The following is a 57,671-nucleotide window of genomic DNA, read 5'->3' as shown; positions in this document are numbered from 1 at the left end:
GTAACGGAACATTATTCTAAAACCACCCCACAATGAGGCTTCCCCATGAGTCAGTTTCTCAGCATGTTCAACAGCGCAGGCCCGCAAGCCTTCAGCAAAATGGCCTGTCAGGTCGCGCCCTACTTCTCGACCATCAACCCGCTGGTCACCGACCTGCGCAAAGGCTCGGCCAGCGTACAAGTGCCGTTCGCCAAGGAAATCACCAACCATTTGGGCACCGTGCATGCGATTGCGATGTGCAACGCCGCCGAGCTGGCCGCCGGCATGATGACCGATGTGTCGATCCCGGCCGGTGCTCGCTGGATTCCCAAAGGCATGACGGTTGAATACCTGGCCAAAGCCAAGAGTGATGTGACCGCGGTGGCCGATGGCGAAGCAGTGGACTGGAGCACGGAAGGCGACAAGATCGTGCCGGTGGACATTCACGATGGGGAAGGCAAGAAGGTGTTTACGGCGCGGATTACGATGAATGTGAAGCTGGCCTGAGCCCCAATGCAGGAGCGAGCCTGCTCGCTCCTACAGGGGAGTTGCGGTGTGGTCAGACCAACCGAAGTCGCGGTCCGCTGGCCGGCACCGCGTCGTCACCCAGGCGCCCCCTCACGAACTCATTGGCCTTGAACGTCAACTGATCCAGATGCCGGTCCCGCTGTTTCTCCGCATCGACCATCGCCCGTTTGCCGTGTTTTTGCAGCAGGTAGGTGTGAATCTGCCGCACCTCCAGAGAGCTGTAGATGGGTGCCACATCCAGCAGCGCCATCAAGCCGTCGCTGACGTGGTCACGGGTGTTCATCAATACCTGGGTAGCGCGCACGCCCACCACCTGGAAACCCATCGCTTCGAAATACGGCACCTTGGCCACCGCGCAGGTCAGTTCGGCGTGCGGGTAACGGCCCACCATCTCGCGCAGCATCCGGCGTGCAACACCCTGGCGCCGATGCTCGGCCTGCACCGCCATGTACGCCACGCCGCACGCCTCGGGATCGTCCTTGACCGGCAGGTACAGCAAGAAGCCGATGACCGTGTCCGGATCGTCAAGATCCGTGGCGACGATCAGCTCCACATCAATGCCTTTCGTTCCGTTCAACGCTTCCAGATACAGGTGCACCTCATAGCCGATCGCGTACTGGTACACGTTGTACAGCAAGTTGCTCGGCGGTATCGCGACCATGCTGATGTCGGTCAGGTTGTCGACCACCATCTGCAAGATCTGGCTGTTGATGTGCTCGGGGCACGGGGTTTTGAAGTGCGTGATCTGCGGCATTGCGGGCATTGGCTCCGGGACGGTGGGCGTGGGCTGCCCATCTTAACGCGTTCCGGCCCCTGGCTGGATTCATGAACCAGGCGCATGAGTCTATAGCCGAAAAAAACATAAACATTTTCATCCATTCGATGGTCACTCTTGTGATGAGGCTGCAAAGGTGCCGTAGGGCACTGCACGCGAACATGACGCAAAGGAATTGACCTGATGACGATTTCCCGACGCACCTTCCTGATAGTCGGCGCCGTGACAGCCGCCAGCGTGGCGCTGCCGCCGTTCATTTCCGCGCAGGCATCCGCCGCCAACGCCGCGCGTCCGAACAAGGCCACCGTAAAAATCTGGATCAACGGCGAACAACGCGACCTCGACCTCGATACCCGCACCACGCTGCTTGATGCCCTGCGGGAAAGCCTGCAACTGACCGGCACCAAGAAAGGCTGCGACCACGGTCAATGCGGTGCCTGCACGGTGATCGCCAATGGTCGGCGGATCAATTCGTGCCTGACCCTGGCCGTCATGCATGAAGGCTCGAAGATCACCACCATCGAAGGCCTGGGCACCCCGCAGAAGCTTCACCCTATGCAGGCAGCCTTCATCAAGCATGACGGTTACCAATGCGGATACTGCACGCCGGGACAGATCTGTTCCGCCGTGGCGGTGCTGGGGGAAATTCGCGATGGCATTCCCAGCCACGCCAGCCCCAGCCTTACCGAACCACCGAAGCTGATTGCCAGTGAGATCCAGGAACGCATGAGCGGCAACATCTGCCGCTGCGGCGCGTACTCCAACATCATCGAGGCGATCAGCGAAGTTGCGGAGGCCAGCGCATGAGACCTTTTACCTACCTGCGCGCCAAATCCCCGGCTGAAGCAGCAGCGCTGGCCGCCCAGGTCAGCGACTCGCGTTTCATCGCCGGTGGCACCAATCTGCTGGACCTGATGAAACTGGAGATCGAAACGCCCACGCACCTGATCGACGTCAACGGCGTGGGCCTGGACCGCATCGAAGCGACGCCTGAAGGTGGTTTACGCATCGGTGCTCTGGTGAGAAACACCGACCTCGCTGCCGACCCGCGAGTGCGCAAAGACTACGGTTTGCTTGCTCGCGCTCTGCTCGCCGGCGCGTCGGGGCAGCTGCGCAACGTCGCAACGACCGCCGGCAACCTGTTGCAACGCACACGCTGTCCGTACTTCTACGACACCCATCAGGCCTGTAACAAACGCCAGCCCGGCAGCGGCTGCGCGGCCATCGACGGCTTCAGTCGACCGCTCGGCATCATTGGCGTCAGCAAGGCTTGCATCGCCACCCATCCCAGCGACATGGCCGTGGCCATGCGCGCGCTCGATGCCCAGGTCGAAACGGTCAAACCCGATGGGTCCACCCGTGTTATCCCCCTCGCCGACCTGCATCGGCTGCCCGGCACCACGCCAAACCTCGAAACCACGCTGAGCGCTCACGAGTTGATTACTGCCGTCACCCTGCCGGCGCCGATTGGCGGGGTGCACATTTATCAGAAGGTGCGGGACCGGGCGTCCTATGCGTTCGCCCTCGTTTCAGTCGGCGCAATCATCCAGCAGGATGGCAGTGGCCGGGTTGCCCTGGGTGGCGTGGCGCACAAACCCTGGCGCGTCGAAAGCGCGGAGTCGGCCATGGCACAAGGTGCGAAAGCGCTGACTGAACAACTGCTGGCCGGTGCGACTCCCACCCATGAAAACGCCTTCAAACTGACATTGGTCGAGCGCACGCTCGCGTCGGTGATGGCACAAGCGAGGGACCACGCATGAAATTCGACACGCCGGCCACCACCAACCCCATCGACCAGATGAAGGTCGTGGGCAAGGCCACCACACGCATTGAAGGCCCACTGAAAACCACCGGCCAGGCGCCCTACGCTTACGAGCATCACACGGCCGTGCCGAATCAGGCGTATGGCGTGGTGGTCGGCTCGGCCATCGCCAAGGGCCGCATTGCCTCGATGGATCTGGAAGTCGCCCAAGCGGCACCGGGGGTGCTCGCAATTGTCACGGCAGCCAATGCCGGCAAGCTCGGCAAAGGCAAATACAACACTGCAAGATTACTCGGCGGACCTGAAATTCAGCACTACCACCAGGCCGTCGCCCTGGTGGTGGCCGAAACCTTCGAACAGGCACGGGCCGCCGCCGAGTTGGTCAACGTCAACTACGTGCGTGCCGAGGGCGTGTTCGACCTCGCGGCTACCCGCGATTCGGGCAAAGAAGCCAAGGACCAAATGCCCGACACCGTGCACGGCGATTTCGATGCGGCTTTCGCAGCGGCGCCCGTGCAACTGGATGCGACCTACACCACCCCCGATCAGGCCCACGCCATGATGGAACCGTTCGCCTCGATGGCCGCGTGGGACGGCGACAAGCTGACCCTGTGGACGTCCAACCAGATGATCGACTGGTCGGTGACGGACCTGGCCACCACCCTCGGCGTGCCGAAGCAAAATGTGCGGTTGATCTCGCCGTACATCGGCGGCGGTTTTGGTGGCAAGCTGTTCATCCGCACGGATGCGGTGTTGGCGGCGCTGGGTGCTCGGCTGGCCGGCAGACCGGTGAAAGTTGCGCTCGCACGGCCACTGATCTTCAACAATTCCACGCACCGCCCCGCGACGATCCAGCGCATTCGCATCGGTACCACCGCTGACGGCAAGATCACCGCCATGGCCCACGAAGGCTGGTCTGGCAACTTGCCGGGCGGCAAGGTCGAACTGGCCGCGCAACCGAGCCAGTTGTTGTATGCCGGAGAAAATCGCCGCGTCACCATGCGTCTGTCGACGCTCGACCTGCCTGAGGGCAATGCCATGCGTGCGCCGGGCGAAGCACCGGGGATGATGGCGCTGGAAATCGCCATGGATGAAATGGCCGACAAACTGAAACTCGACCCCGTGGAGTTTCGGATCCTCAACGATACTCAAGTCGACCCCGTGAACCCGCGACGCCCCTTCTCACAACGCCGCTTGATCGAATGCCTGCGCACCGGGGCCGAGCGTTTCGGCTGGAGCAAGCGGCAAGCGCAACCGGGCACACAGCGCGAGGGCCGCTGGTTGATCGGCCAAGGCATGGCCGTCGCCTTTCGCAACAACCTGCTTGTGAAGTCGGGTGCCCGTGTCCGCCTGAATGATCAAGGCATCGTGACCGTGGAAACCGACATGACCGACATCGGCACCGGCAGCTACACCATCATTGCCCAGACAGCAGCGGAGATGATGGGAGTCAACCTCGACAAGGTTGTGGTGCGTTTGGGTGACTCCAGCTTTCCGGTGTCGGCAGGCTCCGGTGGCCAGTTCGGCGGTAACTGCTCGACGGCAGGTGTTTATGCCGCTTGCGCCAAGCTTCGCGAGAGCGTTGCGCAGCGCCTTGGCATGAACGGGGACGATGTCACGTTCGTCGATGGCGAAGTACGCTCCGGCAACAAGAATGTGCCGCTGCGTGAAGCCGCGCAAGCCGGGGAGCTGGTGGCTGAAGATTCGATCGAGTTTGCCGAGTTGAGTAAAAAATTCCAGCAGTCGACCTTCGGCGCACACTTTGTCGAAGTCGCCGTGGACAGCGCCACTGGCGAAACACGCGTGCGACGCATGCTCGCGGTGTGTGCGGCGGGGCGCATCCTCAATCCGACCTCGGCCCGCAGCCAGGTGATCGGGGCAATGACCATGGGCGTCGGTGCCGCATTGATGGAAGAACTGGCAGTGGACAAGCGCGTGGGCTTTTTCGTCAACCACGACTTCGCCGGGTACGAGGTGCCGGTGCACGCCGACATTCCTCACCAGGAAGTGATTTTTCTCGATGAGACCGACCCTGTTTCTTCGCCGATGAAAGCCAAGGGCGTGGGTGAGCTGGGTATATGCGGGGTCAGTGCGGCGATTGCCAATGCGGTGTACAACGCGACGGGGATTCGGGTGCGGGATTACCCGATCACGCTGGACAAGATGCTCGACAAGTTGCCGCAGATGATTTGACTTGGCACCGCGTCAGTCGCTCTGCGGTATTGGGTGAGTCAGTTCACTTTTTACAGAGTTTTGCGGCCCCATCGCGGGCAAGCCCGCTCCCACAGGAGACCGGATTGCTTGGTTGAACTCGGATCAACTGCGGGAGTGAGCCTGCTCGCGATGGCGTCAGTAGCTTCGGCGGAGATCAGAAATCGTAAGTCATCTCGACCGACGCCACCCGCTCCTGCCCGTAGTAGCAACCGAACGAATAGTTGCAGTCCGACACGTACTCGCGATCGAAGATGTTCTGCACGTTCAGGCGCGTCTGCAAACCGCGCAGGCTCGGGTCGAGTTTGCCCATGTCGTAGCTGACAGTGGCGTCGTAGACGACCCACGACGGTACGTCGAACGAGTTCGCCGCATCACCCGGTTTACGACCGGTGTAGCGCGCACCGGCGCCGAAGGTCAGGCCATTGAGGGTGGCCTGGGTGAAGTGGTAATCCACCCACATCGAAGCGGAAACCGGCGACTGGGCTTCGTTGCGGTTGTCCTCGTTACCCCAGGTGTCCTTGGTGTAGAAGGAATCCATGTAGCTGGCAGCGGCCATGAGATCGACGTTGTCGATGCTGGACTTGAGTTCCAGCTCGACGCCGCGCGAACGCATTTCACCGCCCTGGGACATGTACTCCGGGTAGTCGTCGTCACCGGTCAGGACGTTCTTCTGCTTGATCTCGTACACCGACGCAGTGATCAGGGTTTTCTCGAATGGCTGGTATTTCACACCCACTTCGTATTGCTGCCCTTCGGTCGGCTCGAAAGCCTTGCCGCCACGCTCGGGCGCGGCGGTGCCCAGGGTCGGCAGGAACGATTCCGAGTAGCTGACATAAGGCGCCAGGCCAAATTCGGTGACGTAGGTCAGGCCCACCCGCCCGGTGAATTTGTTGTCGCGCTTGGATTCACGGGTCGACGCCAGCAAGTCTTTGTTGTCGATTTCAGCCCAGTCCTGACGACCACCGATGGTGAGAATCCACTGGTCCAGTTTGATCTGGTCCTGCAAGTACACGCCGGTCTGGCGCAGGGTGTTGTCCCACTTGGTGGTCAGCGTCGGCGTCACGCTGCTGGTGTCGTAGTTGTTCTTGCCATACAGGTCGACCGGCAAGATATTGTTGGCGTTGTAGCCATCGTACTTACGGGTGAAATGCCGATAGTCCACACCCGCCAGCGTGGTGTGTTCCAGGGCACCGGTGTTGAACTTGTATTCGAGGTTGTTATCGACGGTCCAGGCGATGTTGTGCTGGTGCCAGTCGACCTTGGCGCGATTGGCCCGAGTGAAATCGGTCACGCCGTCGGCATCGGTGACGAAGCTGCGCAGGTAGAAGCCCTTGTAGCGGTCGCGCACATCGGTGTAACGCGCCGTGGAGCGGTACTTCAGGTCTTCGCTGAAGTTGTGGCTGAAGTCATAACCGAAAACGTACTGGTCGCGTTTGTAATCGTTGAAATTAGTATCGCCAGAGAAAAAATCGCGATTGATTTTCTCGCCGTTGGGGCCACGATTGAGCGAGCCGATGCGTGGCAGCGACTGATAATCGGGTACGCCGTCATCGCGCTGGACCTGCGCCAGCAGAGTCAGGAAGGTGTCTTCGGTGGGCGCCCAGGTCAGGCTCGGCGCCAGCAGCATGCGTTCACTGCTGTTGTGCTCGACTTGCTCGCCACCCTTGTCGGCTACGCCGATCAGGCGATAGGTGAACTGTTTCTGTTCGTCGATCGGACCGCTGGTATCGAAAGCGCCGTTGACCCGATCGTAACTGCCCGCACCCAGTTTGATCTGGCTGCGCTGTTCGGTGGTCGGACGCTTGGAGACCATGTTGATCAGGCCGCCCGGCTGATTCTGACCGTAGAGTACCGACGACGGCCCCTTGAGCACTTCGATGCGCTCCAGGGTGTAGGGATCGATTTGCGGCGCGCCGCCAAGGCTGCCGGCGTAAGGGATGTAGGCGCCATCGAGGTACAGCGGCGTCGGCGCGAAACCACGGCTGGTGATTTCATCGGCAATCGTGTTGCGATCGGTGTATCCACCGGTGTTCACCCCCGGCGTGTAGCGCAGGGCCTGGGTCAGGTTGCGGGCGCCCTGGGCTTCCACTTGGTCGGCGGTGACCACGTTGATGGTCTGCGGAATTTCCAGAATCGGCGTGTCAGTCTTGGTGCCGGTGGCGCTGCGAGTCGCGACATAACCGTCGACCGGTCCGTAAGCCGATTCCACCAAGGCACCGGAAATGCTCGTGGCCCCCAGTTGCAGCGCCGCGCCATCACCCACCACCGGCAACAGCGAATAGCTGCCGTTGTCGTGACGCACAGCTTGCAATTTGCTCCCGGCGAGCAATTGGCGCAGCCCCGCATCCACGGAGTAACGCCCCTGCAAGCCCGCGGTCCTCTGACCATTGGCATAGTCCGGTTCGAACGACACGGTTACCCCGGCGGTGCCGGCAAACTGAGTCAGCGCCGAACCCAGGGGACCTGCCGGAATATCGAACTCCGCTTCAGTGCTGGTTTGCGCCCATGCAGGGGCTGCCACGACCGTCATGCCCAACGGGACGACCAGCGTCATACCAAGCAGTGCGGCATGCACGGCACGGCTCAAGGGTCTGATAGATGGCTGGAGGGTAGTAATGCTCGGTGGGGAATTGCGAGGGGTCATGCAGTTTCCTTTCGCCCGTGAGTGGCAGTAAATGGCAGCGTCTATGTGCGCCTCTAACTACCAAGTCGAACGAGAATCAAAATCAATAACCCCTGCGGCAAACTTTTTTCGATCAAGCACTCAGACCGGCTCCACGCTGGCCCAAAACCGGCTGAATCGGCGAATGCGCACCGGCAACGTTGAGGTCAGGTTGTCCAGAACAGTGTCGGTGCTGGCCAGATGAAAAGCGCCGGAGATGCGCAACGCCGCGACTGCCGGATCACATCCCAAATGGCCCGGGCGATAACGCTGCAGTTCGCGCACGAAGTCACCCAGGCGCCAGTCATTGACCACCAACATGTCGCGGGTCCAGGCATCTGACTGCGGGACGGCCCGTTGCACGCTGCCCAGGGCATCGCGGTGAAAGCTCAATTGCTGGCCGGCATCGACACGCAGCGCCGCGCCCGGCAGATCGGCGCAGCGCACTTCAACGGCATGCTCCTGCACGCTGACCAGCGTTTGCTCCGCGTCGTGGCGCACGACAAAACGGGTGCCCAAGGCGCGGATGCTGCCTTCAGCGGTGTGAACCACAAAGGGCCGCGCCAACGCGTCGCGCGCGGTTTCAATCTGGATTTCACCTTGCAGCAAACGGACTTCACGCAGGGTGTCGCTGTAGCGAATGTCCACGGCCGTCGCGGTGTTGAGTTGCAGCTGACTGCCATCGTCCAGTCGCACCCGCCGACGCTCACCAGTGCCGGTGCGCTGGTCGGCCATCAAGGTGGGCAGCGCCGTGGTGTTCCAGGCCAGCGTCCCTGCCCCGCCCGCCATCAGCAGAATCGACAACACCTTGAGCACGTCGCGGCGTTTGGCCCGGGCGCTGGCCAGGGTCGGGCGGGCGACGCCGGGCGATAGCTGCCCAAGTTTGTCCTGCAAGCGCCCGAGGCGTTCCCAGGCTTGAACGTGGCGAGGATCGCGCTCCAGCCAGCGCCGATGAGCTTCACGAACGGCTTCGTCGGGCACCTCGCCGCGCAAGTCGACGTACCAGCGTGCTGCGGCTTCGAGGGTGGCGAAATCCAGAGGTTGTGCACGGGCCACGGGTCAGTCCTCGATCAGCAACAGGCAGTGAGTCAGGGCGCGCACCGCGTGTTTCTTGACCGTAGTCACCGAGACATTCAGGCGACGACCAATCTCGACGTAGCTCAGGCCATCGAGCTGGGCCAGCAGGAAAATCTCGCGGGTGCGCTCGCCCAGGCCGTCGAGCAAGCGGTCAATTTCCATCAGCGTTTCGATGATCAGCGAACGGGTTTCCGGAGATACCGCCACCGGCTCAGGGATGTTGGCCAGGGTTTCCAGATAAGCCTGCTCCAACGCCCGCCGGCGGAACATGTCGATCATCAGGCTACGGGCGATGGTGCTCAGGTAGGCACGGGGCTCGCGCAGTTCCTGGACCTTGCGCTGGGTGAGGACGCGAATGAATGTGTCTTGTGCCAGATCCGCCGCGCTGTGGTTACAGCCGAGCCGCTTGCGCAACCAGCCACACAACCAATTGTGGTGATCCTCGTAAAGCGTATGCACGGCGTGTTGCAGCGAGAGGTCGGCGGAGGACATGGAAAAGGCCCGATACAAATTTATTTGATAATGACTCTCATTTTCTTCCAAGCCAATACACTTTGGCAAGAGCCCCCACCATTGGTGAAAGTAACCCAATGAAATAAGGGGGTTTCCCCCGCCTTCGCGGAATATGCCCCACCCTTTTTTGTCAGCGCGCTGAAACACTCTGAAACAACTTACTAATTCATTAGCACTTTTTTTCCCCGGCCAGATGATGGCCCAACAGTTGCACTTCCCCACATACCGCAGCAGCTGTCGCTCTCGACGGGATGGCGGGTTTCGCCGATTTGGCATGACGCGAGGGGAAAAAAAATGAAACGTGCTACTCCACCGACTCACCCTATGAGCGGTTTACGCATGACAGGCCTGGCCTCTGCGATGCTCATGACCCTGGCGACGGCGAACGCCGTACCACTCGACGACGTTAACGAGCCGCCACCCACAGACCCCTCGGCCTACTACCCTGCGCCCGCTGACCCGATCGCCGCGGCCGCCGCGCTGGAAGCCTTGAAAGGCATGCCTGAAACCAACCAGGGTGCGATCGCCTATCCCAACGGCGTATACGGCGACCGCAACTCACCGCGTGCCGAAAACGTGCTGCCGCCCAGCGTGCAGACCTCGTTCAACTTCCCTACCAACGGCAAACCCAGCCCCTTGTTCGGGGCTCAACCGTTCACCCAGCAACTGTTGCTGTTCGAAGAGTTCGGCACGGAAAAACTCGACCCGACCCTGCCCGCGCCGCCGCTGACATTCCCGGTGCCCACCGTCGGCCCGATGCCGCAGCAGGACCCGGACAGCGTCGCCCGCAGCGGCCCATCGAGTGCCGCACTGGACGCTTTCATGCGCCAGCCCGGGTTGTATCCGTTCCCGTCGCAGTTCTCCAACGTACTGGACCGCAACCCGTGGAAGGCGCAGATCGAAACCTTCCTCAACCGCCATCCCGTGGGCTCGCCCGCCGAAGGTCGACCACCGGGAAAAGGCTGGTCACACCAGCGCTGGAACGAGTTCTACCCACAGGCGGATTTCAAGACCGTGCAAGCCGGCGCGCGGACCAACCTGGGCCTGCGCGACCGCAGGCAATTGCACAACTACGCCGTCGGTGAGTTCGGCCCTGGCGGCCTCTACTACCAGACCTCGGACATCCCCACCACCATCGGCACCACCAAAGGCATCGACACGCGCTTTCACCCCAACTTTCCCTTGCAGAACCACAAGTCGATGTGGACCTTCGACGGCACCTTTCCGCCAAAACTGCTGATGGTGCGTTACGGCCAGCCAGTGTTGATGCGTCACTACAACGCCCTGCCGATCGACCCTGCGGCCAACGCCGGGTTCGGCTTGCACACCATCAGCACCCACGAACACAACGGCCACTCCCCCGCTGAAAGCGACGGTTACACCAACGCGTTTTTCTTTCCGGGGCAGTACTACGACTATCGCTGGCCGCTGCAACTGGCCGGCTACGACACCATCAACACCGACGCCCACGACCCGCGCGCGGCGTTCCCCTGCGCGCCGGGCGAAACCCTGTTCGTCAATGATGCCAACCCGGGCCTCAAGACCTGCGACAACGGCAGCATCAAGATCCGTGGCGATTGGCGCGAAACCATGAGCACCCACTGGTTCCACGACCACATGCTCGATTTCACCGCGCAGAACGTCTACAAGGGCAACGCGGTGATGATGAACTACTACAGCGCCCTGGATCGCGGTAACGAAGCGATCGAAGACGGCGTCAACCTGCGCTTGCCCAGTGGTTCGGCGCTGCCGTGGGGCAACCGTGACTATGACGTCAACCTGGTCGTGGCCGACAAGGCCTGGGATCAGAACGGCCAGTTGTGGTTCAACCCGTTCAACACCGACGGCTTTCTTGGCGACCAGATCCTCGTTAACTGGCAATACGAACCACGCCTGAAAGTGCGCGCGCGCAGTTATCGCTTCCGCATTCTCAACGGCTCGGTGTCGCGCTATTTCAGAATCGCCGTGGTGCGTGAAATCGCCGGCAACGGTGGCGAGTTTCCAGGGCCAGCCGGCTCCAATGTGTCTTACGCCCGCGTGCCGTTCCACATGGTCGGCAACGACGGCAACCTGATGGAACACGCCGTGCCGTTCGACGGCAGCATGGATCTGGACGGTGACGGCGACAAACAGAACCACAACGCGATCTTGCCGACCCAGGGCATCGCCGAACGCTTCGACATCATCATCAACTTCGCGAAAAACGGGATCAAGACCGGCGACAAGATCTACTTCGTCAACCTGATGGAACACCAGACCGGCAAGGGTCCACAGAAGGATCCATTGAGCCTGGCCGACGTGCTGTCCGAGAAGTACAAAGCGGTGATCAAACAGGGCAGCAAAGGCCCGGAATGGGACAAGGGCGACCCGGTCGTGGGCAAGTTCATGCAAATGGTTGTGCAGCCCTATTCCGGTACCGACGTGAGCATGAACCCCGCCGACTATGAGCCTGCCAAACCGGGCAAAGCCGCCGGTAAAACCATGATCCCGCTGACCCTCGACCGTGACGATCCGTCGGTGCAGGCCAAACTGAAACTGGCGCGGCACCGCGAGTTCATTTTCGGCCGCTCCGACGGCACCGATGAAGCACCGTGGACGATCAAGACCGACGGCGGTTTTGGCTACACCATGGACTCGCGGCGGATCAGCGCGGCCCCGCAATTGGCCAACGGCCCGACCGATGGCGGCTACAGCGGCGACGGCACGCTGGAAGTGTGGAAAATCAAAAACGGCGGCAACGGCTGGAACCACCCGGTGCACGTGCACTTCGAAGAAGGGATCGTCCTCAGCCGCGACGGTAAGAAGCCGCCGGTATGGGAACAAGGGGCGCGCAAGGATGTGTATCGCATCGGCGAAGGCATCGACAGTTCGGTGGACGTGGAAATGGCAATCCATTTCCGCGAATTCGCCGGGACCTACATGGAGCACTGCCACAACACCCAGCACGAAGACACGTCGATGCTCCTGCGTTGGGATATCGAGCACCCAGGCCAGTTCCAGTTGATGCCAACCCCCCTGCCCGGCTGGGACGGTGTCACCTACGTCAACTCCGCTGCGCTGCCGACTTTCCGCAATGGCGATGGCGGTGGCAGTGACGACGACAACGAAGCCACCAACAAAAAACCCTTGGCCAACCCCGACAGCGCCACCAGCAGCAACGGGCAACCGGTGATCATCAACGTACTGGCCAACGACAGCGATCCGGACGGCAACGTACCGCTCAAAGTGGTAGGCCTGGCGCAACCGGATTCCGGCCTCGGCTCGGTCATCACCGACGGTGCACGTGTGATCTACACGCCACCGAGCACCGTCACGGCACCGTTTACCGCAACCTTCACCTACCAGGCCAGTGACGCCAAGGATGCTGCCTCGGAACCGGCAACGGTATCGGTAGCGGTCACCCCGGCAGCGGTCAACGAAGACCTGGTGGTCACCAGCGCCACCGTCACGTCCCGCAGCAACAGCCGCTACACCTGGGACCTGGCGGGGACCACCTCACGCGGCACCGGCAACACGCTGACGGTCACCGCCACCACCACCGCCGGCCCGTTGAGCCTGGGCAATGCGGTCCTTACGCCAGTCGGCACCGGCGCACGCTGGAGAGTCTCGGTCACCACCACCGGCGCCGGCCCGACACCGAACCCGACCGTGACCATTCGTTCAGCGTTTGGGCAAGCGGTGACGGTGCCGATCGTGGCGCATTGAGGGGGAATGATTGAAGCCCGGTTCATGGATCATGAACCGGGCTTCAACCCATGATTGTGTCAAGTTTTAAGTCGTCCTCGCGAGCAGGCTCACTCCCACAGGTACCGCGTGATCAACTGATTTTGTTCACTGGCCGGTAAGAACCCGCTAAATAGACATCCACATGATTTTTCGGCCGATACACACCAGAGGCGACAACCCGTTGCTGCACACTGTCATCAAAGCATTCCTGGCCGAATGGAGTCTTGCCGATAGGACGGAAGTAGCGGGCGTTCAACAGGCGATAGGTGCCGCCCAGGAAATTCGTATAGGAATCCGTGATGTCAGGCAGCGCTTTCGGCGGGCGGGGCAACTTTTTCCAGTCCAGCTCCAGACCGCACGCCATGGCTTTATCCGCCATCCACCGCAATGGAACATCTGACAGGTTGTTATTGGTGTAACCGCCGCCGACATTGGCGTGCGCTCCGCAGAACCAGACTTGCTCCATCCGTTGATTGGGCTTGGCGATCGGGTCCCAGAGCGTGCACTCGTAATTGGCCCGATGTTCGTCAATGGCGACGGCATGAAAGGCATTACGCACAATGCCGCTGAGCTCGGTGTCGTGAAACTCGTAGTATTTGTGGTTGAACCACTCAGCCGATTTGAACGGCACCCCTAATGCTCCGACCGTGTCCCAGACACCCAGAAAATGTATGTCGATTTCCCGAGAATAACTCTGGCGGAAGAATCTGGCGTTTTCCGTATCCGCGCTTGAATCGCGGGTGCGGTACAGGGTGTAGGCTTCGTCGATGCGTTTGATGTGCGTTTTTTTCAGCAAACCTACGTTACGGATCAGCCCCACCAGGCTTCGTGCGGAATAAGCGCCGCGACTGAAACCGAAAATGAACAGTTGATCGCCCTCCTCGTAACTGTTGGCCAGGGCCACGTAGCCTTCCTTGATTTTCTTCGACAGGCCAACCCCGAAGGCTCCGCCTTCAAGTTTGTCGTACCAATCGGTGCCCACACCGGTGACGTAGATTTTCTTCTGGAGCGTCCCGTCTTTGTGACTGGGCACGATTGCATCATGCAACTTGACCACATTGGTACTGGCGTCGCCATCGACCTCTGGCGCCTGATCAGGCAGGTTCCACGTGCCATCGAACGCAACGATGATTTTTTTTGGCATGTCTATCTTCCTCCCAAATGACGACCTACGCGTCGCACTAGCGTTGCGGCGCGACCATTCGAAACTGGATATTGATTTCGTTGGAGACAACGCTGTCGGCCCACTCGCCGTCGCCGATTTTGAAGTCGTCTCGCTTGAGTACCAGTTCGCCGACAAAGATCCCTACACCGTCCTGCGCCTTGAGTAAAACCGGTACATCCACTTCCCGCGTGAGCCCGCGCAACGTGAGATTGCCGGTGATCAAATAACGATCATTGCCATGGTCCTTCACGCGTGTGGACTCAAAGCTCGCTGTCGGATAAGTGGCCGTGTCGAACCAGGCTGGTTTGGGTAGTTCGGCCCTGGCATCACTGTCGTCGACCCTGATGCTTTTGAGATCGATGGTTAACTCGGCATGGGCGCCTGCGGGGTCTGCGGTATCGAAATCGAGAACACCTTTGAACGTATCGAATGTGCCGTACACCTTCGACCCCATCTGGTTATAGGTGAAGCTGATGGTGCTGGCTGTGGTGTTCACGTCGGTGAATTGAGCCGCGTGAGCGCCGGACACACCGCAGATCGCGAAAACGCCGGCCAACTCGAAGAAACGCGAAAATCGAGAGTTCATGGGACTCTCCCCAGCGTGGGTAACCCAACAGTAGGTGGACTAAAGCAAAGAACCGCCATTTGTGCCACCCGAAAAAAAACGGGCTGCCTCAATGGCAGCCCGTTTCAATATGTCGCGTTGATCTTTACCACTGATACGTCGCACTCGCCTGCACAGTCCGTTGCGCCCCATACCAGCACCACGAGTAGGAATAGCAGGACGCTACATACTCTTTGTTGGCGAGGTTGCTGGCGTTCAAAGCCAGGCGCAGATTGTCCTTGAGGCTGTTGAGGTGCGGGATGTCGTAGTGCAGCGAAGCATCGAACAGCGTGTAGCCCGGCACCTTCAACGTGTTGGCCGTATCGCCCCACGACGAACCGACATAACGGGCACCAGCGCCAACGCCGAAGCCTTTGGCAACGCCGTCATGGAAGGTGTAGTCGGCCCAGACCGACGCGGTGTGACGCGGTACGCCATACGTCGTGGTGCCTTTGGCCGGTACGGCCGGGCCAACGGCGATGTCGGTCAGCGGCGCATAACTGACGGTGCTGTTGGATTGGGTGATGCGGTTATCCAGATAGGCGTAGGCGGCGGTGATGTCCAGGTTGTCGTTGAGGCTGGCCTTGCCTTCGAGTTCGAAGCCACGCGAGCGCACTTCACCGGTCTGCTCCTGGCAGCGGCCGGTGCCGCAGAGGTGGGTCGGGTCCGGATCAAGTGTCGGTACGTTGCTCTGGCGCAGGTCGAAGACCGACGCGGTGATGAAGCTGTTGCTGCCCGGCGGCTGGTACTTGATGCCCACTTCGTATTGCTTGCCTTCGGTGGGTTTGAACACTGAACCACCGTAGCCGGTGCCCGACTGCGGCTCGAACGATTCGGAGTAGCTGGCATACGGCGAAATGCCGTTGTCGAACAGGTACACGACGCCCAGGCGACCGGTGAACGCTTCGCTCTGCAGCGAGCTCTTGGTCTTGGCGTTGGTGCGCAGGTTGGTGGTGCTGTTGTTATTGTCGGCCCAGTCATAGCGACCGCCCATCAACAACACCCATTTGTCCCACTTCACCTGCTCTTGCAGGTACAGGCCTTTCTGTTCGTTGCGTTGCGTGGCATCGGAAGTGAATGCCGGTGTGGTGACCGGCGCACCGTACACCGGATCGAAAATATCCAGGGTTGGCCCCGTGCCAAAACCGGATTTGGTGTGGGTGCTGGTGTTCTGGTAATCGGCACCGAACAACACCGTGTGCTGCAACGCGCCGGTGTCGAATTTGGCCTGCACCTGATTGTCCACGGTCCAGGAATCGAGGTTCACGTCGGTGGCGATGGTGGAGCGATTGGACGTGCGGTAATCGGCTCGCAGGTTGCTGTTGTAGATGCTGCGGTAGTCACCTTCGCTTTGCAGGTAACGCAGATTCTGGCGCACGGTCCAGACGTCGTTGATGTGGTGTTCGAACAAGTAGCCGAGCGAGAAATACTCCCGGTCGCTCTTCTCGAAATCCTCTTCACCGTCGTAGAAGTCGACGTCAATGCTACGCCCCAACGGGCTGTGCAACACCGAGCCCCAGGCCGGCACCGAGCCGTACGAAGCGGCTTTCGGATCTTTCTGGAAATGCCCGAGCAAGGTCAGCGAAGTGTCTTCGCTCGGACGCCAGGTGAAGGCCGACGACAGCGCCTGACGCTGAGTCTCGGTGTGTTCGAGCTGGCCGTCGGCCTCGTCGTACAGACCGGCAACGCGATAGGAATACACGCCCTGATCATCCAGCGGGCCGGTGGTGTCGAAGGTCGTGCGTTTCTTGTTGAAGGTGCCGTACTCGATACCGACTTCGTGGAACGGCGTATCCAGCGGGCGCTTGCTCACCATGTTGAGCACGCCGCTAGGGCTGGCCTGCCCGTACAACACTGACGATGGGCCGCGCAGCACCTCTACCCGCTCCAGATCGAAGGCATCCTTTTGCGGTGAAGCGTCACGGCTGCCGGGCATGCGCAAGCCGTCCAGATAAGTGGCCGGCGAGAAGCCACGAATGGTCATCTGATCGAGACGCGACGCCGTCGAGCCGCGAGTCTCAGGCACCACCGCCGCGGTGTAGCGCAGAATCTGGTTGAGGCTCTCGGCGCCTTGGGCGCGCATCTGATCCTTGGTCACCACGGAAATCGACTGTGGCGTTTCGATCAGCGCCGTGTCGGTTTTGGTCCCCGACATCGCGCGGGTCGCGACATAACCCGCCACCGGACCGGTCGGGTTTTCGCTCTGATAGGCACCGTTGATGTCGGTGGCGCCCAACATCAACGTACCGGCGACCGGCTCCGGGATCGGCTCGATTCGATACCGGGTGGCCGACAGCGCGATGGCGCTCAGGCCGCTGCCTTGCAGCAATCGGTTGAGTGCGTCGGGGGTGCTGAACTGGCCTGACAAACCGTTGCTGGTTTTTCCACGGGTCATTGCCGGATCGAAAGCCAGTGTGAGGTCCGCTTGCTCAGCGAAGTTGTTGAGTGCCCGACTCAAATCCCCGGCAGGAATGGCGAAACTGCGTACTGCGCTGGTAGCGGTCTCGGACGAAGTCGATTCGGCGGCATGCAGGGGAACCGTGACAAAAGCCATCGCGACCGAAAGCGCCAATGGATGCAATGGACGAGCAAAGCGTGACATGGAAAATCCTGTGAAATGGGGAGCGTTACTATCCATGACGGCCATGTCGGAAAAACGGACAACGAATACGAGCGATTTGCATTAAAAAACCAAAAGCACCGCAAAAACCTGTAGGAGCGAGCCTGCTCGCGATGACGGAGTGTCAGACGCCTTGGCGTTCACTGACACGGCGCAATCGCGAGCAGGGCTCACTCCTACAGGTTTTAGGCGCTTTAGTTGCATGCGCTACAACGGCTTAACGACCACCAACAGATCGGTGAAGTACTCGACCTTGATCGGCAGGTTATCGGCCAACGTCGCCAACGCCGCGTCGGTATCATCAAGGCGAAATACCCCTGAAACGCGCAGGTCTTGCAACGCTTGCACATCGAAGCGCACCAGTCCGTGACGGTAACCGGCCAGTGCCTGAAGCACCTCGCTCACCGGGCGGTCATCGACCTTGAGCAAACCGCGCGTCCAGGCATCCGGGTCAGCGTTGCCAATGGCTTGCGGTGCTTGCGCCCGCCCGTCCTTGAGCCTCGTCTGCTGCCCCGCCATGACCTTGACCGCCTCGGCACCGTTAGGCTTGGCCGCCACTACCGACTCCAGCACCGTGACCACAGTGGCGCCATCTTCAGCGCGGCGCACCAAGTAACGTGTCCCCAGTGCGGTCGCCGTGCCTTGGTCGGTGCGCACCACGAATGGCCGCTGGGCGTCCTTGGCCACCTCGACCCACATCTCACCCGTGAGCAATTCGACCACCCGTTGCCGACCGTCGAATTTCACGTCCAGCGCCGAGTTGCTGTTGAGTTGTACCCGGCTGCCGTCAGCCAGCGCCACCTCTCGCCGCTCGCCCACGTCGGTGCGTTGGTCGGCGAACCACAGGGGCAAATTCTCCAGGCCGAACCAGGCGCAGAACAACACACTCAATACGCCAAATACTTGAGCGCCACGGCGTGCGGTTTTCCCTCGTGGTTGCACGAAGGCTTGTTTGAGCGCCAATCGCGCCGGTACCGCCGGTAACTCATCGAGGCTCGACCACAACGCACGCATGCGTTTGTGCGCCAACTGATGACGCGGGTCGGCCTTGCACCAGGCATTGAATGCCTCGCGGTCGGTGTCGCTGACCGCCTCGTCGTGCAGCAGCGTGAGCCATTGGGCCGCTTCGGCGATCATCTGTTCGGTCGGTTTATCGAGGCTCGTCACGCCGTTGAATCCTCGGCGTACAGGGCGTTGTAGCAATGCACCAGCACACTCGCGACGTAGTTTTTCACCGTGCTCGCAGACACCTTCAGTTCGATGGCGATTTCGCTGTAAGTCAGGCCATCGAGGCGGCTGAGCAAAAATGCTTCGCGGGTCTTGGTTGGCAATCCGGCGAGCATGGCGGATATTTTTTCCAGCGCCTCAAGCGCGGCGTGCACCGCTGCCGGGTCAGGCATGCCGGCGTCGTGGGCCTGCAACGCCAACGCCTCAAGGTACGCCTGCTCGATCCGCCGACGCCGCGCGCCATCGATCAACAAGCGCCCGGCCATCGTCGCCAGGAACGCCCGGGGCTCTTTGATAGATTGCGGTTCGGCGAGGGTCAGCACGCGAATGAACGCATCGTGCGCCAGGTCCGCTGCTCGTTGCGAGCAACCCAGTTTTTTCCGCAGCCAGCCATGCAGCCACGAATGGTGATTGCTGTAGAGCTCGGTGAAAGTCTGCTGACGACGCGCAAGATCGTCGCCTGCCACGGAAAATTCGGGCATACGAAAAAATTTCTCAAATAAGAAAGATTACCAATAGCGCAAACGATGACAGCAAAACTTCATCAGAGCAAGCGACGTTGTGCGATCAATCTTCAGTGTCTGGTGTACCGGCCTCTCGCTGCCAGGCCCGCTGCAACAAGCCGATCACCTCGGCATCCGCCGTCTGGGAAAAATCCACGTACCAATGCCCAATCGACGTGAACCAGTCCGGATAAAGCGGGCACACCAGCTCATCCACATCACCGCGCAACGCCTCCGCCGTTTCAATCGGCGCCACCGGCACGGCCACCACAATGCGCGACGGCGCCTGTAATCGCACCGCCTGCACTGCCGCCCTCATCGAAGCACCGGTTGCCAGGCCGTCGTCGATCAGGATCACCACTTGGTCCTTGAGCTGCACCGGCGCACGTGAACCCCGATAAACCTGTTCGCGGCGCAACAGCTCGCGGCTTTCCCGGTCGACCACGGCCTGGAATGCCGCCGTGTCTATCGGATGAAAGCGTAGTGCTTCTTCATTGCGAATCAGAATACCGCCACTGGCAATCGCACCCATGGCGTACTCCGGTCGGGAGGGCACACCGAGTTTGCGCACCAGCATCAAATCAAGGCGAACACCCAGCGCCGTGGCCACTTCATAGGCCACCGGCACCCCACCACGTGGCAAGGCGAGAACGATCACGTCGGATCGAAGGGCGTATTGCAGCAACGGCTCCACCAACCGCTGTCCGGCTGCGGCACGGTCTTGCAAGATGGAATGGGATAAGGGGCTCATGGAAAACCTCCTCAGGCGATGGCGCCCGTTGGTGACTCCCCCACCGGTAGATTGTCGGTTCGACGATGGATGTCATCAAGTCCTGTGAGCACCACGCCCCCTGTAGGAGCGAGCCTGCTCGCGATGACGGTGGACCCGTTGAAAAAGATGTCGACTGGGTTGGCGCCAATCTAAACCGACCCCACTACACCAACCGCTCAATCTTCTGATGCTGCCAAACCAATTTGTAATACAGCGTCTGCAACGCCAGCATCCCCAGATACGCCACCGGAAACGCCATCCACACCCCTTGCAGCCCGAACCGCGCATCCAGCAAATACGCCACCGGCAACTGCACGCACACCACGCACACAATCGAGATCGCCACCGGCACCATTACCGTGCCGCTGGCGCGCATGATGCCGCCGATGATCGCCTGGAAACCGAACACCAACAGGCTCCAAAGCATGATGTGCAACAGGTGCTCCGCCATGTTCAACGTCGCCTCTTCGGTGAGAAACGACGCCAGCAACCAGCTCGACAACAAGTACCCGAGCACAATCAAGCCACCGGTCAGGCACACGTTGATCATCAACCCAGTCTTCAGAATCGGCCCGATGCGCTCAATGCGCCCTGCCCCAATCGCCTGCGCGCCGAGAATCGACGCCGTGATCGCAATCGACAGCGCAGGAAACTGCACGTAATTGACGATCTGCGTCACCGCGCCATACGCCGCCGTTGCCTGCGACCCGTGCTGGTTCACCAGCGCCAGAATCACCAGCTCAGACAGCGACAACACCACCATCTGCAACCCGGTGGGCAGACCGATGCGCAACACCTTGCCGAGGATTGCCCAATCCAGCTTCATCGCCGCAAAAAACTCGCGATCCGGTGCCAGTGGATGCCCGCGCCGAATCAAGCGCCACGCCAGCCACCCCATCGCCACCAGGTTGCCCGCCAACCCGGCGAACGCCGCACTCTGAATCCCCAGCGGCGGCAAACCCAACCACCCGCGAATCAACGCCGGCGTCAGCGCCAGGCCGATCACGGTCGATACCACCAGCGCCAACAACGGCGACAACGTATCGCTCACCCCGCGCAGCAACTGCGTGAACAACACAAACACCAAGAGCGACGGCATGAACCACAACATCACATGCGCATACGCCACCGCATCGTCCAGCACATCCGCCGGCGTCCCCAACCCCTCCAGCGAAGTCCGCGCAAACACGCTCCCCACCACCGCCGCCACCAATCCGATCAACACCCCCAACATCAACGTCGCCCCGGCAATCGCCTTCACCAAATGCGTCTCCCGAGCCCCCCACGCCTGCCCGATCAACACACCCGCGCCAGCCCCCAAACCGATGACCAGGGCGATGAAGAAAAACACGATGGGAAACATGCCGGACACGGCTGCCAGCGCTTGAGTGCCGAGCATCTGGCCGATGTAGATACTGTTGACGGTGCCGGACATGGATTGCAGGAAATTCGACAGGACCATCGGCGCCAGGAAAAGCAGATAGATTTTCCAGAGTGGGCGTTGGGATTGCGCTGGGGTTTGCATTAGGTGGAGGTCCATCTCGACGGCGTGAGGGCTGAATGAAGGATAGCTTCGGTGAGATACGCGCGACGGGCAATGAACATTTCGGGGTTGTGTTTAGTTTTGCTGGGAAGTTATGTGAAAGGTCTGAAATTTCATTGTGATTGGTCCTACATAAAGCTCGGAATGTCTCACCTACCGCACTGATGATATGCGGCTTATAGTCATTGCCGTCGCCCAAATGGCGAATTGGGTTTGGCGACCCGATCGAATCGGAATGCAATGCGCTGTGCTTTAATGCACGCGCTTTTGCATGCCCGCAAAGTTGTCTTTATGGCAGCTGTGCGCGGGAGGCCTTAGGGTCTGCCGGTATCCCGATCCCGGTTCGCCAACCTGCGTATAGCTGTCACCCATTCGTTTGGCGACGAATGAGGGGCAGTCAACCTTTGCACTGATCGGAGTTACATCTATGGAAAGATACATGCCCCTCACCGGAATCGACCTGATTCCACCCTCCCTGCTCATCGATACCCAAGCCCCACTCGACGTTCTCCAAGCCATGGCGGATTACCGTATTAGCACGGTTACGCAGGTGCTGGAGAATATTGCCTTTCGCGCAGAGATTGGCTGCGACACGGTGGTGTTGTCGGACTTCTCCAAACTGCTGGCCATTCCGTTGCGGGATGGGTGTGATTTGATGGATGTGATTGGGCGACGGTTGCGGGTGCAGGCGGCGGAGTGAATGGAAACGGGCGCTAAAGGCGCCCGTTTTTGTTCGGCGAGAAAAGTCATTCACACTGTTGTGCGAGCAGAACTTAGTCCTCGTTCGACCCGAAGCTGTCATCGTCATAACTGTTTTCGTTGACCAAGGGGACAGATTTATTTTTCAGATAAATAGATCCTCCCCTTTGAATCACGACACTCCGACTCCTTTCAAAAAGGGCAAACACACAGTCAATCGACGGATGAAATCCCCAAGCTATGCTTAGCTCCATCCAACGACAAGGAGCGTCCGCATGCCCAAACTTTTCCCCGTCCTGATCATCCTCACCTTGGCTTCAAACGTATGCCTGGCCAGCGAAGCCGATGACCAAGCCAACGCGTTCACCGAGATTTACCTCTCGACGTGCATGAAACACCTTTCCCAACTCGACACCCTACGAACAGCGCTAAAACGCGTACCCGCACTTCCTCCTGAAAAGGCAGCGTATTTCCTCTCAGACAAGCCAGGCGATGCCTGGTCGGTTCCAGATAAACGCGGAACTTTCGTACTTGCGCTCCCCAGCGACAAAAATTTTTGCTCGGTTTATGGCCGCAAAGCCAACACTGAGACCGCAAAAAAGTTGTTTCTCGCCTTGATCACAAACCCACCTGCCCCGCTCACCGCCAAACTGGTGAGAGAAGAACAAAAACAATCCTCCCTCAATGGACCCACTCAAACCATTGCCTACGAATGGTCGGTACCGAATGCGGCACGGAAGATGATGTTTATTTTTTCGATGGCGCCTTCAGAAAGTGCGCAGGTTCAGGTGTGGGGTTCGGCGTCTATGGTCAGTGAGTGAAATCGAACCGAAGACTCCGACGACAAACCCGCAACCCATCCCGTAGCAGCTGGCGCAGCCTGCGTTCGGCTGCGAAGCAGACGCAAAATCAGGCAGCGCGGTCCTTTAGGATGATCACCTTTGCAGGTTTACGACTGCTGCGCAGCCGAACACAGGCTTCGCCAGCCGCTACACAATGTGCGTGGCCTGAGCGCCTCCCGTATTGACATATCGATAAATCTCGATATCCTGCACTCATGGACCTACTCGAAATATTCAAAGCCCTCTCAAATCCTACACGCCTTCAAATCTTGAAAGGCTTGAAGGACCCCGTTAAGAACTTCCCTCCGCAGGATGAGGGTGACGTTCTCACGGTGGGGGTCTGCGTCAGCAGTATTCAGGAAGGTATCGGGCTGTCGCAGTCAACGGTGTCTGGTTATCTTGCGACGCTGCAACGAGTGGGCCTGGTCGAAGTCCGACGCATCGGACAATGGACCTACTACAAGCGCAATGAAGCAGCCATCAGTGCGCTGGCCGAGATCATAGGGACAGATCTGTAATTTTTTTGCCCCATGATATCGAGATATCTCGATATCCCTTTTTGTCGATACGAGGATCTACTATGAAAGCGATGATACTTAGAGCATTTGGCGGCCCGGATTCGTTCGAACTTCGCGACGTGCCCAAGCCAGTGCCGCGTGCAGGACAAGTGCTGGTGCGGGTCCACGCGACCTCCATCAACCCGTTGGATTTCCAGGTTCGACGTGGCGACTATGCCGACCTGGTGCCACTGCCGGCCATTACCGGTCATGACGTGTCGGGCGTTGTTGAAGAAGTGGGTCCGGGTGTGACGGCCTTCGCTCCGGGAGACGAAGTCTGGTACACCCCGCAAATTTTCGACGGTCCTGGAAGTTACGCCGAATACCACGTTGCAGACGAAAGCATTATCGGGAAGAAGCCGCCTTCACTGAGTCATCTTGAGGCGGCAAGTCTGACCCTGGTTGGCGGGACTGTGTGGGAAGCACTGACCGTGCGAGCGGCCCTCAGAGTGGGAGAAAGCATTCTGATCCACGGCGGCGCCGGGGGCGTCGGACATGTGGCGATCCAGGTGGCAAAAGCCATTGGAGCACGGGTGTTCACCACCGTGCGCGAAGCAAACTTTGAGTTCGCACGAAGCATGGGCGCCGATGTCGTTATCGACTACGAAAAGGAGGATTACGTCGACGCCATCAATCGGGAAACGGATGGCCACGGAGTCGATGTGGTGTTCGACACCATCGGCGGCAACACATTATCCCGTAGCCCCGATGCCCTCGCCCAACTGGGCCGAGTGGTTTCCATCGTGGACATTGCCCAGCCACAAAACCTCGTTCAGGCCTGGGGCAAAAATGCGAGTTATCACTTCGTGTTCACCCGACAAAACCGCGGCAAGCTGGATGAATTGAGCACGTTGATCGCGCGCGGTCAGCTGCGCCCGCACGTTGGCGCTGTCTATTCGCTTGCCGACATTGCGCTCGCCCATGCCCGGTTGGAAAGTCCCAACAATGGCCTTCAAGGAAAAATCGCGATTGCCGTCGAGCCATCGCTGCTCCCCTAAGTGGAGACATCAAGATCAGCAACCCACCCCGTAGCAGCTGGCGAAGCCTGCGTTCGGCGGCGAAGCAGACGCAAAATCAGGCAGTGCGGTCCTTCAGGATGACTTCACGCTCAGGTTTACGACTGCTGCGCAGCCGGACGCAGGCTTCGCCAGCTGCTACACAGAGTGCGTGGCAGCGACGCGGTCGGAGGCGGGTTCCATTATCCCAACAACGAAACCAATCGCGGCTCAATCGCCCCCTCTTCCACGTCTAGCAACGCCAACGTCACCGGCAACTTGAACCGTCGCGGCCCTGCGCTGCCGGGGTTCAGGAACAGCCGTTCACTGCGCCATTCAATGAGCGGCTTATGCGAATGCCCGGTGATCACCAACCGTGTGCCAACATCGAGAAGATCCGGGACGTCGGCGATGTCGTGGACCAACAGGGTCGACCAGCCATTGAGATCAAAACTCAGGTGATCGGCGATGTGTTCTGCCCATGGGGCCGCCTGGTCATTGTTGCCCCGCACGACATGCAAGGGCGCAATCGCTGCCAGTTGTTCGAGGATTTGCGGTTTGCCGATGTCACCGGCGTGAATGATTCGCTCGCAGCCTTGCAACGCCACGAGGGCTTCGGGGCGGAGCAGGCCGTGGGTATCGGAGATCACGCCAACTTTCATGCAAGGCTCCGGGCTGGATTCAAGAATGGGCGCGTTTCACTTCGACGCGTTTCGAGGATCATCGTGACTATCAATGTATTCAAGCCCCAGCGGCCCCGTTCCGTAAACCTGGGATATGTACTCCCCTGATCTTGCCCAGTGAAAATGCGGCGTATTGGCCGGCAATATCACGACGCTACCCGGTCCATAAGCCACCAGTTTGTCCGGATCAAAAACCGTACCGAACCCGATATAGAAAACGCCGGACATGACGGTGTAGATACGATTTTCAGGATGAGTATGGGGCATTAATTTGATGCCGTTCGGCACTTTGACTCGCACAACGTAGGGTGCAGGCTTAGTCGGATCCCCGGCGATAACGGCCAGCTTCACTTCTTTCGGAAAAGCGGGAAAGCTGCGCCATTCCACGTCTTCGTTATGTAAGGCACCCACTGTATCGAGGGGCAAGGGTTGTGCCTGGGCAATCGGCACGGCTGCACTTGCGACAAGTAGCACTGCCAGAGAAGCCGTTTTGAGAACGTTCTGAATCATGAGAGACACCTTATCGATGCAGTGGACAATATCGTCAGGCTGACTCTATTGAGGATCGGCATGGCTGATAACGGTGCGCTCGCGCATTACAGTTGATACCCCGTGTAAGCAATGCCCCGCCGCTTCCAGGCTGCGCCACATCATCACGCCCACCAGAGGTGTTCGGCTCGCCCTATCAATGCCATCGATGTTCACCATCACTTCAATGAAGTTCTCTTAAAAAATCCGCGGCGTAACATTGGGTCATACCAACCAACAACACCCCGGAGCACACGATCATGAAACGCCAAACCATCCTCAGCATCGCTTTTTCGATCTTCGCCGTTAACGCTTTTGCCGCCACCTCGGCTCAACCTGTAGTCGCTGAAGGCGGCTCGGATCGACTGATCGAAAGCCGTGTGGCTGAAGGTGGTTCGGATCGTCTGATCCAGAATCGTGTCGCTGAAGGCGGTTCCGATCGCCTGATTGAAAATCGTGTCGCTGCCGATGGTTCAGATCGTTTGAAAGGCAACGAAGTGGCCGCCGATGGCTCCGACCGCCTGCAAGGCAACACCGTCGCCGCCGATGGCTCGGACCGCCTGCAAGGCAACACCGTCGCCGCCGATGGCTCGGACCGCCTGCAAGGCAACACCGTCGCCGCCGATGGCTCGGACCGCCTGCAAGGCAACACCGTCGCCGCCGATGGCTCGGACCGCCTGCAAGGCAACACTGTCGCCTGAATACATCGCGACACCGCAACACCGACAAAAAACCCGGCCTGATCAGCCGGGTTTTTTGTGCACGTAACGTAACAGGACCGCCTCAGCGCCCCATCAACGAACTCGCCAACAACGTCTCCAGCCCCATCGGCTTGGCAAAGTAGTAACCCTGGGCTTGGCCCGCGCCCATTTCGCGAAGCAGGTCGAGTGTCGCTTGATCCTCGACGCCTTCGGCCACCACGCTCAGGTCCAGCGATTCGGCCATGCGTACGATGGCCCGGACGATGGCGCGGCTGCGTGGGCTGGTGGTCAGTTCGAGGATGAACGACTTGTCGATTTTCAAGCCGCTGAATTGGTATTGATGCACGTAGCTCAGGGATGAAAACCCGGCACCGAAATCATCAAGCACCACTGACATGCCGTTGTCTGCCAGTTGCTGCATGGTTTGCTTGGCAATCTCGGGCTCGGCCACCAGTGCACCTTCGGTTAATTCCAGGCAAATTCGCGATGGCTCGACGCCGTGTTGCGCCAGCAGCGCCAGCACATCACTGGCAAAGTCCGGTCGGGTCATGCTGTAACTGGAGCAGTTGACGTGCACCGCAGGCCAATTGGCGTGCTCGGGTCGGGCGAGAATCGCGGCAATGCTGGCGAGCATGTACAGGTCCAGTCGGCCGATCAGGCGCAAGCCCTCGACATCCGGCAGGAACTCGCCCGGCGCGATCACCCGGCCGCCCGGCTGGCGCCATCGGATCAGTGCTTCCAGGGCTAATAACTCACCGGTTTCAACGCTGACAATCGGCTGGAAATACGGCAGCAATTCATCGGTGCGCTTGAGCGCGTTGCGCAAGGCCCCTTCTCGCTCGACCTGGTCCGAGACTTCGCGGCGCACTTCCTGGTTGAACACTGCGTAGCTGTCACGCCCGGCACTTTTGACCCGGTACATCGCCGCATCGGCATCGCGTAACAAGTCCGCCGGCTCGTGGTGGAACTGACCATCGGCACTGACAATACCGATGCTGCAGGACGAAAAAACTTCGTAGCCATTGATGAAAAACGGCAGGTCGAACGCGACGAGGATGCGTTCGGCGATTTCGATGACCACATCCAGCGACGCTTCTGGGGCGAGCACCGAAAATTCGTCGCCGCCCAGACGTGCCAGCATGTCGGTTTCGCGCAGGCAACCGCGTAAACGGTGGGCGGCCTGCATCAACAGCAGGTCGCCAAAATGGTGGCCGAGGCTGTCGTTGACCATTTTGAAGCGGTCGAGATCGATGAACATCACCGCCAGGTGCCCGCCCTGACTGCCGAAGCGTGACCAGGCCAGGTTGAGGCGCTGTTGCAGGTAGGTGCGATTCGGCAATCCGGTCAGCGCATCGTGGGTGTTTTCGTGTTGCAACTTGGCGTTGGCGTGATCGAGTTCGCGGGTGCGGCTCTGTACCCGCGCTTCCAGCTTGAGATTGGCGGTATGGATTGCTTCGGCGGCCGTGCGGCGTGACAACGCGGTGTCGATGTGGCGTGACACGAACGTCAACAGTTCCTGATCACGCAGGGTGTACCAAACATGCGAGGTGTAGCTTTGCACCGCCAGCACACCACGCACCACTTCGCCATCGAACAAGGGAATGCCCAGCCAGGAACAGGACCTGACCGACTCATGGGCCAGTTCGATTTCACCGGTTTCGGCCAATCGTTCAGCCTCGCCGACGTCGATCAGGCAAGGTCGACGCTGGCGGATCACGTACTCGGTCAGGCCCCGGCGCCCTCGCCGAGCCGCCGGGCAAATCGTCTGCCGTTCATCCACATAGTAGGGAAAGGTCACTTCACTGGTCGCGTCGTCGAACAGCGCAATGTAGAAGTTCTGCGCGAACAGCAGATCACCGACGATGCCGTGCAAGGTTTTAAACAGTTCGGCCATGTCACCGGGCTGGCTCGACAGTTCGGCAATCTGGAACAGCGCGCTCTGCAGATGCTCGGCGCGCTCACGGTCTGCCACTTCTTGCCGCAGGGCGTCGTTGAGTGCCGACAGCTCCAGGGTACGGCGCATCACCGTTTGCTCCAGATCCTCTCGGTGCAGAATCCGGCCCAGGGCCATGGCCACGTGGCGCGCCACTACCAGAAACAACGCGCGGTCTTCGGCGCTGTAGATACGCTCAACGTCGTAGACCTGCATCGCCAGCATGCCAAACACCTCATCCGAGGCATTTTTCAACGGCGCCCCCATCCAGAACTCAGGACGATCACCCACACAGAAGAAGCGCTCCTCGGCCTGAGCCGCGAGAATCCCCGCAGCATCGATCAGCAACGGCTGACCGCTGGTCAACACTTGGCCAGTCAATGACAGGCGCGAAGGGACAAGGTATTCGTAGTTTTCGGACTCCAGCGCATCAACGTCAATGATGTCGACGTAATACGGGTAATCGATCTTGCCCGTGTGCGGGTCGTACAGCGCGAGATAGAAGTTCTCGGCATCGATCAGACTGGCCAGCAGGCGGTGAACCCCCACCAGAAACACCGCGCGGTCGCGGGTAGAGCTGGCCAGGTAGGTGATTTCATACAACACACGCTGGGTAATCTGCGCGCGGGCCAGGGTATTGGTCTGGAGTTGGACCCCCAGGCGCAGGGCAAACTCGGCGAGCGCCGGTTCCGCAGCCGCGTCTTGCGGGGCAAGCAACCAACCCAGCGCAGTTTCGCCCCGGCCGGTCGGCCAGCGATGCAACTGCCGGGCCTGGCAAAAGGCTTCGAATTCTTCATTTTCGACGTGCGAGGGCCATTGCGCCGACGGGTCGCCTTGCCCGACCCAATGCATTTGCTCACCGGCACGGTAAAACACCCACCCGCGGGTATGAGCGCCGTTGCGCGCGGCGTCCAGCAATTGCTCGATCGAATCTTCGACGCTGGCGCAGGCCATGCCCACAGTCGCAGGGTAATCGTTGGGTGGAGCTGAAGCTGCTACACAAACGGCCGCTGGCCGCGGGGAGTCGATCCGTGTACGAAAACTCATCAGCGCTCCCTGTGCCAAAACCTGGCGAAACTCACTGACTGTTTGCTAGCCATTTGCCAGTGAGCTTCCCGTTTAAAGCTTATGGCGATTTTTTTCAATAAATTTATTCGTTTCAGTGCCCACGATGAGACGGGCAACCCGTTATTGGCGACTTGTTATCCGGCGCCGTTTAACGCTCGTGCCCTACCCCCAGAGCCTCCGCCATGCGAACCAGATCGGCAAACGACCTGGCGTGCATTTTTTTCATGGCATGGGAGCGGTGAATTTTGATGGTGATTTCGCTCAGGTTCATTTGCCCGGCGATCTGTTTATTCATCAGCCCTTTGACGGCGAGTGCCATGACTTCTCGCTCACGAGTGGTCAGCGATTGGTAGTCGGCATGCAGGTTTGACGTTTGGCGTTCAAGTTCCCGGCGTTTGATGTCGGTTTGCAGCGCGGCGGACACCGCGTCCAGCAGGTCCTGTTCACGAAACGGTTTGGCCAGGAAGTCCACGGCACCGGCCTTCATTGCCTTGACCGACATTTCGATGTCGCCATGACCGGTGATGAAAATAATCGGAATGGTGGTGTTGGACTCAACCAGTTGCCGCTGGAAGTCCAGGCCACTGTTGCCCTGAAGACGTACATCCAGGACCAGGCAACTGGCGCTGTCGGTCTTCGGCTGGCTTAGAAATTCCGCCGTTGAAGCGAAGGTTTCAACGCGTATGCCGGCGGAACGCAAAAGGTTACTTAACGCATCGCGAATGGAGGCGTCGTCATCCACCACGAACACCATTGAACCATTGCTTTGGGGCTCACGAGATGGTGCGCTCATGCACGACACTCTTGAAAAAATGACGGAAAAAAAAGTGTAGCACAGCGTCAAAATTTGCTTGGAATGCACCCAGGCAGCCGCCGCAGCGGCATGGCGGGCCTGGCTGATACTAGGCCACTAAACAAAGTTGCAACGCAGAAATCATCGAGAAGAAACGTCGTGGTGAACGCAGTAGCGCTTCGACCTGGGCGCTGTAACTTCTACCGCGAGTGCACCAACTGCAAAAATGTTCGCAGTTGTTGGAGAAGATTCTGTAATCGCGCTCGCCCACTCTTGAATACGCGCGACTGACCACTTCATCACTGGAATATTCACACTGTTCTTGAAGTACCCAGACGGGTCTGCCATTGGCGAAACCATCCAGGTCCGTCACTTCGATCGGCCCCGGCTTGATTGAGCCGCTGTACCCGGCGTAATGGGCGATGCGACCGCCGCCGAGGTGAATACCGTGATGAACGTAAAACCGCCGTGGGCTGATCAGATGCGAGCCGACCGGCGAGTCAGTGAGTGTCTGGCCGACACGGATCCCTGAATATTTTTCAATCACTTCGGCTATCGAGCTTTTCACGATAAAGATCTCCGCAACCCTTGATGCTTAATGTATCGCCGGGGTTGCGGAGCTTCATTTGTACATCCGATTACTTCGTTCGACCCATTGATATGCCCCTCTTAAACCTAAGTATTAAGTCAGGCACTGGCCGACAGCTCACCCTCCTGTATGACCGGTAGCGTGAACTGAACCGTGGCCCCGCAGGGCGGGTTGGCGCCCGCCCACAAACGACCGCCATGGGCTTCGATGATCGAGCGGCAGATCGACAACCCCAGTCCCAGCCCCGTGGGTTTGGTGGTGTAGAACGAGGTGAATACCTGATCGGTGTTGTCCACGGGAAACCCCGGTCCTGAATCCGCGACGCTCACCAGCAAATAGCCCTCATCGCCCGGCACCACGCTGATCTGTAATTGCCGCTCGGCCTGGGCAGTCCCGCTCATGGCCTCAAGCGCGTTCATGATCAGGTTGAGCAATACCTGTTGCAGCTCTACACGATCACCTTCGATGAGGGGCAAACCGTCCATGAATTGGGTGTGCAAAACCACGCCATTCTTCATGATCTGGCTACGGGTGAACTCGATCATTTCGCCAATCGCGGCGTTGATGTCCACCGGCCCCTTCTGTCGCGGCGCTTTGCGGATGTGCTGACGAATACGTCCCAGCACGTCCGCGGCGCGGTTGGCATCGAGGATGAGACGGCTGAGCACATGCCGCACCTCCTCAAGCTCGGGTGGCTGAGCGTTCAGCCAGCGTTGGGCCGCATTGGCATTGAGGATGGCGGCGGCTATCGGCTGGTTGACCTCGTGAGCGATCGACGCCACTAGCTGACCCATGGTCGCGACACGGTTGGCGTGGGACAACTCAGCCTGCACCTCACGATAGCGTCGTTCGCGCTCGGCGACCTCGCGATACAAACGGGCATTTTCCAGCGAAATGGCCGCCTGGGACGCCACCAGTTTGAGCACTGCCATCCGGTCCGGGCTGAACACCCGGGCGGTCAGGTTGTTTTCCAGATAGAGCGCGCCTACCAGCTTGGCCTGATTCATCAACGGCAGGCAGAGAATCGAGCGGGCGTGATGCTCAAGGATGTAGGGGTCTGTGGCGAAGGCTGCTTCGGTCGCGGCATCGTCGAGCACCAGGCTTTCGCGGGTGCGCAGGACTTGATAGAGAACCGACTCCGGCAACAGTTGCGAACTGACCGGGATATCACGCAAAAGCGTTGCGCTGTCGGCGGTCGTCACTTGCGCGGCTATCCGGTGTTCGGCACCGGTCGAGAGTATCAACAGGCCCCGTTCGGCACCGGCCTGCTCGATGGCCGTGAACATGACCGTATCGATCAGCTTTTCCAGAACGATTTCGCCCGACAGCGCTTGGGAAACCTTGAGTACGGTGGCCAGATCGAGGTGTTCGACCGCAGTGGCCATGGTGGTGGTCGAATCGAGCGGGTGTTCCTCGGCCCGCAGCGATGGATATTGGCCGTCGAGCTGCCGAACCTTGCCATCGGCGCCCCAACGCAGGTAACCGTAGCGGGCGTCCTGCAAGTAGACCCGGGCAATCTTGCCCAGGCCCCGCGCAGCGTAGAAACGCGACGCGAGTTCGTTGGCCAGTGCTTCTATCTGGATAAAACCGCTTTTCTGCGCCAGGTCGATGGCTTGCTCATACAGCTGTTCTGCGTCAACGACACGCCCTTCCACCCGAGCAATTTCGGCACCGACCAATGCCGCCCTGCTGGCAAAATTCTCTGGGCACTGTTGCGCCCACGTCTGCAACTGCTTGTGACTGTCGATCATGGCGCGCAAGTGCGGCCCAAGTTCGACTGCCGGAAGGCGCTCACACCAAGCGGCCCGGGCTAATGCGTCAAAGAAGTAGAACTCGGCTTCCTCGAAAAACGACTGGCACACCCAAAGTAACTGTTGCGCCTTGGCGGCAGCGGCCATGGCCGCTCCGGGATCGTCAGCCATGTAGCGCGCCTGTAACTTGCGCACCCAGTAAAGACACTCGGCCAGCACCAGGTCCGGGTTTCCGGACAAGTGGGCTTCGGTGTCGCTCTCGTTCAACTTGCCTCCGTCGAGGCGACCAAACGTATCCGTCAGGCCTCGCAGCATGCGGATCAGCGCAAGCTGGGTGTTGATGAAATCGATGACCAGCCCGAAGCGTACCGTCTTCGCATAATCCAGGCCGCGCTCGGCTTCGATTTGCACGTCGGGTAACAGCTCGCCAGCAAATAGCAGGTCTGCCGTGAGGTTGTTACCCGCGTAAGCACCGTATGGCAGGTCGCCGATGCGGTTCGCTGCCGCAAACGACCGGCGCAGCAGATCGCGACATTCGCCCACGGGCCTCATCCAGCGCACCGCAAAACACGAGAAACATAGATAGGTGCTGGCCTCGAATCGCGTCAGGCCACGTTGTTCGACGAGGTCGCAGCCGAGCTGCCCGAAGCGGAACCCCACCTGATAATCGCCGAAGCGCCGACCCGCCACCCTGAAAAGATTGGCGTAAAGCACGCAGGAAGCATCGCAGTTGCCCCACTCCAGGCTGAGGCTGATCGCCTTGCAGATCGACAGGCACGACAGATTGAAATCGGTCTGCAAGGCCGGTGCGAAAAGCTTGCCCAGCGCGTTGACCGTGACCAGTGACGTCGGATCCTTCATCAGCGGCAAATCGATGAGCGCTTCGATGGCCCGATCCCCCAGCAACGCGCCGATTTGTTCATATTCGTGGCGCACTTGATCGTCGCTCGGATGGGCCGACCACTCGATGCCCACATGTCGCAGGTAGCCGAGGCAGACGGCGACCGCGCCATCGCTGCGATCGAGCAGCAGATAAACGTCCATTTGCAGGCAGGCGACGTCAGCGCGTTCGATCGTGGTCACGGCACGTTTGGACAGTGCCGACAGGCGCTGATCCGCGACCGATAGCTGCCCGGTCAGGAATTCGCATTCGGCCCGGTTCAATTCCAGTGCAAACATCAGCTCATGCCGGTGAGTCCAGCCGTCCTCTTGCAATAGCTGCGCACCGGTGCCGAGGTAGTTGAGCGCAGAAGCGTAAGCCGTCGAGGCCTTGGCGCGCTGGCCGGCCATCAGGTTGAAACCGGCCAGTTGCACCCGCACGTTCTGCTCGATAATCAGCGCAGCGCCGCGATTGAGCTGACCGACGATTTCAAAAATCGCCTCTTCCAGATCGGCTTCAGGTGTCTGCGCTGCCAGCAACCGGCCGATCCGCAGATGAGCCCGAGCACGGGCATCCTGGGGAATCAGTGAATACGCAGCCTCATGGATACGGTCATGGACAAAGCCATACGCGCCGTCCAGTCGCTCGACCAGTTCCTGGCGAATCGCTTCCCACAAGACCGTGCGGACCTGCGCCTTGGGCATGCCCATGGCAGTCGAAAGCGCGCTGATCGTGGCGACGTTCCCCAGGCAGGCCAGTTGCTGCAACGCTTGCTGGGTTTCGCTCGACAGACGCGCCAGTTTGTCGACCATCAGGTCGACGATGTTGTCGGTGTAGCCCTTGGCATGAATGCGGTCCGTGTCCCAGCACCACCGGCGGGCCTCGTGATCGAAGGTCAGCAGTTGTTCCTCGGCGAGCGCTTGCAGGAACTGGATCACAAAGAATGGGTTGCCGGCGGTCTTGTCTAGCACCAACTGCGCCAGCGGCTCGATGTGCGCAATGTCGTCATGCAGCGCCTCAGCGATCAACTGCTCGATGTGCGCCTTGGCGAGCGGCGCCAGTGTGATCTCACCGACCCTGCCGCCCGCAGCACGAATGGCTTTGAGCTTGCTCGTCAGCGGGTGCGCGGCATCCACTTCGTTGCTGCGATAGGCCCCCACCAGCATCAGGTTGCGCATGTCCGGGCTGGTCAGCAGGTCTTCCAGTAAATCCAGCGTTGCCGCGTCGAGCCACTGCAAATCGTCGAGAAACAGCGCCAGCGGATGTTCGGCCCTGGCGAACACACCGATAAAACGCCGGAACACCAGGAGGAAACGCCGATGTGCCTGTTGCGGGTCAAGGGCCGGGACCGGTGGCGGTTCACCGATGATCAGTTTGAGTTCCGGTATGAGGTCGGTCATGAGCCGCGCATTGGCATCCAGTGCCTGTTGCAACGCCTCACGCCACTGCGTCAGATCCGCGTCGTTCTTGCCCAGCAGCGTGCGCACCAGGCTTTGAAACGCCTGTACCAGCGTCGAATAAGGAACGTCGCGCCGGTATTGGTCGAACTTGCCGGAGGCGAAAATGCCTCGCGGCGGCACCAGCACTTTGTGCAGTTCATTGACCACCGACGATTTGCCTATGCCGGAGTAACCGGTGACCAGCACCAACTCCGCCGCGCCGTTTGCAACGATCCGACCGAACGCGGCCACCAGCGTTTCGACCTCCCGTTCGCGTCCGTAGAGTTTTTCGGGTATCAGCAACCGATCGGACGTGCCGTGCTCACTCAGGGTAAAGGTGTTGATGCGGCCCAGGCTCTGCCAATCGGCCAGGCATCTGCGCAGGTCATGCTCAAGCCCCGCTGCCGTTTGATAGCGCTCCTCGGCAGTTTTGGCGAGTAGCTTCATGACGATGTCGCAGAGCGCTTCGGGAACGCTTTCGACCCGCGAATTCGGTGGTGGCGGCTTTTTCGCGATATGGCAATGCACCCACTCAATGGGGTCGGTCGCGGTGAAGGGCAACGAACCGGTCAGCATCTGGTAAAGCGTGACGCCGAAGGCATAGAGGTCGCTGCGCGAATCGATCGAGCGGTTCATCCGACCGGTCTGCTCGGGAGCCATGTAGGCGAGCGTGCCCGCGATGGTCTCCGGCGCCTGCCGTTCACGCGGCAGCCGCGAGGCCAGGCCGAACCCGGTGAGCCGAGTCTGTCCGTCAGTACAGTTCACAAGGATATGGCTGGGTTTGATGTCTTTATGAACGAGCCCACGCTGATGGAGCTTGCCCAGTGCCACCGCGATGCCGATGGCGTGATGCAGGAAGGAGTTGATGTCCATGGGCGCCGCGAGCAACCGCACGAGCGGCTCGCCACCGGGGTCTTCGAGAAGTAGCTGCAGTTGCGCGCCTTCGCGCACCATTTCCAGCGGCCGAACCGCCCAACTGCCTTCCAGTTCATCTTTGAGCGCGAACTCATGGGAGAGACGGCCGAGGCAGGCCGGTAGCGGTTGTTCGGCAGCGGGTCGCGCCACCAGAACACTGCTCCCACCGCCGGCGCCCGAGCGCAGTTGGCGACAGAAGAGTCGCTCACCATCGTCCCATAGAATCTGCATGTTGTTATCCATCGAAAAGGGAACCCTAGTTCGTGTCTTGCTGAAGCCACAACGCATTCCATGTAGCAGCTGCCGAAGGCCACGTCCGGCTACGCAGCAGTCGTAAAGTCATGGCTCGCGGTCTGGCAGATAGACCCCATACGCCTGTTCTACGACTGCTTCACAGCCGGACGCAGCCTTCGGCAGCTGCTACATGTGTTCCCCCGGCCGGTGGTTTCGACGAGGTCCGGTAATGCCTGCGTCGATTCAGGTTAGCTCTCCATCGCCAAACGCCAAGGAAAAAACATCGAACAGCGAACGATTGAACACCCCCCACGATGTCATCGAACGGCCCGCAGTACATCAACACTTAGATCTTAGCGACCTATACATAGATATACTTTTCCCCCTATCAGGACCGCGTATCGTGTAATGACGCCAGGCGTATTCACGAGCCAATCACATGACGCAAAACACCCCGATGCACGCTGCAACCACGATTGCCATTGTCGATGATGACGATTCCGTTCGCGGTGCCCTGGAAAGCCTGTTGCGATCCGGCGGCTACACAACCCGAACCTATCGAAGCGCTCTGGAATTCCTCGATGCGAACGCTTTGACCAAAACGCACTGCCTGGTTTCCGATATCCAGATGCCGGGGATGAGCGGTGTGGAAATGCTCGAACAACTCATCGCCACGGGTTACCACATCCCGACGATTTTCATCACAGCCTACCCCGCAGCGGCCCCGCCTCCGGGGGCTCACTCTCCAGAGCTGGTGGCTTGTCTGCCCAAGCCCTGCGACGCCGACAAGTTGCTCAACTGCATCGAAGCCGCCCTCCTCCAGCGCCACTGAAAATACGCCTGACCTTCCCTCCCATTCACCTCGCCCTGAACTCAAGCATCCTGTCTGGTGGTCGTTCGTGCCGGTTGTAACTTCGGGCCTGCATCCTGATGCGAGCACATTGCCGCAATGCCCCCGATACCATACGGGGGTATAGCGCGCTCGCATTTAGCGTGATCACTCTCAGCGTCCGGCTCACTTTTTGAGCGGTGTCACCAGCGGTGTTTTATCGGTGTCGAGGACGAACACCGCCAACAGACGCGCCGGTTCAGTGTCACTGGCGTTGGCGCTGACTTCGTGCACGGAACCCGGTTCCTCTACGAAGTTTTCGCCGACGTGGTAGACCTTTTCCGGATGGCCTTTGATTTTGATGCGAAACGAACCTTCGAGGACCGTGGCATAGATGAACGCCGTTTTCGGGTGGGTGTGGGCGGGCGATGCGGCGCCCGGCCCGTACTCGACCACCACGCCCTTCATGCTCTTGCCGGGGAGATTGGGAATGGGTCGGTCGAACACGACGCTCACTTTGCCGGGGGGCGGCTCAGCGGCCGATGCAGCGCTGATCGAGAGCGCTGCGAACACAGCGGCGAACAGGATTCGGGTAACCATGGCATTTACTCCTTCGTACGTGGGAATGTGATGGCGCGGATCGTTAGCGGGTCGTCGACCGAGCAAGCCAGTCTTCAAAGCGGATCGCGCCCAGGCGTGCGCTTTTACCGGCGGTCAGCGACTGGTCGTCGAGCACCGAGCCGAAGTAGCGCGCATTGACGTCCGGGACGACTTTGCGGTTGTCCCCGGTGGCCCGCATGAAGCGCTTGGCGAGCTCATCGATTGGCAAGGCTTCGGGACCTGCCACCTCTACCGTGCCGTTGACTGGCGCCGCCAGCACGACATCGGCCAGTGCCGCGACGACGTCGTCGGACGCGATGGGCTGAATCAGCGCCGGCGACGCATGAACGACTTCACCGACGGTGAACGACTGGACAATCCCGCCGACAAATTCATGAAATTGCGTGGCCCGCAGCAGGGTGTAGGGAATGCCGGACGCCTTGATGATGTGTTCCTGCGCGACCTTGGCCCGGAAGTAACCGTTGTCCGGCAGCCGTTCTGTCCCGACAATCGACAGCGCCACATGATGGCGAACCCCGGCAGCCTTTTCGGCGGCCAACAGGTTGCGGCTCGAGGTTTCAAAAAAATCGAGCACGGCCTGGTCTTCCCACGATGGCGCGTTGGCCACGTCGACCACCACGTCCGCGCCGTCCATCGCCTGGGCCAGGCCTTCGCGGGTGATGCTGTTCACGCCGGTGCTGGGGCTGGCGGCGAGCGCGTCATGGCCGCGTTCGCGCAGGGTGTTCACAAGCTTGGATCCGATGAGGCCCGAGCCTCCGATGACGACGATCTTCATGGGTGTTCTCCACTTATCGACTGCATTCATTGCGTCGTTGCAGAACAGATTGCCTGTGCACGCGAGTCGAGTCCTTGCGCCGGTCTTGGGTTTGCCTTGGCGAACGCCTGAATTTACGTCCAAAGCAATTGTTGCCCGCCCAGCTACCCTTGCCGCAGTCGGTGCAGCCGGTTTCGAGCTGCCGTATCATCATTCCCAAGTATTCACCGCCAGCTGCCTGGGACACGGAGTCGAGGCCGCTCGCCAGGAGATGCTCATCGTGCAATTCACGTTTGAAGACTTCGTACTCGATCAGGATCGCCGGGAACTGACGTTGCATGGCGCCGTCGTGGCCGTTGGCCCGCAGGTTTTCGATCTGTTGCTGTTGTTCGTCAGCAACCCCGACCGCGTGGTCGGCAAGGATGAATTGCTGGAAGGGGTGTGGAGCGGCCGGATCGTCTCGGAATCGACGATCACCAGCCACATCAATGCGGTACGCAAGGCCATTGGCGATACCGGTGAGGAACAGCGCCTGGTGCGCACGGTCGCCCGCAAGGGTTACCGTTTCGTCGGGCAGGTCACGCTCGCCAATAATAGCCAAGCGCGACAGCCCAGCCTCGACGAACGTGAACCTGTCAGGCAGGCGCCCTCGCCAAGCCTGGCTCTGCCGGAAAAACCTTCGATCACCGTCCTGCCCTTCCAGAATCTGAGCGGCGATCCGGAGCAGGAGTATTTCGCCGACGGCGTTGTCGAGGACATCATCACCGCCCTGTCGCGTATCCGCTGGCTGTTCGTCATCGCGCGCAATTCCAGCTTCACCTTCAAAGGCCGGGCGGTGGACGCCCAAGGCGTCGGCCAGGAGCTGGGCGTTCGCTATGTGCTCGAAGGCAGCGTGCGCAAAAGCGCGAACAAAGTGCGCATCACCGGGCAGCTCATCGACGCGACCAGTGGGACGCACATTTGGGCGGAGCGCTTCGAAGGATTGCTCGACAACATTTTCGAATTGCAGGACCAAATTGCCGAAAGCGTCGTCGGCGCCATCGCACCACAACTGGAACGCGCCGAAATCGAACGCGCCAAACGCAAGCCGACGGAGAGCCTGGACGCCTACGACCACTATTTGCGCGGTATGGCGAAACTGCACAGCGGCACCCGGGACGCCATCGAAGAGGCGCTGCCGATGTTCTACACAGCCATCGAACTCGACCCGGAATTTGCCTCGGCCTATGGCATGGCCGCGTGGTGCCACTTCTGGCGCAAGATCAATGGCTGGATGATCGATCGCCCAGCGGAAATCACCGAGGGCATACGGCTGGCGCGCCTGGCGGTGTCGCTCGGCCGCGATGACGCTGTTGCATTGACCCGCGGCGGGCACGCATTGAGCCATCTTGCCGGCGAAGTCGATAACGGCATTGCCCTGCTCGACCGCGCGCGCCTGCTCAACCCCAATCTCGCCCCCGCCTGGTTCCTGGGCGGGATCCTGCGCGCGCTGCACGGTGAGTCAGACGCAGCCATCAAAGATTTGAATCATGCCGTTCGCTTGAGTCCGCTGGACCCGGAAATGTTCAGGATGCAAATCGGCATGGCGCTGGCGCACTTCTTCGCCGGGCACTTCGAAACCGCGGCAGACTGGGCGGAAAAATCCCTGGGGAATCTGCCCAGTCTGCTGCCTCCGGTGGCCGTGGTGGCGGCCAGTCACGCCCTCAGCGGGCGCATGGATAAAGCGACGTTGGCGATGCAACGCCTGCACGAACTGGATCCGTCGTTGCGCATCTCCAATCTCAAGGACTGGCTGCCGATCCAGCGCGCCGACGACCTGGCCCGGTTCGCCAATGGATTGCGGCTGGCCGGCTTGCCGGAGTAAGGGACTTGATTCTGCGCAGAGCTCAATTGCCCGCTGGTCGCTACCACGTTGATCTATAGATTCAATAAAACTAACTTTGAGTCTATAGAATCAATCCAGGTAATGAACATGGCTGTCGCCTCCCCCGTGCAAGCCTTCAGTAAAGACCAGTGCGTAACCGGTTTGCGCGCCGCCGTGAACATTCTGGAAAAGTGGCAGGCCAGCAGCGAACAGGCTTGTCGCATTCTGCGTATTTCACGCAGCACCTACACCCGCGCGCGGCAGCAGGATCCGGATTGGGCGGTGGCGCTGGACGCGGACCAGATGCAGCGCATCAGTTTTGTGTTGAATATTCACGCCACGTTGCGCCTGGTGTTCGATAACCCGGACAACGTCTACGGCTTCCCGTCGATGGCCAATGACAACGAGTTTTTCAACGGTCGCAGCCCGCTGGACATCATGGCTCAGGGCGACATGATTTCGCTCTACGAAACCTTCCGGCGCATCGATGTGCTGCGGGGGGCGCAGTGGTGAAGCTGGCTGAACTGGCGGTGTTTGCCGGGCAGGCGTTACAGGCTTATCGGCTGGTCAATTCGAAGTTTCCGCCGATTGCCTTGTTCGATGACGTGGCGGACGCCGATGAGTTCGAGCTGTTGTTCGAGATTCAGGCGCTGACCAATCCCCGGCTGAAAAACGAAGTGGGTCAGTTGGAGTTGATTCCTCGGCGTGAAATCCCGTTCGGCATCCCCGGCTGTTCTTACGCGACGGCACCGTTCACCCACGTCAACCCGGCGGGTTCGCGGTTCAGCGATGGCAGTTTTGGGGTGCTGTACCTGGCGGACTCAATGGAGACCGCACTGGCCGAGGTGCGGCATCACCAGAGCCTGTATTGGTCGAAGGTGCCGAGCCTGAACTACGAGCGTTTTGTGTTTCGCGGGCTGACCTGCGGATTTGTCGATGCGGGCATGAAAGACGCCACCGCGCTGCCGATGAGCGATCCGGTATATGCACCGGACGATTACAGCCATTCGCGGTTGCTGGGCCGCTCGATCAGAAAGGCTCGCTGCCCCGGGTTGCGCTATCACTCGGTTCGCCTGCCGGGCGGTGTTTGCTGGGCTTTGATGACGCCCAAGCCCGTGTCATCAATCATCCAGACCGCCCATTACGAAATGGTCTGGAACGGCCAGATCACCAGTGTCAGCCAGATCAGCGAGGCTTGAAGCGGCTCGCCGAGGGGCCTAGTGCCTGGACATCAAACCGTGCAGTACACCCAGTCTTAACCCCGGTTCGGACGGTGTCATGTGCAAGACGCCGAACACTTTGAACGCCGCCAGCATTACCACCAGGCCACCCGGCAAAATGCTCATGCGATGGGTTTGCAAACCCGCCAGTTTGAGCTGTTTGACGTGCCCGACTTCCAGCAGTCGCAGCGACAATCGAAGCAGACCGCCGTAGGTGATGCCGGTTTGACCGTGGTCGTTCAGGACGTTGGCCTTGAGCACTTTGGCCAGCATCCGTGCGGTGCCGGAAGAGCCGATCACTTGATGCCAGCCCATGGCGCGGTAACGTCGAGCGACCTTTTCAAACTCCAGTGTGGCGACCCGCTCGGCTTCGAGCAGCGCCTTGGCGGTGATGAGCCCGCCCGGAAAATAACTCGCGCCGAAGGTGCCGCTGCCGATGGCGATGCTTTCGGTGACCAAAGGGTGCGCGCCCTTGCCGAGGATCAATTCGGTGGAACCGCCGCCGATGTCCAGGACCAGACGCATGCACGCCGGATCGGGAATGGTATGGGCGACGCCGGCGTATACCAATTGGGCTTCTTCATGCCCGGAAATGACATCGATACGAAACCCCAAGTGCCGCTCGGCGCTGGCGAGGAACAATTGCGCGTTGTCGGCTTCGCGGACCGCACTGGTGGCCACCGCGCGCACCCGGCCCGACTCAAAACCCCGCAGCTTTTTGCCGAACCGTGCCAAGGCTTGCCAGCCTCGATCCAGTGCCAGCTCGTCCAGCGCCCCGCCCTGCAAACCTTCTGACAAACGAACCGGTTCCCGCAGGGTTTTGACTTCCTGGACGATGATCTGCTGGCTGCGTTTGAGCGGCTGGCCGATCATCAGGCGAAACGCATTGGAGCCCAGGTCGATAGCCGCAAACAGCGAGGTGTCGCTTTTCATGGTGGGGATCCCGGCAAATGGAGCAGCCCGTGGGCGGGTCTTGTGAACACCGCCGATGGCGGTTTGCGCGGATGGTGCCATGGCTTCAGTGACACCCCGATGACACTGCGATTAATTTCGCTGCCTTCTTTGCGTCACCAGCTCGTCACATCGCCGGGGCTAGCATGGCCACTTCCAACGTCGTCGGGAGTTCTGACCATGCTGTCCAGCAATGACAACCTGATGCAACGCATTCACCGCGAACTGCTCGATCACAGCGACGAAGAACTGGAACTGGAGCTGCTGGAGGACGACCACGACCTTCACGCACTGTTTGCCGATCACGTCGGCGACAGCCGCGAAAAGGAAGAACGACGCCGCTACTTCAGCGAACTGTTCCGCCTGCAAGGCGAGCTGGTGAAGTTGCAGAGCTGGGTGGTGAAGACCGGGCACAAGGTGGTGATTCTGTTCGAGGGCCGCGATGCAGCGGGCAAAGGGGGCGTGATCAAGCGCATCACCCAGCGCCTCAACCCTCGGGTGTGCCGCGTGGCCGCCCTGCCCGCGCCCAATGACCGCGAACGCACCCAGTGGTATTTCCAGCGCTACGTTTCGCACCTGCCGGCAGCGGGTGAAATCGTGTTGTTCGACCGCAGCTGGTACAACCGCGCCGGTGTCGAGCAGGTTATGGGCTTTTGCAATGCCGACCAGTACGAAGAGTTTTTTCGCACCGTGCCGGAGTTCGAGCGGATGCTCGCGCGCTCGGGTATTCAGCTGATCAAGTACTGGTTTTCGATTTCCGATCAGGAACAGCATCTGCGTTTTCTCAGCCGCATTCATGACCCGCTCAAGCAGTGGAAACTCAGTCCAATGGACCTGGAATCCCGTCGCCGCTGGGAGGCCTACACCAAAGCCAAGGAAATCATGCTCGACCGGACCCACATTGCCGAAGCACCGTGGTGGGTGGTGCAGGCCGACGACAAGAAGAAGGCGCGCCTGAACTGCATTCATCACCTGCTCGGGCAAATGCCTTACGAGGAAGTGGAGATGCCGTCCATCGAACTGCCGCAACGGGTGCGCCAGGAAGACTATTCGCGCAACCCCACGCCGCCGGAAATCATCGTGCCGCAGGTTTACTGAGGCCCGCAATGGTCGCCCGAACCCGCGGGTCCGGGCGGCCATGCAACCGTCATCGTTCTGTCATCTTGTACAGGTCATACTCTGGCCATACACCGCGTGCTTTTTTTCTGCTGCCCTCCGAGGCAGCTTTTCTTTGCCTGCCGTTCAGCCCTCCCATGCCCCGTAGCAGCTGGCGCAGCCTGCGTTCGGCTGCGTAGCAGTCGCCAAAACTGCTAATGCGGTGTGCCAGGAAATCCGTGTGCGCAGGGTTTACGACTGCTGCGCAGCCGAACGCAGGCTGCGCCAACTGCTACATGTAATGGGTGATCGTTTATTCTGTGTTGCTACGCCTTTTCTCCGGAGACACCTGTGCCGCCCCTGACTGCCCGTGAGGTTTACCAGCAATTGCGCGATGCCGCCCTGGACTTGCGTGCGCTCACGCGCCTCGATGAACAGCCTGAGCCTGGCCTGATGCACGTCGACATCGAAGGCTGGCGATTGCGCCTGGATGTCGACGGCGTTCATCTGCGCCACTGCCTTGGCTGCCGGAGTGCGGACGGCCGCGTATTCGATGGCGGTGAGCGTTTCGGCACGGACCCCGTGAGTTTGCTCAGCACCTGGGAGCTGGCGCAGATCGAGCGGCTGTTGGCCACGACTGTAACAAGTTGAATACACCGTTGGGCTACGTGCTTTGGGCCGTGCTGTGATACATAAGACCTGATGTGCATCCCGCGCCCAAGAGGTTTGCTTATGTTCCACCGCCCACGCCTGCCGCAACTGCTGAGCGGCGCCCTGCTCGGCCTACTCGCCAGCGGCGTCCACGCTGCGGCCACCACCCCGGCCCCCGACGCGTTGCAACCGTTGCTGGCAACCATCAATGAGCGCCTGAACATTGCCGATCAGGTGGCGCTGACCAAATGGGACAGTGGCAAGCCGATCCAGGATACGGCGCGCGAAACGCTGGTCATCGCCAACGCCAAAAAACAGGCCAATGAGCGCAAACTAAATCCGGACGAAGCAGCTGAACTGGTCGCCGCGCAGATCGAGGCCAACAAACTGGTGCAATACGGACTGATCGCGCAATGGCAAGCGGCGCACAAGGCACCTGACGTGCCCCGACCGGACCTCAATCAACTCCGGCCCAAACTGGATGAGCTCCAAGTTCGCCTGTTGCAGCAATACGCCGATTTCACGCCCTACCGCGTCGACCCGGACTGCCCGAACTGGCTGGCCGAACAACGCTCCAGCCTGATCAAGGACACCCTGCACGGCCAAGCCTTGATCCGCGCCACCGGGGAGTTGTGCGTAACCGACCAGTAGTGGAACACCCCATCCCTCATTCCCCGTAGCAGCTGGCGCAGCCTGCGTCCGGCTGCGTAGCAGTCGTAAAACCTGCACGCGCAGGTTTCCTGATGCACCACGTTGTTGGCTTTGGCGACTGCTGCGCAGCCGAACGCAGGCTGCGCCAGCTGCTACAGGGCATCGAACCCTGGACACGTTTAATCCCCCTCCAACGCTATCGGCAATTTCCTGCATCGATTCGGGACGCATCCCCTGTGCGAAACGGATCGGACTGATATTCATGGCTGGCTTTCAGGTTTGAAATATCCGAAGAAAAACGGCATGTGATCGGTGAGATCTTTAACCGTCGATCATGCTGACGTTGACCCCTAAGACCCCGTCGACCAAAATGCGAGATGTAGCGCCAATGTAGCTACAAATCAATAGAGAGGTTATTACCATGGGTGCATTGCTGAAAACTACAGACGTGCGTTGCCGCATTGATGAGGATCTGAAAGCGCGTGCTACTGAAGTCTTGAGCGCTTGCGGCCTGAGCATCAGTGATGCGATGCGTCTTTTTCTTCGTCAGGTTGTAGTAACTCAGGGACTTCCGTTTGAAGTACGCGTCCCTTCTGAGAAAACGGCCCGCGCGATGATTGAGGCACAAGATATTCGTCAGCGGTTCGACTCAGTACACGAAATGCTGAGGGATATTGATGGCGAAACCGGAGAAAAGGCAAAAACGCGCTGAGTTACCCAAGCAATGCGCACAGACATCAGAATTCAAGAAGTCGTGGGAACGTTACAAGCGTGCCGGTCGACGAGACATGAATGAAGTTCGCCAGGTGATGGTGATGCTTTTTCTTGGAGAGCTTTTACCAGTGCAATACCTGGATCACGCATTGTCGGGGGATTGGATTGGTTTCAGAGAGTGTCACATCGGCGGTGACTTCTTGATGACTTACGAACACTCGCGTGCCGACCTGATTATATTCGTTGATATCGGAAGTCATTCTGAACTGTTTAAGTAACACTGCACCTCGCCATTGGCACAACGAGCCTCGATTGATTCGGGGCTTTTTGATGGCCGGTTTTTAAGCGAACCTACACCTCCTTTCTCCGGACCTCTCGCATGAGCAAAACCGAAGTGCTGGCTAAAATCATGCTCGGCCCCGTGCTGCTGATGCAGGGGGTGTATACGCGGCGGGTCACGCCGAGATTGCCGGAGGCTGCGGGTGAGCGCCAAGGTTTGGCCGGGAATGGCGAGGCTCTGCGTTTGTTGATTCTCGGCGACAGCGCCGCGGCGGGTGTCGGGGCGTCGACTCAGGCTGAGGCACTCAGCGGCCAGGTGGTCAGTCGCCTGGCCAGGGATTATCAGGTGTGCTGGACGCTTTGGGCGCAGTCGGGGCTGGATTCGCAAGCATTGCTGGCACTGCTCGAACAACACGCCGCGCAACCTTTCGATGTTGCGCTGCTGTCGATCGGTGTCAATGATGTCACCAGCACCGTGTCGGATACTCAGTGGATCGCCCGGCAACAGCAGTTGATGGACGTGCTGGTCGACAAGTTCGGGGTCAGGCTGATCGTCATTTCCCCGCTGCCGCCGATGCACCTGTTCCCTGCGTTACCGCAGCCGCTGCGCTGGTATCTGGGGCATCGTGCGTTGCGTTTCAATGCGCAACTTTCAAGACTGGCGGATCAACAGGATCGCTGTACGATGCTGACAACCCATTTGGCCCCCGTAGCGGGTTCGATGGCGCGGGACGGCTTTCACCCTGGCCCGGCGATCTACAGCATCTGGGCCGATGACGCGGCGCAGGTCATTGCCCGACAGTTTGGCAACACCGCATCAGGCACACTTTGAACAACAACAAAAAACAGGAGTTGAATATGTCTGAACTGCATTTGCAGCCCAAAGCCGCAGAGTCCTTGAGCCTGTGGCACGCGATGATCCGCACCGGTGACTTGAAGAACCTGCCTGCGTTGCTGGACCCGCAAGCGGTGTTTCGCTCGCCGATGGCGCACACGCCATACCCGGGTGCACCCGTGGTGTCGATGATTCTCAACACGGTGTTCGAGGTATTCGAAGACTTCACCTACCACCGGGAACTGGCGACCGCCGATGGCCTGAATGTGGTGCTCGAATTCAGCGCCACGGTTAACGGCAAACAGCTCAAGGGCATCGACATGATCCGCTTCAATGAGCAGGGAAAAATCGTCGACTTCGAAGTCATGGTCCGGCCAATGAGTGGCTTGCAGGCCTTGGGCGAGGAAATGGGTCGACGCCTCGGCGCCTACCTGGCCGCCAGCAAAGCCTGATCGCTGTGCAACGCCGGTCGAGATTTCGGCACCACCTGCAACTCGACCGGCTCACACAGAAATGCACTGCAACGCGAACGTAGCCAACGCTGACCGGCATCATCGTGCACCGCGGCGCGCCAGACCATCGAAAGCTCGGGCGCCGGCAGTTGCAGCGGCGCCGCCTCGACCCTCACGCCCACCACCGACATCATGGCCTTGGCCACGTAATCCGGCACGATCGCCAGCATTTCACTGTGCGCCATCAACCCCGGCAAGGCACTGAACTGCGGCACAGTCAGGACCACTTGCCGGCGCCGACCCAACCGCTGCAGGGCCTGGTCGGTGTCATCGCAGTCACACCCCATGGGCGACACCAGCACATGAGGGCGCCGACAGAACTCGTCCAGCCCCAGCGGGCCGGTCCGGGTATCAAACCGCAGTAGCATCGGCCGGATCGGCCGCAAGGCTTTGCGTCGAGCGTTGGCCGGCAGATCAAGGGTGTGGCTGATCCCCACGGAGATGTCGCCATTAGCCAATCTCTGAGACATCTGCTGCTGATCAACCCGATGCACAATCAACTTGATGTTCGGCGCCTCGACCCGCAGTTGCCGTAACAGCCGCGGCAGCAGCGCGTATTCGACATCATCGGACAGGCCGACATGAAACGTTGCCTCACTGGTGCTCGGGTCGAACGATTGGCAGCGACTCAATGCAGCGGCAATGCCGTCGAGCGCCGGCACCAGGTTGGCGAAAATTTCCTCGGCCCGTGTGGTCGGCTCCATTACCCGCCCGCAGCGGATGAACAACGGATCATCGAACAACACGCGCAAACGGCCCAAGGCACCGCTGATGGTCGGCTGCCCCAGGAACAGCTTTTCGCCGACGCGGCTGACATTTCGCTCACGCATCATCGTTTCGAAAACCACCAACAGGTTGATGTCGGCACGACGCAAGTCATTTCTGTTCATGAGGTTCGCTACCCGGCACGCGGCCATTGAGTTCGGGAAGGTGCCTGAACAGGGTATGGCCGCAGGTGCAAAACGTCTGTCGTACCTGCGGACAGCGCGATCATGCATTAGGTGCGCACGTTGATACCTCGGTATAACCGCCCACCAAAAAAACCAGTCTACTGAAGGACTTGCGTAACTTTCTCCTGAAGCGAAATTCGCCGAAATGGCAGTTTTTTCGGGTTTTTTGTCCTAACTGGGTGAGAGCCCGTGCTTCTAGGATACTGAACCGATTCTCCGCTCCCAGCCCGTACAGAATCCGAGGCGCGCATGATCGAAATCCCGACAAAAAAGCCTGCCCAAACACGCAGCGCGCTCCCAAGTCTAAAAGGAACCTGCAGCAAGATGCTGTACAACAAAGGCCAAAGGACTTCTCGCCTCCTGCTCAGTCTCAGACTCAAGCCGCTGGAGAACCTGCTTGTGTGGCTGATGGGGTTGATCGTGGCGTGCGGGATTGTGATCAATACCGAAACCCATGCCGACCTCATCACCACCACGCTTTATCTCGCGCTGATGCTGATGGCGATCAACCTGTTTTCGATCAGCGTAGTGATCGTGGTCGCCCTGTGCTGCATGCTGATGCTAACGTCGATATGCCTATATCAAGGCGGGTTTCAGCGCTGGGAATCGACCACCGACTTACTGCGCAGCCTGTCGGTGCTGGCGGCCATTACTTTTCTGGCGCTGCGCAGCAAACAAGCCTCCGACAACTTGCGCCACAAGGAAGTCTATATGGTCGGCGCCCAGCGCCTGACCCAGACGGCATGCTTCGGTTTTCGCGCAGACCTTGGCCGCATGGGCTGGTCGGAGCAGGCAGCGCGGATACTCGAATACCCGGCCGGCGCGCCTTGCTCCATGGCATTGTTCCTGGCGCGAACCCACCCTGACGACCTGCCGCAGGTAATCGCCGGTTTCGACAAGGCCAAGCGTCACGAACGCCTGATCGAGGTCAAACATCGCTTGCTGATGCCAGATGGGCGCATCAAATATTTGCACCTGTTTGCCACCCCGCTCGGCAGCCATGAATACCTGGGCGCGCTGATGGACGTGACGGCCAGCAAAGAGGCCGACGAAGCCCTGTGTCGCGCTCAGACTCAATTGGCCCATGTCACCCGCGTGACGACCCTGGGCGAGCTGGCCGCGTCCATTGCCCATGAAGTCAACCAGCCCCTGGCGGCGATCACCAGCAGTGCCGAAGCCTGCCGCAATTGGCTTGGCCGGTCGGAGCCCGACGTGCTCGAAGCACGCCAGGCGCTCGACCGGGTCATCGCCAGCTCCAGTCGGGCCAGCGAGATCACCCACCGCGTCCGGGCGTTGTCGCGCAAAAGCGACCCGCTGCGCCAGAACGAATCGCTCAACGACATCGTCAGCGAGACCCTCAGCCTGGTGCGCTACGAACTGGCTCACCACAAGATCACCCCGACCATCGAACTGGCCGCGTTCGGCGGTCAGGTCAGCGCCGATCGCGTGCAACTGCAGCAAGTCATCATCAACCTGATCATCAATGCCTGCCAGGCCATGGAAGCGGTCGAGCCTTGTGAGCGAGCGCTGTTGATCCGCACCTCGGTGAAGGACAGCGAAGTGGTACTTGAAGTCACCGATCAAGGCCCCGGTATTAGTGCCGAGGTCTTGTCGCAATTGTTCACGCCGTTCTTCACCACCAAGGAAAGCGGTCTGGGCATGGGGCTGTCCATTTGCCGCTCGATCATCGATTTCCATGAAGGACGGATCTGGGCGACCTGTGCAAACAACCAAGGCACTTCGTTCCTGTTTGCCCTGCCGATACGGGTCGCCAACGATCAGGGTTACGCCGCGGCCATTTAATACACAGGTATGAATGCCGCCAGCACGACTGGCCATTAATGTAGCGACCTTCGCCAGGAATACTGCGCCGGGCGGTTGCGCGTCCGACACTCAGGGAATCAGCAATGAACGAACAACATCCGCTCAACAAAATCCCCGCGAACGAATCCATTGTATTCATCGTCGACGACGACGCGCCGCTGCGTGAATCCCTTGGCAGCCTGTTGCGCTCCATCGGCCTGCGGGTCGAGTTGTTCGGTTCGGTCGCCGAGTTCATGAAGTACAAGCGTCCCGACACGGCCAGTTGCATGGTGCTGGATGTGCGGTTGCAAGGTAGCAGTGGCCTGGACTTTCAGAACGAATTGGCCGCCGCCGGCATCAACGTGCCCATCGTGTTCATCACCGGCCACGGCGACATCGCCATGACGGTGCGGGCGATGAAAGCCGGCGCCGTGGATTTCCTGACCAAGCCCTTCCGCGAGCAAGACCTGATCGATGCGGTGTGCGCCGCCCATAGCCGGGACAAGCAACGCCGCGAATCCGAGCGCTACGCCGATGACTTGCGCGCACGTCACCAGACACTGACCGCACGGGAACAAACGGTCATGGCGCTGGCGGCGTCGGGCTTGATGAATAAGCAGATTGCCGGGGAAATCGGCTTGAGTGAAATCACCGTGAAGATCCATCGCGGCCAGGCCATGCGCAAAATGGGCGCGCGTTCTTTTGCCGATCTGGTGCGCATGTCTGAAGTGATCGCGGCCCAGCCAACGTTCAGGTGACTATACCCACGTATACTGTGGGTCTTTTTAGGACAGCGTATCCTGCAACGATGGCGCAGAGCCTTTTTCCTGTTCTGCGTTGCCAGGCAGGACACCACTATGTGCAGTAAGGCAATGATTGCCGTTGTCGATAACGATGAATCCGTTCGCATGGCACTGGACAGTTTATTGCGATCCAGTGGTTATACCGTGCGAACTTACGCGGGGGCTCACGAGTTTCTATTCTCCGATGGCCCGCTTTTAACCAGCTGTTTGATTTCCGATATACAAATGCCGGACATGGACGGCATCACCCTGTATGAAGAACTGGCGGACAAGGGCATTCATCTGCCGGTGATTTTCATCACCGGCAACCCCTATGCACAGCGTCCACCCGGCCGATGTGCAAGGAAGCCGATCGCCTTTTTCCCCAAGCCTTTCTCCAGCGAAAAGTTACTCGCCTGTATCGAAACCGTCCTCAATCAGCGTAACTAACCTCTGATATTTCCTGACACTAACACCTTGGTATAGCGCCTTCATACTTAGTCATAAACGCGCTGACCGTATGTAGCAGTGTCAGATTCAGACCTCTCGAATACCATTTGTTCCAGATCAAGCCGAACCGTCTGCTGCGCGTTGTTGAGTGACTTCGCGAGTGATCGGCCACAGCGGTAGTGCTTACATCGAAGCAACTTATTTACGCCCTCGATTGTTCTTTTGGAGCTAAAACAATGAAACAGCAAATTTTGATTATCGGTGCAGGTTTCGGTGGCGTCTGGAGCGCATTGAGCGCTGCCCGTCTGCTGGACAAACACGACCGAAATGACGTCGAGATCACCGTGCTGGCTCCTCAAGCCGAACTGCGCATTCGTCCGCGCTTCTACGAGCCAGATGTGCACACCATGATGGCCCCGCTGAGCGACTTGTTCGAAGCCGTAGGCGTGAAATTCGTCAAGGGCTCGGCCGAGACCATCGACGAGAAAAGCAAAACTGTCAGCTACACCAACGCCGCAGGCATCCAGGGCAAATTGACTTACGACCGACTGGTGCTGGCGGCCGGCAGCAAGCTGCAGCGTCCACCAGTCGACGGCATGCTGGAGCATGCGTTCGATGTCGACGAGATCGAATCGGCCACTCGCCTGGAAGCGCACATCAAATCGCTGAAAGACAAACCCGAGACTGCCGCCCGCAACACCGTGGTGGTGGCCGGCGGTGGTTTCACCGGGATCGAAACCGCCACCGAAATGCCGGCGCGCCTGCGTGCCGTGCTCGGTGAAAACGCAAAAATCCGTGTGATCGTGGTCGAACGCTCGCCGAAAATCGGTGCAGCCTTGGGCGAAGGCATCAGCCCATCCATCGTCGAGGCTTCGGAGTATCTGGGCATCGAATGGAAAGTCGGCGCCAGCGTTGCCGCGGTCGATGCCAACGGCGTGACCCTGGCCGATGGCGAGTACATCGAATCCAACACCGTGATCTGGACTGTCGGTTTCCGCGCCCACTCGCTGACCGAGCAAGTGCAAGGCACCCGCGATCATCAGGGCCGCCTGCATGTCGATCAAAACCTGAAAGTTCGCGGTCATGCCGATGTGTATGCCAGCGGTGACGTGGCTTACGCCGCGACCGATGACCTGGGCAACTTCGCGGCGATGTCCTGCCAGCATGCGATTGCCCTGGGCCGTTACGCCGGTAACAACGTCGCCGCCGAGTTGCTGGGCGTAGAGCCGATTGCCTACAGCCAACCGAAGTACGTCACCTGCCTTGACCTGGGCGCCTGGGGCGCAGTGTTCACCGAAGGTTGGGATCGCCAGGTGAAACTGGTGAAAAAGGAAGCCAAGGATCTCAAGACTCAGATCAACACCGTGTGGATCTATCCACCGGCAGCTGATCGTGCCACTGCACTGGCCGCCGCCGACCCGTTGATTCCCGTGGCCTGAAGACCATGGTGGCGGCCGCCACACGGCCGCCACAGACGCCCAGACATTTCAAAAACCGAGGAGATCGAAATGTATGATTTTTTTGAGCATCCGTATCGGGTTTTGAAGTTGTCCCACGTCATGTTGATCGGCGGACTGACAGCGTTGCTGGCCGGGGCCATTCTGGCCTACGGCTTCGATCAATACCTGTCCCTGCCCAGTGTAGTGGTGGCCCATGCCATGACCATTCTTGGCCCTACGGCCATCAAGCTCGGTTACGTATTGCGCTTGCTGACGCTCAATCGCCTGCGGCGCCAGCCAGCCACCCCATCGCCTGGCCTTGCCGGGTGATGTGAAGTTAACGCCCTCATCCCGCCCAGCTCACTCCTTGCTGGATCGGGACATTTCCCAAGCGCCCGCCACTCGTTTTTTTGGCGGGCGTTTTTTCTCACCTCAGATCCACCCGACATCGCGGTAAACATTTGCTCCAAAGGACCGAAGTACAACCCATTTCAGCAGCGCTTTTGCACAACAACAGAAACGCCCCTCACAGAGAGTTTGCCCGGCATCACCGATGCCTTGCGAGTTGCCGTTCGATAGCAAAAATCTGGAAGAACAAATGTCTATCATCAAACGTTGCAAGAAACTTTTTTTGTCAGATGCCCTGGCCTGGCTGGCCGCCATTGCGGTGGGCAGCATGATCTTTATTACCAACTCGTACCTTGATCTGGATATTGCACCGACGCTGTTCTACATCACGCTGGTGTTCATGTCGGCGAACTTTTTTCCTGTGCCGGTTTTCCTGGCCGTCGCCTTTGGTTGCGTGGCCATCCTCACCACCAGTTTCCTGGTCGACGCAGGCTACCGCGATCACAAACTGATCGCCGGGTTTGTGCGTTGCCTGATCGCGCTGACCACCATCACCTTGCTGGCGCTACGCAGCAAGCGCGCGACCGAATCATTACGCCGCAAAGAAGCGTTCTTTCTGGGCGCACAAAAACTCAGTCACACAGGCAGTGTCGGCTTTACCATTGATGACGACGTGATCGTGTCGTGGTCGGACGAGGCCTCGCGGATTTTCGAATTCCCGCTGGGTGAAACGCCGACGCTGGCGATGATCCGCGGACGCACTCATCCCGATGACCAGGCCATTATCGACAGTGTTCTGGAACAGGCCGCACGCCAGAAAAGCCTGATCGAAGTGGAGCACCGTCTGGTCATGCCCGATGGCCGGATCAAGTATGTGCAGATGATCGCCAACCCACTGTTCAAGCATGGCGGGCGCGTTGAATACGTCGGCGCCTTGATGGACGTGACCGCCTCCAGACACTCCGAAGAAGCGCTGCTGCACAGCCAGGCAAAACTCGCGCATGTGACACGCGTGACTTCCATGGGGGAACTGGCCGCCTCCATCGCCCATGAAATCAATCAACCGTTGGCGGCGGTGATCACCAGCGGCGAATCCTGCAAACGCTGGATCAACCGCCCGGAACCGAACCTCGATGAAGCACGCCGCTCGCTGGACCGGATCATTCAGAATTCGGCCAGGGTTTCCGATGTCATCACTTGCATCAGGGCACTCTCGCGCCAGAGTGAGGTGCAGCGACAGATCGAAGTGTTCGACGAAATCGTCAGCGACTCACTGACGCTCATGCAACATGACATCTACATGCAGCAGGTTCGCCCGCACTCACGGCTGGGCGCCCCAGGCGCGCACATTCAGGGCGACCGCATACAACTGCAGCAGGTGATCATCAACCTGATCGTCAATGCCTGTCAGGCCATGGCCAATGTGCATGAACGGGCACGAACACTGCAAATCCAGACGTCGATACAGGACCATGAAGCGGTGCTTGAAATCACCGATTCCGGCACCGGCATTGCCGAAGACATTCTTCCGTCGCTGTTCGATCCGTTCTTCACAACCAAACCCAGCGGCCTGGGCATGGGACTCTCGATTTGCCGTTCGATCATTGAATTTCATGGTGGGCGCATTTGGGTGTCCAGTGAAGTGGGTGTGGGCACGCAATTCTTCTTTGCGATTCCGCTTATGCCCGTGAGTCACGATGAATAACGTTCATCCACACATGCCGCCATGCGGCGATTTGGAGGCCTCGCAGTGTCTATCGATCAAGCAAACCGCCATTCTGATGACGCCCAACCGCGAAACATTGTCTTCGTGGCCTACCCGCAAATGGGTCTGCTGGACCTGACTGGTGCCCAGACCGTGTTCTGGGTGGCCAACCATGCCATGACCGAACGCGGCCGGCCCGGCTACGCGTTGCACACCGCGAGCCTCACCGGTGGTGACATCCAGACGGCAGAAGGCCTGGTGGTGCAGAGCCGAAAGCTGAGCGAGTTTGACGATAACCCGGTCGATACCCTGATCGTCCCCGGCTCCCCGAGCATTCGCCAGATCGTTGCCCAAAGCACAGCGCTGGTGGACTGGCTGCGCGCTGCTTCAGTCACCGCCACGCGTACGGCGTCAGTGTGTAGCGGTACATTCTTGCTGGCCCAAGCCGGTTTGCTCGATGGCCGCCGCGCCGCGACCCATTGGGTGATGACCGAGTGGTTCGAGCGCATGTACCCCGAGGTCGAACTCGACCCGGAAGCGATCTTCGTGCAGCAGCAGTCGGTGTGGACATCTGCGGGCATCAGCGCGGGGATCGATCTGGCTTTGGCCCTGGTCGAGGCTGACGGCGGTCGCGAAGTCGCGATGCAGGTCGCCCGGCACATGGTGGTGTACTACCGCCGACCGGACAATCAGGAGCAATGGGGCTCCTTGCTGCAATCGCAATTCCAGGCCAGTGCCTGACCGACAGGCCTTGCGTCAGGCAAGGCCTGTCCCCTCTCATTTTCGTTGCAGCAGCCACCGCAACAGGCTGGCTTTTTTGACCTCAATCGGCTTTTGCATGACCAGGGTCTGGCGGATTTCCTGGCGCTGGTCCTGCAAGTTGCTCAAGGCGGAGCGCAGTTCGCTGAGGTGCTCCAGTTGGTTGCCGAACAGGGTTTTCTCGATACGGAACAGCCGCCCGCTGGTGATGCTGCGAAATTCTCCCCGTGACGGACGATCAGCGAGAATGCCCTCCTCGCCCAGGACCTCACCCGGGCCCATGCGCCCGACTTCCACCAGTTTTTCGTCATCGTGAATCGACACCGACACCACCCCCGTACTGATGATCATCAGGCAATCGGAAACCTCGCCGAACGCCAGGATCACTTCATCGGCCTGGTAGTCCACCGGGGTCATTTCATCGGCGACGCGGTCGCGTTCCTCGTTGTTCAACGATCGGAAAATCCGCACGTCTTCCAGCAGCCGGCGTTGCCGGTTCCAATGCTGCTCGTCCTGGCCGTAGCCCCAGGTGACGCCCGCGGCTTCGAGGTGGCGATGCGCGAGGTCGAACATCAGGTTGCACACCTCGTTCTTGCTTTTTGCAGAGGCAATAAAGCCTTTGAGCTCGTATTCGGTGTATTCCAGGTGCGAGCTTTTCACCGACACTTTGGCCGCGCGCGACGGCAACAGCGCGCGGGTGCCATGCAAGGTTTTTTCCAGCGCATCGATCGCCCGGCGCGGACGCACGCTGCTGGGCACGGCAATGACCACACTGACCCCGTTCACATCCCCGGGACGACTGAAATTGATGATCCGCGCTTTCGCCGCCACCGAGTTGGGCACTACCGCGATGCCGCCCATGTCGGTCATCAGATGGGTAGAACGCCAATCGATCTCAACCACTTTGCCCTGGGTGCCGTCGATGGAAATCCGGTCATCGAGTTGATAGGGCTTGGTGGTGTTGAGCACGATGCCGGAAAACACATCGCTCAAAGTGCTTTGCAGGGCCAGGCCGACGATGATCGCCATCGCTCCCGACGTCGCCAGCAACCCCTTGACCGGCAACTGCAAGACATAGGCCGCGGCGCCGACAATGCCGATCAGGAAGATCACCGCCCCCAGCAAGTCGTACAACAAGCGTGCGCTGTGCCCGGCGCGGGACGTCAGGCCGTAGCCGACGATGACGGTGACGGTCCGGGCCGCAAACAGCCACCAGCCAATGCCCAACACCGTGCCCATCAGGTTGAGGACGGCGTCCTCTGGCCACAGTGGCGGCTGCAACGGGCTGATGCCAGCCGCCGTCAGGACCCAACTGAACGCGACGAAAACAACGATGCGCAGGCACAGGCGCAGATTGTGTCGCTGGGCACCAATCACCTGCCACAGCGCCAGGTCGATCACCACCAGGATGACGCCGCAAATCAAGGGATGAGACTGCAGGAAGGTGAACATGAATGATTTCTCCACAGCCGTTCATGCAGGGAAACGCTGCAGGTGATCGCCGTTAAAAAAGATTAGCGTTGAAGGGAGAAAAACCGCGAAGGCCGGGTGCAATCGCCCGCCCTGGCACTGTAAGTGGCCGGTTTGCGCCAGGCACTCCTACCTCAGTGCTAGTGGCTCATACCCAGGTATGACGACTGTAGCCCCATGTGCTACGCCACTGTCTTGAGGTAGGAGTGTTGTGCGGCGCGCATCGATTTACGCTGGTCACCTTGAATGAATCAACTCATTGCGCCGACGCGCTGACCTGAGGACGGTTGTCATGAACGCACTGCAAAAGCTGTACATCGCCAGTCATCCGTTGCGCATCAGTCGCTATGGTGCGCACACGTCCCTGTCCATTTCCGAACGCGTCGAAATCATCGACGCCTTGACGCAGACGCTGAGCACCACGCTGGGCATTCTTGCGCAGCTCAAACGGGGTCAGCAGAAACTTCAGAACGTCAGCTTCCTGCCGGTGCAACAGCTGTTTCGACGCCTGGTGCGCGCCAATGCCGACTACGCCGAATTCCTGGCCAATGGCATCACCGACCTGGGTGGATACGCCGAGACAGCAGCCCTGTACAGCCTGAATGACACCCACGACCCGCAGTGTTTTGCCGACTGCCTGAGCGGGATTTGTCGGGGAACACGCCGACTCCGGGCCGTCGACGCCTTGCTGCGCGACTACTGCGAATGCGCG

The 57,671-nt window shown here is 59.7% G+C and carries 51 protein-coding genes (1 of these 51 only partly in view); 29 read left to right on the top strand and 22 right to left on the bottom strand.

The annotated features are described in order from the left end of the window. Positions 1-45 precede the first annotated feature (45 nt). On the top strand, positions 46-486 hold the full coding sequence (locus tag KVG88_RS25535) for a hotdog fold domain-containing protein (protein ID WP_150701412.1): 441 nt from the start codon (positions 46-48) through the stop codon (positions 484-486). 52 nt (positions 487-538) lie between these two features. Here KVG88_RS25535 and KVG88_RS25530 read toward each other — a convergent pair whose 3' ends face one another. Further along, positions 539-1,261 (bottom strand): GNAT family N-acetyltransferase, encoded by a 723-nt coding sequence (locus KVG88_RS25530; RefSeq protein WP_217873111.1) that lies wholly within the window; start codon positions 1,259-1,261, stop codon positions 539-541. A gap of 204 nt (positions 1,262-1,465) precedes the next feature. On the opposite strand from KVG88_RS25530, the gene paoA reads away from it, so the two are divergent. From paoA to paoC, 3 genes are read left to right on the top strand one after another with little or no spacing between them, the layout of a single operon-like run. Continuing rightward, positions 1,466-2,089, top strand: a complete 624-nt coding sequence (paoA, locus tag KVG88_RS25525; protein WP_217873110.1) for an aldehyde dehydrogenase iron-sulfur subunit PaoA — start codon at positions 1,466-1,468, stop codon at positions 2,087-2,089. Beyond that, positions 2,086-3,042, top strand: coding sequence for an FAD binding domain-containing protein (locus KVG88_RS25520; protein ID WP_217873109.1), 957 nt, complete (start codon positions 2,086-2,088; stop codon positions 3,040-3,042). The genes paoA and KVG88_RS25520 overlap by 4 nt, the downstream gene beginning before the upstream one ends. Next, complete coding sequence (gene paoC, locus KVG88_RS25515; protein ID WP_217873108.1) at positions 3,039-5,237, top strand: aldehyde oxidoreductase molybdenum-binding subunit PaoC; 2,199 nt, start codon at positions 3,039-3,041, stop codon at positions 5,235-5,237. Before KVG88_RS25520 ends, paoC begins: the two co-directional genes overlap by 4 nt. Positions 5,238-5,412: 175 nt before the next feature. Here the strand turns inward: paoC and KVG88_RS25510 are convergent, their stop codons facing one another. The 3 genes from KVG88_RS25510 to KVG88_RS25500 all read right to left on the bottom strand — a co-directional run bounded on the left by KVG88_RS25510 (position 5,413) and on the right by KVG88_RS25500 (position 9,489). Beyond that, a complete protein-coding gene (locus KVG88_RS25510) occupies positions 5,413-7,902 on the bottom strand; it encodes a TonB-dependent siderophore receptor (RefSeq protein ID WP_217873107.1) in 2,490 nt (829 codons plus the stop codon). Between the two features lie 120 nt (positions 7,903-8,022). Then, positions 8,023-8,976, bottom strand: a complete 954-nt coding sequence (locus KVG88_RS25505) for a FecR domain-containing protein (RefSeq protein WP_217873106.1) — start codon at positions 8,974-8,976, stop codon at positions 8,023-8,025. Positions 8,977-8,979: 3 nt separating this feature from the next. Then, complete coding sequence (locus KVG88_RS25500) at positions 8,980-9,489, bottom strand: sigma-70 family RNA polymerase sigma factor (protein WP_150701405.1); 510 nt, start codon at positions 9,487-9,489, stop codon at positions 8,980-8,982. 345 nt (positions 9,490-9,834) lie between these two features. Here KVG88_RS25500 and KVG88_RS25495 point away from each other — a divergent pair, with 345 nt between their 5' ends. Continuing rightward, a complete protein-coding gene (locus KVG88_RS25495) occupies positions 9,835-13,215 on the top strand; it encodes an Ig-like domain-containing protein (protein ID WP_437179968.1) in 3,381 nt (1,126 codons plus the stop codon). Between the two features lie 112 nt (positions 13,216-13,327). Here KVG88_RS25495 and KVG88_RS25490 read toward each other — a convergent pair whose 3' ends face one another. The 7 genes from KVG88_RS25490 to KVG88_RS25460 all read right to left on the bottom strand — a co-directional run bounded on the left by KVG88_RS25490 (position 13,328) and on the right by KVG88_RS25460 (position 21,652). After that, positions 13,328-14,380, bottom strand: coding sequence for a T6SS phospholipase effector Tle1-like catalytic domain-containing protein (locus KVG88_RS25490; protein ID WP_217873104.1), 1,053 nt, complete (start codon positions 14,378-14,380; stop codon positions 13,328-13,330). A gap of 37 nt (positions 14,381-14,417) precedes the next feature. Next, on the bottom strand, positions 14,418-14,987 hold the full coding sequence (locus tag KVG88_RS25485) for a YceI family protein (RefSeq protein ID WP_150701402.1): 570 nt from the start codon (positions 14,985-14,987) through the stop codon (positions 14,418-14,420). Positions 14,988-15,111: 124 nt separating this feature from the next. Beyond that, positions 15,112-17,607 (bottom strand): TonB-dependent siderophore receptor, encoded by a 2,496-nt coding sequence (locus KVG88_RS25480; RefSeq protein WP_217873103.1) that lies wholly within the window; start codon positions 17,605-17,607, stop codon positions 15,112-15,114. A 225-nt stretch (positions 17,608-17,832) separates the two neighbouring features. Then, on the bottom strand, positions 17,833-18,762 hold the full coding sequence (locus tag KVG88_RS25475) for a FecR family protein (RefSeq protein WP_225934161.1): 930 nt from the start codon (positions 18,760-18,762) through the stop codon (positions 17,833-17,835). A 26-nt stretch (positions 18,763-18,788) separates the two neighbouring features. Then, positions 18,789-19,334 carry a sigma-70 family RNA polymerase sigma factor gene (locus tag KVG88_RS25470; RefSeq protein WP_217873101.1) on the bottom strand — a complete coding sequence of 182 codons (546 nt, stop codon included), beginning with the start codon at positions 19,332-19,334 and terminating at the stop codon, positions 18,789-18,791. Between the two features lie 85 nt (positions 19,335-19,419). Then, positions 19,420-20,106 (bottom strand): phosphoribosyltransferase, encoded by a 687-nt coding sequence (locus tag KVG88_RS25465; RefSeq protein WP_217873100.1) that lies wholly within the window; start codon positions 20,104-20,106, stop codon positions 19,420-19,422. A 184-nt stretch (positions 20,107-20,290) separates the two neighbouring features. Next, a complete protein-coding gene (locus KVG88_RS25460) occupies positions 20,291-21,652 on the bottom strand; it encodes an MATE family efflux transporter (RefSeq protein ID WP_217873099.1) in 1,362 nt (453 codons plus the stop codon). 445 nt (positions 21,653-22,097) lie between these two features. On the opposite strand from KVG88_RS25460, the gene KVG88_RS25455 reads away from it, so the two are divergent. The 4 genes from KVG88_RS25455 (at position 22,098) to KVG88_RS25440 (ending at position 24,766) form a co-directional block, all read left to right on the top strand. Continuing rightward, positions 22,098-22,370, top strand: a complete 273-nt coding sequence (locus KVG88_RS25455) for a hypothetical protein (RefSeq protein ID WP_150701397.1) — start codon at positions 22,098-22,100, stop codon at positions 22,368-22,370. Between the two features lie 274 nt (positions 22,371-22,644). Next, on the top strand, positions 22,645-23,190 hold the full coding sequence (locus tag KVG88_RS25450) for an NMCC_0638 family (lipo)protein (protein WP_217873098.1): 546 nt from the start codon (positions 22,645-22,647) through the stop codon (positions 23,188-23,190). Positions 23,191-23,426: 236 nt separating this feature from the next. Then, positions 23,427-23,729, top strand: a complete 303-nt coding sequence (locus KVG88_RS25445) for an ArsR/SmtB family transcription factor (RefSeq protein WP_217873097.1) — start codon at positions 23,427-23,429, stop codon at positions 23,727-23,729. 62 nt (positions 23,730-23,791) lie between these two features. Next, positions 23,792-24,766, top strand: coding sequence for a zinc-dependent alcohol dehydrogenase family protein (locus tag KVG88_RS25440; RefSeq protein ID WP_217873096.1), 975 nt, complete (start codon positions 23,792-23,794; stop codon positions 24,764-24,766). A gap of 200 nt (positions 24,767-24,966) precedes the next feature. Here KVG88_RS25440 and KVG88_RS25435 read toward each other — a convergent pair whose 3' ends face one another. After that, the gene (locus KVG88_RS25435) at positions 24,967-25,425 is read right to left on the bottom strand and encodes a metallophosphoesterase family protein (RefSeq protein WP_217873095.1); all 459 of its coding nucleotides are present in this window, start codon (positions 25,423-25,425) and stop codon (positions 24,967-24,969) included. A 36-nt stretch (positions 25,426-25,461) separates the two neighbouring features. Further along, a complete protein-coding gene (locus KVG88_RS25430; RefSeq protein WP_217873094.1) occupies positions 25,462-25,956 on the bottom strand; it encodes a cupin domain-containing protein in 495 nt (164 codons plus the stop codon). Positions 25,957-26,234: 278 nt separating this feature from the next. On the opposite strand from KVG88_RS25430, the gene KVG88_RS25425 reads away from it, so the two are divergent. Continuing rightward, entirely contained in the window at positions 26,235-26,675 is a 441-nt protein-coding gene (locus tag KVG88_RS25425) for a hypothetical protein (RefSeq protein ID WP_217873093.1), read from the top strand. An 82-nt stretch (positions 26,676-26,757) separates the two neighbouring features. On the opposite strand, the gene KVG88_RS25420 is transcribed toward KVG88_RS25425, so the two are convergent. The 4 genes from KVG88_RS25420 to KVG88_RS25405 form a co-directional block, all read right to left on the bottom strand. Further along, complete coding sequence (locus KVG88_RS25420) at positions 26,758-29,655, bottom strand: sensor domain-containing phosphodiesterase (RefSeq protein ID WP_217873092.1); 2,898 nt, start codon at positions 29,653-29,655, stop codon at positions 26,758-26,760. Between the two features lie 169 nt (positions 29,656-29,824). Beyond that, positions 29,825-30,469: a response regulator transcription factor gene (locus tag KVG88_RS25415; RefSeq protein WP_217873091.1), complete on the bottom strand. Its 645-nt coding sequence runs from the start codon at positions 30,467-30,469 to the stop codon at positions 29,825-29,827. Between the two features lie 109 nt (positions 30,470-30,578). Beyond that, on the bottom strand, positions 30,579-31,037 hold the full coding sequence (locus KVG88_RS25410) for a lecithin retinol acyltransferase family protein (protein ID WP_367616859.1): 459 nt from the start codon (positions 31,035-31,037) through the stop codon (positions 30,579-30,581). A gap of 119 nt (positions 31,038-31,156) precedes the next feature. Next, positions 31,157-36,274: a trifunctional serine/threonine-protein kinase/ATP-binding protein/sensor histidine kinase gene (locus tag KVG88_RS25405; protein WP_217873090.1), complete on the bottom strand. Its 5,118-nt coding sequence runs from the start codon at positions 36,272-36,274 to the stop codon at positions 31,157-31,159. A gap of 442 nt (positions 36,275-36,716) precedes the next feature. Here KVG88_RS25405 and KVG88_RS25400 point away from each other — a divergent pair, with 442 nt between their 5' ends. Further along, a complete protein-coding gene (locus tag KVG88_RS25400) occupies positions 36,717-37,109 on the top strand; it encodes a response regulator (protein ID WP_217873089.1) in 393 nt (130 codons plus the stop codon). 183 nt (positions 37,110-37,292) lie between these two features. On the opposite strand, the gene KVG88_RS25395 is transcribed toward KVG88_RS25400, so the two are convergent. Then, a complete protein-coding gene (locus KVG88_RS25395) occupies positions 37,293-37,706 on the bottom strand; it encodes a cupin domain-containing protein (protein ID WP_217873088.1) in 414 nt (137 codons plus the stop codon). A 43-nt stretch (positions 37,707-37,749) separates the two neighbouring features. Further along, complete coding sequence (locus KVG88_RS25390; RefSeq protein WP_150701379.1) at positions 37,750-38,502, bottom strand: SDR family oxidoreductase; 753 nt, start codon at positions 38,500-38,502, stop codon at positions 37,750-37,752. 259 nt (positions 38,503-38,761) lie between these two features. Between KVG88_RS25390 and KVG88_RS25385 the strand changes: the two genes are divergently transcribed. The 3 genes from KVG88_RS25385 to KVG88_RS25375 all read left to right on the top strand — a co-directional run bounded on the left by KVG88_RS25385 (position 38,762) and on the right by KVG88_RS25375 (position 41,544). After that, positions 38,762-40,345 carry a winged helix-turn-helix domain-containing tetratricopeptide repeat protein gene (locus KVG88_RS25385; protein ID WP_217873087.1) on the top strand — a complete coding sequence of 528 codons (1,584 nt, stop codon included), beginning with the start codon at positions 38,762-38,764 and terminating at the stop codon, positions 40,343-40,345. A 108-nt stretch (positions 40,346-40,453) separates the two neighbouring features. Next, a complete protein-coding gene (locus tag KVG88_RS25380; RefSeq protein WP_217873086.1) occupies positions 40,454-40,858 on the top strand; it encodes an antitoxin Xre-like helix-turn-helix domain-containing protein in 405 nt (134 codons plus the stop codon). Then, positions 40,852-41,544 (top strand): RES family NAD+ phosphorylase, encoded by a 693-nt coding sequence (locus KVG88_RS25375; protein ID WP_150701376.1) that lies wholly within the window; start codon positions 40,852-40,854, stop codon positions 41,542-41,544. The genes KVG88_RS25380 and KVG88_RS25375 overlap by 7 nt, the downstream gene beginning before the upstream one ends. An 18-nt stretch (positions 41,545-41,562) precedes the next feature. Here the strand turns inward: KVG88_RS25375 and KVG88_RS25370 are convergent, their stop codons facing one another. Then, positions 41,563-42,498: a Ppx/GppA family phosphatase gene (locus tag KVG88_RS25370; RefSeq protein WP_217873158.1), complete on the bottom strand. Its 936-nt coding sequence runs from the start codon at positions 42,496-42,498 to the stop codon at positions 41,563-41,565. A gap of 198 nt (positions 42,499-42,696) precedes the next feature. Between KVG88_RS25370 and ppk2 the strand changes: the two genes are divergently transcribed. The 7 genes from ppk2 to KVG88_RS25335 all read left to right on the top strand — a co-directional run bounded on the left by ppk2 (position 42,697) and on the right by KVG88_RS25335 (position 47,193). Then, entirely contained in the window at positions 42,697-43,614 is a 918-nt protein-coding gene (gene ppk2, locus KVG88_RS25365) for a polyphosphate kinase 2 (protein ID WP_150701375.1), read from the top strand. A 348-nt stretch (positions 43,615-43,962) separates the two neighbouring features. After that, positions 43,963-44,262, top strand: coding sequence for a DUF7693 family protein (locus tag KVG88_RS25360; RefSeq protein ID WP_217873085.1), 300 nt, complete (start codon positions 43,963-43,965; stop codon positions 44,260-44,262). A gap of 81 nt (positions 44,263-44,343) precedes the next feature. Next, positions 44,344-44,913 (top strand): chorismate mutase, encoded by a 570-nt coding sequence (locus tag KVG88_RS25355; RefSeq protein WP_217873084.1) that lies wholly within the window; start codon positions 44,344-44,346, stop codon positions 44,911-44,913. A gap of 421 nt (positions 44,914-45,334) precedes the next feature. Next, positions 45,335-45,625, top strand: a complete 291-nt coding sequence (locus KVG88_RS25350; protein WP_217873083.1) for a type II toxin-antitoxin system RelB/DinJ family antitoxin — start codon at positions 45,335-45,337, stop codon at positions 45,623-45,625. Continuing rightward, a complete protein-coding gene (locus tag KVG88_RS25345) occupies positions 45,591-45,905 on the top strand; it encodes a type II toxin-antitoxin system YafQ family toxin (RefSeq protein ID WP_217873082.1) in 315 nt (104 codons plus the stop codon). The genes KVG88_RS25350 and KVG88_RS25345 overlap by 35 nt, the downstream gene beginning before the upstream one ends. Before the next feature lie 101 nt (positions 45,906-46,006). Next, positions 46,007-46,738, top strand: a complete 732-nt coding sequence (locus KVG88_RS25340) for an SGNH/GDSL hydrolase family protein (RefSeq protein ID WP_217873081.1) — start codon at positions 46,007-46,009, stop codon at positions 46,736-46,738. A gap of 26 nt (positions 46,739-46,764) precedes the next feature. Further along, positions 46,765-47,193, top strand: a complete 429-nt coding sequence (locus tag KVG88_RS25335) for a nuclear transport factor 2 family protein (RefSeq protein ID WP_150701369.1) — start codon at positions 46,765-46,767, stop codon at positions 47,191-47,193. On the opposite strand, the gene KVG88_RS25330 is transcribed toward KVG88_RS25335, so the two are convergent. Further along, positions 47,169-48,143, bottom strand: a complete 975-nt coding sequence (locus KVG88_RS25330) for a LysR substrate-binding domain-containing protein (RefSeq protein WP_150701368.1) — start codon at positions 48,141-48,143, stop codon at positions 47,169-47,171. The two genes, KVG88_RS25335 and KVG88_RS25330, sit on opposite strands and share 25 nt — an antisense overlap. Positions 48,144-48,527: 384 nt before the next feature. Here KVG88_RS25330 and KVG88_RS25325 point away from each other — a divergent pair, with 384 nt between their 5' ends. The 7 genes from KVG88_RS25325 (at position 48,528) to KVG88_RS25295 (ending at position 55,471) form a co-directional block, all read left to right on the top strand. After that, positions 48,528-50,006, top strand: coding sequence for a sensor histidine kinase (locus KVG88_RS25325; RefSeq protein ID WP_217873080.1), 1,479 nt, complete (start codon positions 48,528-48,530; stop codon positions 50,004-50,006). Between the two features lie 104 nt (positions 50,007-50,110). Then, complete coding sequence (locus tag KVG88_RS25320) at positions 50,111-50,764, top strand: response regulator transcription factor (RefSeq protein WP_150701366.1); 654 nt, start codon at positions 50,111-50,113, stop codon at positions 50,762-50,764. A 99-nt stretch (positions 50,765-50,863) separates the two neighbouring features. Next, on the top strand, positions 50,864-51,238 hold the full coding sequence (locus KVG88_RS25315) for a response regulator transcription factor (RefSeq protein ID WP_150701365.1): 375 nt from the start codon (positions 50,864-50,866) through the stop codon (positions 51,236-51,238). A gap of 236 nt (positions 51,239-51,474) precedes the next feature. After that, positions 51,475-52,677, top strand: coding sequence for an NAD(P)/FAD-dependent oxidoreductase (locus KVG88_RS25310; RefSeq protein WP_217873079.1), 1,203 nt, complete (start codon positions 51,475-51,477; stop codon positions 52,675-52,677). A gap of 69 nt (positions 52,678-52,746) precedes the next feature. Further along, positions 52,747-53,007 carry a transmembrane sensor/regulator PpyR gene (locus KVG88_RS25305; protein ID WP_150701363.1) on the top strand — a complete coding sequence of 87 codons (261 nt, stop codon included), beginning with the start codon at positions 52,747-52,749 and terminating at the stop codon, positions 53,005-53,007. A gap of 268 nt (positions 53,008-53,275) precedes the next feature. Next, positions 53,276-54,730: a sensor histidine kinase gene (locus tag KVG88_RS25300; RefSeq protein ID WP_217873078.1), complete on the top strand. Its 1,455-nt coding sequence runs from the start codon at positions 53,276-53,278 to the stop codon at positions 54,728-54,730. Between the two features lie 45 nt (positions 54,731-54,775). After that, positions 54,776-55,471, top strand: a complete 696-nt coding sequence (locus KVG88_RS25295; RefSeq protein ID WP_367616858.1) for an AraC family transcriptional regulator — start codon at positions 54,776-54,778, stop codon at positions 55,469-55,471. 36 nt (positions 55,472-55,507) lie between these two features. On the opposite strand, the gene KVG88_RS25290 is transcribed toward KVG88_RS25295, so the two are convergent. After that, positions 55,508-56,941, bottom strand: coding sequence for a mechanosensitive ion channel family protein (locus KVG88_RS25290; protein ID WP_217873077.1), 1,434 nt, complete (start codon positions 56,939-56,941; stop codon positions 55,508-55,510). A 310-nt stretch (positions 56,942-57,251) separates the two neighbouring features. Here KVG88_RS25290 and KVG88_RS25285 point away from each other — a divergent pair, with 310 nt between their 5' ends. Further along, on the top strand, positions 57,252-57,671 hold the 5' portion of the coding sequence (locus tag KVG88_RS25285; protein WP_217873076.1) for a hypothetical protein. 111 nt of this gene lie beyond the right edge of the window; 420 of the gene's 531 nt are visible here — the first part of the coding sequence; it begins with the start codon at positions 57,252-57,254; its stop codon lies beyond the right edge, outside the window.

Source organism: Pseudomonas azerbaijanoccidentalis (genome assembly GCF_019145495.1).
GTDB lineage: Bacteria > Pseudomonadota > Gammaproteobacteria > Pseudomonadales > Pseudomonadaceae > Aquipseudomonas > Aquipseudomonas azerbaijanoccidentalis.
This window is presented reverse-complemented; position numbering and strand designations above follow the sequence as displayed.

Coding starts and splice junctions, on each gene's coding strand:
- KVG88_RS25455 (WP_150701397.1), top strand. CDS start 22,098: ATGGAAAGATACATGCCCCTCACCGGAATCGACCTGATTCCACCCTCC.
- KVG88_RS25370 (WP_217873158.1), bottom strand. CDS start 42,498: ATGAAAAGCGACACCTCGCTGTTTGCGGCTATCGACCTGGGCTCCAAT.
- KVG88_RS25530 (WP_217873111.1), bottom strand. CDS start 1,261: ATGCCGCAGATCACGCACTTCAAAACCCCGTGCCCCGAGCACATCAAC.
- KVG88_RS25300 (WP_217873078.1), top strand. CDS start 53,276: ATGTCTATCATCAAACGTTGCAAGAAACTTTTTTTGTCAGATGCCCTG.
- KVG88_RS25340 (WP_217873081.1), top strand. CDS start 46,007: ATGAGCAAAACCGAAGTGCTGGCTAAAATCATGCTCGGCCCCGTGCTG.
- KVG88_RS25345 (WP_217873082.1), top strand. CDS start 45,591: ATGGCGAAACCGGAGAAAAGGCAAAAACGCGCTGAGTTACCCAAGCAA.
- paoC (WP_217873108.1), top strand. CDS start 3,039: ATGAAATTCGACACGCCGGCCACCACCAACCCCATCGACCAGATGAAG.
- KVG88_RS25460 (WP_217873099.1), bottom strand. CDS start 21,652: ATGCAAACCCCAGCGCAATCCCAACGCCCACTCTGGAAAATCTATCTG.
- KVG88_RS25475 (WP_225934161.1), bottom strand. CDS start 18,762: ATGATCGCCGAAGCGGCCCAATGGCTCACGCTGCTGCACGACGAGGCG.
- KVG88_RS25380 (WP_217873086.1), top strand. CDS start 40,454: ATGGCTGTCGCCTCCCCCGTGCAAGCCTTCAGTAAAGACCAGTGCGTA.
- KVG88_RS25500 (WP_150701405.1), bottom strand. CDS start 9,489: ATGTCCTCCGCCGACCTCTCGCTGCAACACGCCGTGCATACGCTTTAC.
- KVG88_RS25445 (WP_217873097.1), top strand. CDS start 23,427: ATGGACCTACTCGAAATATTCAAAGCCCTCTCAAATCCTACACGCCTT.
- KVG88_RS25435 (WP_217873095.1), bottom strand. CDS start 25,425: ATGAAAGTTGGCGTGATCTCCGATACCCACGGCCTGCTCCGCCCCGAA.
- KVG88_RS25535 (WP_150701412.1), top strand. CDS start 46: ATGAGTCAGTTTCTCAGCATGTTCAACAGCGCAGGCCCGCAAGCCTTC.
- KVG88_RS25490 (WP_217873104.1), bottom strand. CDS start 14,380: ATGCCAAAAAAAATCATCGTTGCGTTCGATGGCACGTGGAACCTGCCT.
- KVG88_RS25495 (WP_437179968.1), top strand. CDS start 9,835: ATGAGCGGTTTACGCATGACAGGCCTGGCCTCTGCGATGCTCATGACC.
- KVG88_RS25440 (WP_217873096.1), top strand. CDS start 23,792: ATGAAAGCGATGATACTTAGAGCATTTGGCGGCCCGGATTCGTTCGAA.
- KVG88_RS25480 (WP_217873103.1), bottom strand. CDS start 17,607: ATGTCACGCTTTGCTCGTCCATTGCATCCATTGGCGCTTTCGGTCGCG.
- KVG88_RS25390 (WP_150701379.1), bottom strand. CDS start 38,502: ATGAAGATCGTCGTCATCGGAGGCTCGGGCCTCATCGGATCCAAGCTT.
- KVG88_RS25520 (WP_217873109.1), top strand. CDS start 2,086: ATGAGACCTTTTACCTACCTGCGCGCCAAATCCCCGGCTGAAGCAGCA.
- KVG88_RS25330 (WP_150701368.1), bottom strand. CDS start 48,143: ATGAACAGAAATGACTTGCGTCGTGCCGACATCAACCTGTTGGTGGTT.
- KVG88_RS25325 (WP_217873080.1), top strand. CDS start 48,528: ATGCTGTACAACAAAGGCCAAAGGACTTCTCGCCTCCTGCTCAGTCTC.
- KVG88_RS25415 (WP_217873091.1), bottom strand. CDS start 30,469: ATGAGCGCACCATCTCGTGAGCCCCAAAGCAATGGTTCAATGGTGTTC.
- KVG88_RS25465 (WP_217873100.1), bottom strand. CDS start 20,106: ATGAGCCCCTTATCCCATTCCATCTTGCAAGACCGTGCCGCAGCCGGA.
- KVG88_RS25395 (WP_217873088.1), bottom strand. CDS start 37,706: ATGGTTACCCGAATCCTGTTCGCCGCTGTGTTCGCAGCGCTCTCGATC.
- KVG88_RS25335 (WP_150701369.1), top strand. CDS start 46,765: ATGTCTGAACTGCATTTGCAGCCCAAAGCCGCAGAGTCCTTGAGCCTG.
- KVG88_RS25355 (WP_217873084.1), top strand. CDS start 44,344: ATGTTCCACCGCCCACGCCTGCCGCAACTGCTGAGCGGCGCCCTGCTC.
- KVG88_RS25290 (WP_217873077.1), bottom strand. CDS start 56,941: ATGTTCACCTTCCTGCAGTCTCATCCCTTGATTTGCGGCGTCATCCTG.
- KVG88_RS25350 (WP_217873083.1), top strand. CDS start 45,335: ATGGGTGCATTGCTGAAAACTACAGACGTGCGTTGCCGCATTGATGAG.
- KVG88_RS25400 (WP_217873089.1), top strand. CDS start 36,717: ATGACGCAAAACACCCCGATGCACGCTGCAACCACGATTGCCATTGTC.
- KVG88_RS25405 (WP_217873090.1), bottom strand. CDS start 36,274: ATGCAGATTCTATGGGACGATGGTGAGCGACTCTTCTGTCGCCAACTG.
- KVG88_RS25430 (WP_217873094.1), bottom strand. CDS start 25,956: ATGATTCAGAACGTTCTCAAAACGGCTTCTCTGGCAGTGCTACTTGTC.
- KVG88_RS25320 (WP_150701366.1), top strand. CDS start 50,111: ATGAACGAACAACATCCGCTCAACAAAATCCCCGCGAACGAATCCATT.
- KVG88_RS25485 (WP_150701402.1), bottom strand. CDS start 14,987: ATGAACTCTCGATTTTCGCGTTTCTTCGAGTTGGCCGGCGTTTTCGCG.
- paoA (WP_217873110.1), top strand. CDS start 1,466: ATGACGATTTCCCGACGCACCTTCCTGATAGTCGGCGCCGTGACAGCC.
- KVG88_RS25470 (WP_217873101.1), bottom strand. CDS start 19,334: ATGCCCGAATTTTCCGTGGCAGGCGACGATCTTGCGCGTCGTCAGCAG.
- KVG88_RS25450 (WP_217873098.1), top strand. CDS start 22,645: ATGCCCAAACTTTTCCCCGTCCTGATCATCCTCACCTTGGCTTCAAAC.
- KVG88_RS25510 (WP_217873107.1), bottom strand. CDS start 7,902: ATGACCCCTCGCAATTCCCCACCGAGCATTACTACCCTCCAGCCATCT.
- KVG88_RS25305 (WP_150701363.1), top strand. CDS start 52,747: ATGTATGATTTTTTTGAGCATCCGTATCGGGTTTTGAAGTTGTCCCAC.
- KVG88_RS25420 (WP_217873092.1), bottom strand. CDS start 29,655: ATGAGTTTTCGTACACGGATCGACTCCCCGCGGCCAGCGGCCGTTTGT.
- KVG88_RS25310 (WP_217873079.1), top strand. CDS start 51,475: ATGAAACAGCAAATTTTGATTATCGGTGCAGGTTTCGGTGGCGTCTGG.
- KVG88_RS25425 (WP_217873093.1), top strand. CDS start 26,235: ATGAAACGCCAAACCATCCTCAGCATCGCTTTTTCGATCTTCGCCGTT.
- KVG88_RS25315 (WP_150701365.1), top strand. CDS start 50,864: ATGTGCAGTAAGGCAATGATTGCCGTTGTCGATAACGATGAATCCGTT.
- ppk2 (WP_150701375.1), top strand. CDS start 42,697: ATGCTGTCCAGCAATGACAACCTGATGCAACGCATTCACCGCGAACTG.